This is a genomic window from Vibrio sp. EA2 (assembly GCF_033042495.1).
Taxonomy (GTDB): domain Bacteria; phylum Pseudomonadota; class Gammaproteobacteria; order Enterobacterales; family Vibrionaceae; genus Vibrio.
Genome location: NZ_JAWLID010000003.1, coordinates 517,837 through 559,552, shown reverse-complemented (window position 1 = coordinate 559,552; position 41,716 = coordinate 517,837). Strand labels below are relative to the sequence as shown.

The 41,716-nt window shown below is 44.8% G+C and carries 35 protein-coding genes (1 of these 35 cut by a window edge); 14 read left to right on the top strand and 21 right to left on the bottom strand.

The genetic code is table 11. From position 1 onward, the window contains the following. The 6 genes from RXX31_RS10525 to RXX31_RS10500 all read left to right on the top strand — a co-directional run. A partial coding sequence (locus RXX31_RS10525) for a beta-galactosidase (protein WP_317589229.1) occupies positions 1-2,470 on the top strand: 2,470 nt, incomplete at its 5' end. Positions 2,471-2,648: 178 nt separating this feature from the next. Beyond that, complete coding sequence (locus tag RXX31_RS10520; protein WP_317589228.1) at positions 2,649-3,653, top strand: substrate-binding domain-containing protein; 1,005 nt, start codon at positions 2,649-2,651, stop codon at positions 3,651-3,653. A gap of 209 nt (positions 3,654-3,862) precedes the next feature. Continuing rightward, a complete protein-coding gene (locus RXX31_RS10515; protein WP_317589226.1) occupies positions 3,863-5,182 on the top strand; it encodes a paraquat-inducible protein A in 1,320 nt (439 codons plus the stop codon). Then, a complete protein-coding gene (gene pqiB / locus RXX31_RS10510; protein ID WP_317589225.1) occupies positions 5,175-6,821 on the top strand; it encodes an intermembrane transport protein PqiB in 1,647 nt (548 codons plus the stop codon). The genes RXX31_RS10515 and pqiB overlap by 8 nt, the downstream gene beginning before the upstream one ends. Then, on the top strand, positions 6,821-7,390 hold the full coding sequence (locus RXX31_RS10505; protein ID WP_317589223.1) for a membrane integrity-associated transporter subunit PqiC: 570 nt from the start codon (positions 6,821-6,823) through the stop codon (positions 7,388-7,390). Before pqiB ends, RXX31_RS10505 begins: the two co-directional genes overlap by 1 nt. 216 nt (positions 7,391-7,606) lie before the next feature. Further along, on the top strand, positions 7,607-7,846 hold the full coding sequence (locus tag RXX31_RS10500) for a hypothetical protein (RefSeq protein ID WP_317589222.1): 240 nt from the start codon (positions 7,607-7,609) through the stop codon (positions 7,844-7,846). Positions 7,847-7,917: 71 nt separating this feature from the next. Here RXX31_RS10500 and RXX31_RS10495 read toward each other — a convergent pair whose 3' ends face one another. The 8 genes from RXX31_RS10495 to sohB all read right to left on the bottom strand — a co-directional run bounded on the left by RXX31_RS10495 (position 7,918) and on the right by sohB (position 16,989). Then, the gene (locus RXX31_RS10495; RefSeq protein WP_317589221.1) at positions 7,918-9,756 is read right to left on the bottom strand and encodes an extracellular solute-binding protein; all 1,839 of its coding nucleotides are present in this window, start codon (positions 9,754-9,756) and stop codon (positions 7,918-7,920) included. Between the two features lie 431 nt (positions 9,757-10,187). After that, complete coding sequence (gene pyrF / locus RXX31_RS10490) at positions 10,188-10,889, bottom strand: orotidine-5'-phosphate decarboxylase (RefSeq protein ID WP_317589220.1); 702 nt, start codon at positions 10,887-10,889, stop codon at positions 10,188-10,190. Positions 10,890-10,986: 97 nt separating this feature from the next. Further along, positions 10,987-12,162, bottom strand: a complete 1,176-nt coding sequence (lapB, locus tag RXX31_RS10485; RefSeq protein WP_317589219.1) for a lipopolysaccharide assembly protein LapB — start codon at positions 12,160-12,162, stop codon at positions 10,987-10,989. An 18-nt stretch (positions 12,163-12,180) separates the two neighbouring features. Beyond that, complete coding sequence (locus RXX31_RS10480; RefSeq protein WP_317589218.1) at positions 12,181-12,474, bottom strand: LapA family protein; 294 nt, start codon at positions 12,472-12,474, stop codon at positions 12,181-12,183. Between the two features lie 274 nt (positions 12,475-12,748). Then, a complete protein-coding gene (gene ihfB / locus RXX31_RS10475) occupies positions 12,749-13,030 on the bottom strand; it encodes an integration host factor subunit beta (protein WP_014232466.1) in 282 nt (93 codons plus the stop codon). 213 nt (positions 13,031-13,243) lie between these two features. Then, positions 13,244-14,914, bottom strand: a complete 1,671-nt coding sequence (rpsA, locus tag RXX31_RS10470) for a 30S ribosomal protein S1 (protein ID WP_317589216.1) — start codon at positions 14,912-14,914, stop codon at positions 13,244-13,246. Positions 14,915-15,024: 110 nt separating this feature from the next. Then, entirely contained in the window at positions 15,025-15,705 is a 681-nt protein-coding gene (gene cmk, locus RXX31_RS10465) for a (d)CMP kinase (protein WP_317589214.1), read from the bottom strand. A 222-nt stretch (positions 15,706-15,927) separates the two neighbouring features. Further along, a complete protein-coding gene (sohB, locus tag RXX31_RS10460; protein ID WP_317589211.1) occupies positions 15,928-16,989 on the bottom strand; it encodes a protease SohB in 1,062 nt (353 codons plus the stop codon). A gap of 255 nt (positions 16,990-17,244) precedes the next feature. On the opposite strand from sohB, the gene RXX31_RS10455 reads away from it, so the two are divergent. Beyond that, the gene (locus RXX31_RS10455; protein WP_317589209.1) at positions 17,245-17,991 is read left to right on the top strand and encodes a YciK family oxidoreductase; all 747 of its coding nucleotides are present in this window, start codon (positions 17,245-17,247) and stop codon (positions 17,989-17,991) included. Positions 17,992-18,121: 130 nt separating this feature from the next. On the opposite strand, the gene RXX31_RS10450 is transcribed toward RXX31_RS10455, so the two are convergent. After that, positions 18,122-19,750, bottom strand: coding sequence for a methyl-accepting chemotaxis protein (locus tag RXX31_RS10450; protein ID WP_317589207.1), 1,629 nt, complete (start codon positions 19,748-19,750; stop codon positions 18,122-18,124). 361 nt (positions 19,751-20,111) lie between these two features. Here RXX31_RS10450 and imuA point away from each other — a divergent pair, with 361 nt between their 5' ends. From imuA to RXX31_RS10435, 3 genes are read left to right on the top strand one after another with little or no spacing between them, the layout of a single operon-like run. Beyond that, on the top strand, positions 20,112-20,804 hold the full coding sequence (gene imuA / locus RXX31_RS10445) for a translesion DNA synthesis-associated protein ImuA (RefSeq protein ID WP_317589206.1): 693 nt from the start codon (positions 20,112-20,114) through the stop codon (positions 20,802-20,804). A gap of 4 nt (positions 20,805-20,808) precedes the next feature. Continuing rightward, complete coding sequence (locus tag RXX31_RS10440) at positions 20,809-22,212, top strand: DNA polymerase Y family protein (RefSeq protein WP_317589204.1); 1,404 nt, start codon at positions 20,809-20,811, stop codon at positions 22,210-22,212. A gap of 6 nt (positions 22,213-22,218) precedes the next feature. Beyond that, on the top strand, positions 22,219-25,293 hold the full coding sequence (locus tag RXX31_RS10435) for an error-prone DNA polymerase (RefSeq protein WP_317589202.1): 3,075 nt from the start codon (positions 22,219-22,221) through the stop codon (positions 25,291-25,293). Between the two features lie 100 nt (positions 25,294-25,393). On the opposite strand, the gene RXX31_RS10430 is transcribed toward RXX31_RS10435, so the two are convergent. Next, a complete protein-coding gene (locus tag RXX31_RS10430; protein WP_317589200.1) occupies positions 25,394-26,611 on the bottom strand; it encodes an ROK family protein in 1,218 nt (405 codons plus the stop codon). A 360-nt stretch (positions 26,612-26,971) separates the two neighbouring features. Between RXX31_RS10430 and pyk the strand changes: the two genes are divergently transcribed. Further along, on the top strand, positions 26,972-28,414 hold the full coding sequence (pyk, locus tag RXX31_RS10425; RefSeq protein WP_317589199.1) for a pyruvate kinase: 1,443 nt from the start codon (positions 26,972-26,974) through the stop codon (positions 28,412-28,414). 69 nt (positions 28,415-28,483) lie between these two features. Here the strand turns inward: pyk and RXX31_RS10420 are convergent, their stop codons facing one another. Beyond that, positions 28,484-29,641, bottom strand: a complete 1,158-nt coding sequence (locus tag RXX31_RS10420; RefSeq protein ID WP_317589197.1) for a patatin family protein — start codon at positions 29,639-29,641, stop codon at positions 28,484-28,486. Positions 29,642-29,675: 34 nt separating this feature from the next. Then, positions 29,676-29,768 (bottom strand): YnhF family membrane protein, encoded by a 93-nt coding sequence (locus RXX31_RS10415; RefSeq protein WP_317589195.1) that lies wholly within the window; start codon positions 29,766-29,768, stop codon positions 29,676-29,678. Positions 29,769-29,895: 127 nt separating this feature from the next. On the opposite strand from RXX31_RS10415, the gene RXX31_RS10410 reads away from it, so the two are divergent. From RXX31_RS10410 to RXX31_RS10400, 3 genes are all read left to right on the top strand, one after another. Beyond that, on the top strand, positions 29,896-30,486 hold the full coding sequence (locus RXX31_RS10410) for a porin family protein (RefSeq protein ID WP_317589194.1): 591 nt from the start codon (positions 29,896-29,898) through the stop codon (positions 30,484-30,486). Between the two features lie 467 nt (positions 30,487-30,953). Further along, complete coding sequence (locus RXX31_RS10405) at positions 30,954-32,420, top strand: sodium-dependent transporter (RefSeq protein WP_317589193.1); 1,467 nt, start codon at positions 30,954-30,956, stop codon at positions 32,418-32,420. Continuing rightward, a complete protein-coding gene (locus RXX31_RS10400; protein ID WP_264905316.1) occupies positions 32,417-32,512 on the top strand; it encodes a MetS family NSS transporter small subunit in 96 nt (31 codons plus the stop codon). Before RXX31_RS10405 ends, RXX31_RS10400 begins: the two co-directional genes overlap by 4 nt. Before the next feature lie 85 nt (positions 32,513-32,597). Here RXX31_RS10400 and RXX31_RS10395 read toward each other — a convergent pair whose 3' ends face one another. From RXX31_RS10395 to pabC, 9 genes are all read right to left on the bottom strand, one after another. Beyond that, complete coding sequence (locus tag RXX31_RS10395) at positions 32,598-32,999, bottom strand: hypothetical protein (protein ID WP_317589191.1); 402 nt, start codon at positions 32,997-32,999, stop codon at positions 32,598-32,600. Positions 33,000-33,182: 183 nt separating this feature from the next. Further along, complete coding sequence (ptsG, locus tag RXX31_RS10390) at positions 33,183-34,613, bottom strand: PTS glucose transporter subunit IIBC (RefSeq protein WP_317589190.1); 1,431 nt, start codon at positions 34,611-34,613, stop codon at positions 33,183-33,185. A 499-nt stretch (positions 34,614-35,112) separates the two neighbouring features. Next, on the bottom strand, positions 35,113-35,571 hold the full coding sequence (locus tag RXX31_RS10385; protein ID WP_317589189.1) for a hypothetical protein: 459 nt from the start codon (positions 35,569-35,571) through the stop codon (positions 35,113-35,115). Then, positions 35,571-37,187, bottom strand: coding sequence for a PTS transporter subunit EIIC (locus RXX31_RS10380; protein ID WP_317589187.1), 1,617 nt, complete (start codon positions 37,185-37,187; stop codon positions 35,571-35,573). Before RXX31_RS10380 ends, RXX31_RS10385 begins: the two co-directional genes overlap by 1 nt. Before the next feature lie 445 nt (positions 37,188-37,632). After that, positions 37,633-38,400 carry a YchF/TatD family DNA exonuclease gene (locus tag RXX31_RS10375; protein WP_317589186.1) on the bottom strand — a complete coding sequence of 256 codons (768 nt, stop codon included), beginning with the start codon at positions 38,398-38,400 and terminating at the stop codon, positions 37,633-37,635. After that, positions 38,391-39,353 carry a DNA polymerase III subunit delta' gene (locus RXX31_RS10370; RefSeq protein ID WP_317589185.1) on the bottom strand — a complete coding sequence of 321 codons (963 nt, stop codon included), beginning with the start codon at positions 39,351-39,353 and terminating at the stop codon, positions 38,391-38,393. The genes RXX31_RS10375 and RXX31_RS10370 overlap by 10 nt, the downstream gene beginning before the upstream one ends. Positions 39,354-39,378: 25 nt before the next feature. Then, positions 39,379-40,011 carry a dTMP kinase gene (tmk, locus tag RXX31_RS10365; protein ID WP_317589183.1) on the bottom strand — a complete coding sequence of 211 codons (633 nt, stop codon included), beginning with the start codon at positions 40,009-40,011 and terminating at the stop codon, positions 39,379-39,381. Beyond that, positions 40,008-41,024: an endolytic transglycosylase MltG gene (mltG, locus tag RXX31_RS10360; RefSeq protein ID WP_317589181.1), complete on the bottom strand. Its 1,017-nt coding sequence runs from the start codon at positions 41,022-41,024 to the stop codon at positions 40,008-40,010. Before mltG ends, tmk begins: the two co-directional genes overlap by 4 nt. Then, on the bottom strand, positions 41,021-41,716 hold the 3' portion of the coding sequence (gene pabC / locus RXX31_RS10355) for an aminodeoxychorismate lyase (protein ID WP_317589179.1). 120 nt of this gene lie beyond the right edge of the window; the window shows 696 of its 816 coding nt (coding positions 121-816); its start codon lies off the right edge, out of view; its stop codon occupies positions 41,021-41,023. Before pabC ends, mltG begins: the two co-directional genes overlap by 4 nt.

Genomic DNA, 41,716 nt, shown 5'->3' with positions numbered 1-41,716 from the left:
CGATGTGACCCTATTATCTAAGCCTCAATACTGCATCGAAGATGTTTTCATCACTCCAGATCTTGACGCCTGCTATCGCGATGGTTCTTTATCTATCGTGACCCATATTTCAGCGCCAGACACATACCAAGTTCAGGTGCAGTTATTTGATGGCGAGGAGGCAGTAACGAAACCTCGTATAGACAAGCCAAACAACCGCCGTATTGACGAACGCGGCTCATGGAATGACGTTGTATTTCAAACCCTGCACGTGAATGATCCACAAAAGTGGACAGCAGAAACACCAAACCTATATCGCCTTGTAGTCTCTCTACTGGACGAAAACGGCACACATCTGGAAAGCGAAGCCTACCAGGTTGGTTTCCGTAAAGTTGAGATCACCGATGGTCAACTGAAGTTAAATGGTCAACCACTGTTGATTCGCGGTGTGAACCGTCATGAACATCATCCTGAGCTCGGACATGTGATGACCGAAGAAGATATGATTCGTGACATCTGTCTAATGAAACAACACAACTTTAATGCGGTACGCACTTCCCACTACCCAAACCACCCTCGTTGGTACGAGTTGTGTGACCAATACGGCTTATATGTGTGTGATGAAGCAAATATTGAGACGCACGGTATGCAGCCGATGAAGCGTTTGTCGAGCGATCCTCAATGGTCAAACGCCTACATGAGTCGTTATACGCAAATGGTCATGCGCGACAAGAACCACGCTTCCATCATTATCTGGTCTTTGGGTAATGAGTCAGGTCACGGTAGCAACCATAACGCAATGTACGCGTGGTCGAAGGACTATGACCCGTCACGTCCTATCCAGTACGAAGGCGGCGGTTCAAACACCACGGCTACCGACATCATTGCACCCATGTATGCACGCGTAAATACAGTCATTGAAGACGAAGCCGTACCGAAATGGCCAATCAAAAAATGGATTTCATTACCAAATGAAACGCGTCCTCTTATTCTGTGCGAGTACGCTCATGCTATGGGCAACAGTTTGGGGAGCTTTAACGAATATTGGGATGCATTCCGTGAGTTTCCTCGCCTACAAGGTGGCTTCATCTGGGATTGGGTAGATCAAGGCCTGAGTCAATGGGATGAAAAAGGCGAACACTTCTGGGCATATGGCGGTGACTTCGGAGATGAAATTAATGACCGTCAGTTTTGTATCAACGGGCTAATATTCCCTGATCGCACCGTACATCCAACTTTAGAAGAAGCGAAATATTGCCAGCGGATGATCACCGTTTCACTACAAGAACAAACAAAGCAGCGCTGTACTCTTCTAGTGAACAATGAAAACCTTTTCCGCTCAACGGATAATGAGCAGCTAAACTGGTCACTCTTGGAAAATGGAAAAGTGATTCAGTCTGGCTCAATACTGCTGGATATCGAAGCCAACAGCCAAGCTCTGCTTGAGATAGAACTAAGCTTCGAAACAAAAGCAGAAGCTGTGTATTACTTAAACACGGACATTACCTTAATCAAAGAGACACCATGGGCTCCCGCGGGTCATGTTTGCGCGACAGAGCAACTTTCTCTACGTAACCGCTCTGGACTGACGATACCGAAACTAAAAGTACAACCAATCCCTTCTTTGATTCAACAAGATGATGCAATTTTGGTCTCGAGCTTAGACGAGAAATATCAATGGCGCTGGGATCGACACACCGGTTTACTGGTTGATTGGCAAGTAGAAGGCAAAGCGCAGATACTGGCAGCGCCGCAAGATAACTTCTTCCGAGCTCCGTTGGATAATGATATTGGCGTAAGTGAAGTTGACAACGTCGATCCTAATGCTTGGATATGCCGCTGGGACATGGCTGGTATTGGTCAGTGGGAGCGTGAATGTGTCTCTTGCCAAAGCGAAACGCTTGAGCAGGCCGTACAAGTAACCTCGATCTATGCTTACCACTTCAATGGAGACGTGCAAGCTATCACAACCTGGGTCCATACCCTGTATAATGATGGCAAAATCCAGCTGGACGTTGATGTGAAATTAGCGGATAGCTTACCACCGATGCCACGTATTGGGTTAGAAATGCAATTGCCTCTGCAAGAGCAAAATACGATGGTCGCGTGGCAAGGTTTAGGCCCGTTTGAGAACTATCCGGATCGTTTATCTGCTGCACGCTTTGGGCTGCATGCCCAAACGCTGAAACAAATGCACACACCTTATATATTCCCTACCGACAGTGGTCTACGCTGTGGTACGCGGAGTTTAGAAGTTAGTAACTTGATCATTTCCGGCGATTTCCAATTTAGCGTTAGCCAATATGCGCAAGATATTCTGGCTGAGGCGAAACACACCAATGAGCTAGTCAAAGAAGAAAAGATATATCTGCGCCTGGATCATAAACATATGGGTGTTGGTGGTGATGACTCCTGGAGCCCGAGCGTACATAAAGAGTTCCAGCTTACTGACAATCACTATGCATACCGAGTATCGTTTCAGCCCGCTTAGTAAGGCGAGCTAGACCCTTTATCATTTCAATCCCCAAACTCCGGTTTGGGGATTTTTTATTCAAATCAATCCATAATGAGTACAAAACCTTGAAACACCGTCACTATTCTTATCTCATTCATTGAGTTCCTACTGCCTTCATAGTTAAATAGCTGAAATTAAAGATTCTGAGTTCCCTATGGCTACCATCAAAGACGTCGCAAAAGAAGCTGGTGTTTCGATTGCTACCGCATCACGCGTGATCAATAACGCCCCTCATACCAGTGAAGCTGCCATTGTTGCAGTGAAAGAAGCAATGGAAAAACTGGGTTATCGACCGAATGCCAATGCTCGAGCTTTAGTCAGTAAATCTTCGAATGCGATTGGTGTGTTAGTCAACGACGTCTCAGCGCCTTTCTTCGGTACCATGGTTAAAGCCATAGACACCATAGCCAGTGAGCAAGAAAAACAACTTCTTATCGGAAGTGGATATCACGATGCAACCAAAGAGCGTAACGCAATAAACTTGCTGATTAACAGCCAGTGCGAATCTTTAGTCGTTCACAGTAAGGGGATGAGCGACTCAGAGCTTTGCAAGCTAGCAAAGGAAATTCCGGGTATGGTGTTAATCAACCGCATTGTTCCGGAGATTGCATCACGCTGTATCGCCTTAGATAACCATAAAGGTTCTTATATCGCTACCGAGCACTTGATTCGTAATGGACACAAGCACATCGGCTATATTTGCTCTAGCCATGATATCGAAGATGCGCGAGACCGACGAGAAGGTTATTTGGACGCTTTACGTGACAACGGTATCGATATTCGCGAAGAGTATATCGAGTATGGTGAACCTGACGAAACCGGTGGTGAGCAAGCTATGGTAAATCTGTTGGCGAAGAACATCCCTATTACTGCAGTAGCAACCTATAACGACTACATGGCCGCGGGTTGTATGACCCTGTTACAAGAAAACGGTATCAGAATCCCTGAAGATATGTCCGTGATTGGGTTCGATGATGGTCACATCGCGCGTTATATATACCCTCGCCTCACGACTATTCGCTACCCGATTCAAGTTATGGCCAATGAGGCAGTGAAGCTCTCTTTGCAATTGGTTAACGCGGAAGAAACAGAAAGAACCGAACACAAGCTCTTTATGCCTATCTTAGTCAGGCGTTCATCCGTGAGTAGTATTAAATAAACAGCACGTAAAACTCACGCTTTTTATAGGTTTAACCTAACTAACTTTGCGCTCAATTTATTTGTGCGCAAAATAAATCAACACATAAAATTTCCTACACCAATTGGTTACTATAATGCAAGTATAATTTGTGTTAAAAGCTTTGCCTTATATAAGTATCTACTGTAAAACAGAGTCTTGTTTGGACAAATGATTTACAATCCTATTCCATGAGTACTCAACCAAATTCAAGTCAGTTAATTTCATGTGAAGAATGTGGTCTCGTTGTCCGTGTTCCTGAGATAGAGCAAGGACAAAAAGCTCAATGCCCTCGCTGCTCCCATTCTCTTACTAAAGTTAACGCGAAACCCTATCAAAGCGTCATTGCCATTTCTTCGGCATGCTTGATCATGCTCGTACTCAGCATCTCGTTTCCATTTATGTCTTTCAGTGTGCAAGGCTTATCTCAAGAGATCACGTTACTGCACGCTGCAAAAATGCTGGCCGAATTCAAAAATATCCTGCTTGGTCTACTATTATTAGCAACGGTGGTTGTCCTGCCTACCATCTATGTGGGCTTAATTCTCTTTCTCCATTTTGAAGCATTGAAAACACTGAAACGCTCCCCCTCAAAAAAGCAACAGAGGATGGCGAAAGTCTTGTGTCGTATTCTGTTTAAAGTCGAGCCCTGGCTGATGGTCGACGTGTTTTTGATTGGTGTGTTAGTCAGTTTAATCAAAATTGCGTCGCTTGCGGATATCGGAATGGGAACCTCTTTCTGGGCTTTCTGCGTTTATACTGTTTTGGTCGTCAAGTGCATTTCGATGGTCGATAGAAGCTGGTTATGGGGTCACTTTATTCCTGCCGTAGAGGTGCCTGGAGTAGCAGAAGGTGATACCCACCACAATCACAATCATATTGGCTGCCATACTTGTCATCAGATAAACCGTATCGAAGATAAAGCCTGCATTCGCTGCAAAAGCCCGCTCCACAGATACAATCCTACCGACAACTTACAAAAAGCGTGGGCTCTACTTTTTGCGTCGATCGTTTTTTATATCCCAGCGAATCTCTACCCGATGATGTATACCGTTAGCCTTGGCCACTCAGAAGGCTCAACCATTATGGAGGGTGTGATTTTACTTTGGCACTTGGGCTCCTACCCAATTGCGATGGTGATCTTCTTCGCCAGCGTTTTCATTCCGCTGGCGAAAATGTTCGCCTTAGCTTGGTTGTACTACCAGGCTCAAAAAGCGCAGTACCTTCCACCAGAAGAAAGTATTTCACGCTTAAAGATATATCGCTTAACTGAATTTATTGGCCGTTGGTCAATGATTGATATTTTCGTCGTCGCTATTTTGGTTGCACTGGTTCAGTTGCAAAACCTGATGGCGATTTATCCCGGCCCTGCTGCGTTGTCATTTGCTGCAGTGGTTATTTTCACCATGCTCTCTGCCATGATTTTTGACTCACGCTTATTGTGGCAATCGCCACAGAATGATGTGCAAGAGCCGATGCCTGACTTAAAAGAGAAAGCCGAATATGAGTGATGAGAACAACACAACCGCTCAAATAAAACCGCAAAAGCAGGTTTCTGCTATTTGGATTGTTCCAATCCTTGCGCTAGTTATGGGGGCGTGGATGCTGTTTCAATACATCAACAGTACCGGCCCACAAATCACATTGCAGCTACCGACCGCCGATGGCATTGAAGCAGGCAAGACAGAGATAAGAGCGCTTAACGTCAAAGTCGGTGTCATTACCGAAGTCACACTCAGCGAAGATTATGATCACATCATCGCTAAAGCACAGATGAACAAAGATGCGGCGCGTATGCTGCGAGACGACACCATGTTTTGGGTCGTTAAACCACGCATTGGCCGTGAAGGCGTCTCGGGACTAGAAACCTTACTTTCTGGCGCTTACATTCAGCTACAGCCAGGTAAGTCAGAGGAAGAGAAAGACAAGTTTACCGTACTGGATGTTCCACCCGTTGCTGCTCCCGATGCAGAAGGTTTGCGCCTGGTATTAACTCACCGCGAAGCGGGAAAACTGGGGGTTGGCGATCCGGTTATCTTTAAAGGCTTTACCGTTGGCCGTGTAGAGAAAACCAGTTTTGATGTTGATTCCCGTCAGGCGCTTTATCAACTCTTTATCTTTAAGCCGTATGACAATCTAGTTCGTACACGCACCAAGTTTTGGCTCAATTCCGGCGTCGATTTACAACTCAATACCGAGGGCTTTGAATTAAAATTCGGTTCTCTTGAAAGCTTACTGACAGGTGGCGTAACTTTCGACTCCATTCCTGGCATGGACTCAGGTGAACCACTCACGGAAGAAATGGCGAGTTTCCGCTTATACGATGATGCTAAACAGCTTCGTGAAGGCATGTACGACGAGTACATTGAATTTGTTATGTTGTTTGATGAATCCGTCCGTGGTTTAAAAGCGAAAGCTCCAGTCGAGTACCGAGGCTTACGCATTGGCACAGTAATGCGCGTGCCGCTGCGTTTCCCGACTCAAGAAGAAAGTTTTTCAGTGAAAAGAATTCCGGTGTTAGTGCGTATCGAGTTAGGCCGCCTTTTTGAGCATTTTCATGCTGACTCTATGTCCGATTATGAAGACTTGCTGAAACAAGAGTTTGCTAAAGGTCTGCGTGGTACGCTGAAAACGGGTAGCTTGATTAGCGGAGCTTTATACATCGATACCGATTTCTACCCAGATGCAGAGAAATACGTACCAGACGAATTTTTGGGCCTCGAGGTATTCCCGACCATGCGGGGTGGATTTGCTCAGGTTCAGAGACAAGTGAATGACTTCCTGGACAAGCTCAACAATTTACCAATGGAAGAAACGTTAACCTCGCTGAATGAAACACTGAAAACCTCAGAGCGCACATTAGCGTCGGCTGAGCGTGTGGCTAGCAGTATCGATAAATTGTTAAGTCAAAAAGATACTCAACAGATCCCGGCGGACATTCGTCAGAGTCTGCAACAGCTACAAAAAACACTCGATGGTTACGGCCCGAACTCAACCATGTACAGCGAAATGGAATCTACGCTCAAGGAGCTCGAAAACGTGATGACAGAGTTTAAGCCTGTCCTTAAACAACTAAACGAAAAACCAAACTCACTCGTGTTTGGAGAAGACGAAACCAGCGATCCGGTACCTGTGAGAGGGCAAAAATAATGAAACGTGTATTTCTTTTAATTTCTGCGCTATTAGCAGGCTGTAGTAGCGCACCAGAAACGACAGGCTCAATGTATCTCTTACCGCAATCAGAGTCTCAGGTATCGAGTAGCTCAGTAGTGACTGAACGCCCTCTTCTCGTTGTTCGCCCTGTTGAGCTAGCCAGTTACCTGAATGACAGTGGAATTGTCTACCGCACGTCTGAGTCACAAATTATTCAGGCGAAACAGAATCATTGGGCGCAAAACATTTCAGAGCAAATTACCCAGCGAATCATCGCCGATCTGCGTCACAAGCAAAGCCATTACTGGCCAGTTAAAATGCATAGCCTCATTGACCAAAGTAGCGAGAACAAGCTGCAACTGAGTTTGAATAAGTTCAATGGTAATTACCAAGGTAATGCTGAGCTGGAAGGAGAATGGATGCTGATTAACGCCGATGGCAAAGTCAGACTTCGTTCTCAAGTCAGTATCTTAATGCCATTGCAGGATGACGGGTACGATGCATTGGTAAAAGCATTATCAGATGGTCTGAGTAACCTTACTGATAATATGGCCCAGCAATTTTAAGCCGCCAGATCAGGGCAAAATAATAGTAAGGGGAGCTAAATGCTCCCCTTCTGTTTTCATTCGCATGAATATCATTACAACCTAAGGTCAGTTTTGTGTACCGAACACATTGATCTTCGTCAGTTCATTATCTGAGCACTGGTGCTACTCTAGCGAAAAATATGACACTAGCGCCAACCGGTCAGTGTTGATTCAAAGAGAAATTTCAGAGTAGCAATGTCAATCACCATTTCAGACCTAACCAGTGCACTAAGTAAGGTTGAGAACGTTCATAAAGTGCAACTAGAAAATGTGCATCGTTTTTTAAAAGCCAACGAAGCTTTCTCGATTACAACGTTTGTTAATATCATCTCTAGTGATTCTATCGATGAACGTTTCAAAGCCATCGACCAAGCATTTTCTTCTTTAGGCGATGTAAAAACCTATCTTCTCGAAGCTTCTTATTTGGTTAGATAACAAGACGCATAGCAAAAAGTAAAAAGCCCTATCTCGTTGAGACAGGGCTTACATTTTAGTTGAAGCTAATACTACAACTTGTAACGGTCATCAACAACGCTAACTTCAGGGAATGTTTTTCCGTCGTTCATCGCCTTTTCCGTTTCTTTTTTCACGTCAGGATCAATCCAGAAGTTACCAATATCCATTGGATGAAGGATCCATTCTGTCGCTTTAGTCATGCCATCTTTTGGAATTTTCACCCAACGCCAATGAGCCACACGTGAATAAGGCACCATGTAACCAGGGACAATAATATTTGCTTTGGTCACATAGTCTTGAATCTGGTGGGACAGTTCATAACGTTTTTGCTGATCAAATTCAGAGTCATACGCTTCAATCAACTTATCCAACTCAGGGCTGCTGAAATTGGTGTGCGCGTTCGTCTGAGGTTTGTTCGCATTATCAGAGTGGAGGTATTCCCAGTATGCTGGAATCTCGCCTGAGCCCATGTTCAAGAAAGCCAGTTGATGTTTCTTCTCCAGAATATATTTAAACGCAGACGAACCATCGACCAAGTTAAGTGTAAACTCCAGACCCGCTAACTTCGCTTGCTCTTTGAGGTAAGCAATTCGTGGCGTCCATGAGTTGTAGCCATAAGTAATCGCAAAGCTCAAGCGCTGACCTTTGTCGTTCACACGAATGCCATCGGCACCAACAGTGTCAAACCCGGCTTTTTCAAAATGTTTAACGGCCGCAGCCACATCAAACTTCGGTGGCGTATTATTCGGATCGTCGTACTCACCATGCCCAAATCCAAGACCGTGTGGCTTACGGGAGTAGTCACCACGCATGATATTCTCGATCATACCGTCAAAATCGGTCGCAACCATGATACCTTTGCGCACCTCAAGGTTATCAAGCATCGGCATTGCCGTGTTCATCCATACACCACCAGCACCTTGTGGTGCTTGGTTGAAACCCCAATATTTCTCGATATAACCGTTTTTATATACATCGGTGTTGGTCTTATCGTGCCAATAGTTCGGCAACACCATTTCAAAGTAATCCAGGTTTCCTTTTTCAAAGTGCTTAAGCGCAATGTCAGGATCGCGAATGACAGTAATGCGGACTTTGTCTACGTTGTAACGGTTTTTGTAGTAACGGTTGTTGTAACCCCACCAATCTTCACCAACGTGCTTAAACGTAACACTTTTGCCTTTTTTCACTTTATCTAAGTAGTAGGCTGCTGCCGTCGGTTCCGCTTTGAAGTTAAACTTACGGACAAAGTTATCCGGCATACCGTCATTATTTTCGTCTTTTTCACCTTCGAAGAAATGTTTCGGGCGAGGCTGGAAACCATTACTCGGCATGTTGATCATCACCATCAGGGAGTCATGACTCTGAGCAACAGCAAGGTTCACTTGGATGGTATAGTCATCAATCTTTTCGACACTCACGATACTGTTGGTAAAGAAGTCATTGTACCAAGGGTCAATGATGTCTTTCGATGTGTAGTACTGCATCATAAAGACGTAATCGTCGGCAGTAATCTTCTCACCATCCGACCATTTTGCGGTTTCATCTAGCTGAAAATAAACCGTTTTATTGTCTTCACCAAACGCCCATGACTTAGCCAGTTGCGGAATCCATTTGCCCGTATTTGGATGGCGTTGCGCCATTTTTGGCGTACCATCCATTAAGTATTGGCGTAATCCTGAGTTTGCATCAGGACCAACACTACGTAATGTCTGTGGGAAGCTTTGAATATAAGTACGATAGGTGCCGCCGTGAACCGCTTCTTCTGAAGCAAATAGTGGCTCGTTATTGTTTGAGGTCCATTCAATATTAGCTGGCAATTCAGCCGCATTCAGCTGCAAGCTGGTCGCGGTTACTATTGCGAGTACTGAAAATGGCAGTTTCTTGGTCATTTTTCTTCCTTGTTATGATTTGCGATCTAAGGTAGATACAAGGAAGACCGTGAGTGAAGCTCACAAAATCCGCGAAGGCAGTCTCACGCAGATAGGAAAGTAAGAAGCGTATAATACGAAGTGACGTCCTGCCAACTTCTGCATTATTTTCAAAGAGATTCACCAGGTCATCCTAGACCTTACAACGCAGTAAATGCATCTCCGTCATAGTATTCGTAACCTATTTGTAACGCAACCCATCAATAACACCTGCTTGCATTTTCTGATTCTCACAGCGCTTTATGTTATCAAATTGTGACCGACATAGTGTTATGCCCTGGTTCAAAGTCGATTGACCGTAGAGCATTAAGCCTAAAACTTGCTAGCTTTAATAAAAAAGGTGAAGTATTACCACTTCACCTTTATAGACAACAAAACAATGAGTTACGTTGTTACATGTTCGCCAAGCTATCGTTAATTGACTTGAGTACCGCCGCTGGGTCAGTAGCCTGAGTAATAGGACGACCAATAACTAGGTAATCAGAACCGGCTTGGATTGCATCAACTGGCGTCATGATACGGCGCTGGTCACCTTGCTCAGAGCCAGCAGGGCGAATACCCGGAGTGACTAACTTAAACTCTTTGCCCAGCTCGCCTTTCAATAGCGAAGATTCTTGAGCTGAACAAACGACACCATCAAGGCCTGAGTTTTTCGTTAGTGTTGCCAGGCGAATCACTTGCTCTTGAGGAGCAACATTCAAACCAATCCCTGCCAAGTCACTCTGTTCCATACTCGTTAGCACAGTTACACCAATCAGCAATGGGCGATCTTTACCGTATGGTTCCAGAATCTCACGAGATGCCGCCATCATGCGTTCACCGCCACTTGCGTGTACGTTTACCATCCAAACGCCTAGCTCAGCCGCAGCACGCACGGCCTTTGAACACGTATTTGGGATGTCATGAAACTTCAAATCCAAAAATACAGAGAAGCCACGCTTGTGTAGCTCACGCACGAAATCAGGACCAAATAGCGTAAACATCTCTTTGCCGACTTTTAAACGGCATGACGCAGGATCAATGCGATCTACAAACGCAAGCGCATCCGCTTGGTTATCATAATCCAGTGCGACAATAACTTTTTGGTCGATCATTTCATCTCCTAATTATTTTCTTTCTTGCTATTTTTTACTTATTAAACATAAGGCTAAAAAAATGCAGCGGACAGAAAACCTGCCAGCTGCATTAAAATTATTCACCATCCAATCCACGGATTGGTTTGATCGTTCCCCACCCCTTACAAGATGGGCAATGCCAATACAGGGAATGGGTAGAAAAACCACACTTTCTGCATCGATAATGCGGTTTCACTTTTAACTGTTCACCAACCATGGCCTGTAGCGTTGAAAGACTGTCTTTTGCACGGCCATCTTCTGCCTCAGCAATATGGTAATCAATCAGACGATAGAAGCCTTTCATGGTCGGATTTTTCAGTAGCTGCTTGGTCAACAGCTCCTGTGCAGCTCCTACACTTTCGTGATGAGCAACGAGCTGTGCCAGCATCAATTCTGCAGACACACCCGCTTTTTTATCAATACAGGCGCGCAGGAATTCCACCAACTCATCTTCTTGTCCCAGGTGGTGGTAGCACTCGGCAATCGTAGGCAAAACATCACTAATAAAGTCTTTGTCTTGCTCCAGGATCGAAGTGAGATATTTAATAGTTTGTTTATAATCTTCTGACTCTAAATACATACGGCCCAAAGCAATACTGGCACGTACACATTTAGGATCTTCAGAGAGTGCTTTTTTAAAATGCTGAACTGCTTTGCTTTTGTTGCCATCAGCTTGGTCTAGCATGGCAATTTCACACCAGAAGTGAGCAATGTTTGCCCGCATCCGAGAGCGTTTGTTACTCACTTTTGCCAATTGGTTAGCGTAGTGAATCGCTTTTTCCCATTCACGCGTTTGCTGGTAAATAGTTACAAGCTGCTGAAGGGCACCGTCCCGATGCTCCGGCTCTTCCACTAATTGCTCGAATATCTTTTCCGCACGATCTAAAAAACCAGAAACCATGTAGTCTTTAGCGAGCTGCTGAAGAGCAAGGTTTTTCTGGTCAAGCGTCAAACCTGAGCGGGAGATAAGATTTTGGTGAATACGAATCGCTCGGTCCACTTCTCCACGAGAACGAAAAAGATTGCCCAGCGCAAGGTGAGTATCTATGGTTTCGTTATCAACTTGGAGCAACTCAATAAAGTGGTCTACGGCTTTATCTGATTGATCAGAGAGCAGTAAATTCAGACCCGTCATGTATTGACGAGAAATTTGATGTGATTGCTTCTGCTTGTCTTGTTGAGCGCTGCGATGCCCCATATACCAGCCATACGCAGCAGCTATAGGCAATAACAAGAAGAGTAATTCAAGCATTAAAGTGAAGCCTTATCCTTATGCCTGTTTGTCAATAGCAGGCTTAGCAGAGGTTTCTGCTTGAGCTGGCTCGTACTTTTTCAGTTTCTTTTTAAGACGTCGAACTTGAAGTTGAGTCTTTAATTGGATGCTAGCGAAGATTACCCATGCCAAAGCAAAGCCAACAACAAATACCACGCCTAGAAGCGTTGATAAGTGGAACTCTCCTTTTGCTAAAAGATAATTAAAAGCCACAACTTCTTGGTTTTGTGAGCCTAATGCTAATGCAATTAAAAAGAGAGCAAAAATAGCAGCGATTTTTATAATTTTCATATTACATCACCCTTAAAGGAGTAAGTAGGTCAGATTATGCAGTAAAATGTTTCTTCAGACTACGTATATTAGCAATAATCTATACCCAAGTAACCTCTAGAAACCCGGTTTGTAGACACACAATTAAAGTTAACACCTATCTAGGGCAGTAAATTTCTCAACTTAACGTGTCGGAAAATCATCCTGGTAAGGTAGATTGGCAAATGGCTTGGGTATATTACAAAAAAGCGGCATACACAAAAGTATGCCGCTTTTTCAAACTAATCAGAGAGCATTAGCCAATATTTACACGCTCACGAAGCTCTTTACCTGGTTTGAAGTGTGGGACGAATTTACCGTCTAGTTCCACTTTATCACCCGTTTTAGGGTTACGACCTACGCGAGGCTCACGGTAATGAAGAGAAAAACTACCAAAGCCGCGGATCTCGATACGGTCACCACTCTCTAATGTAGAGGCCATGTGTTCTAGAATATCTTTTACAGCATCCTCTACCTCTTTCGCTGATAAATGCGTTTGCTCAGCGCAGAGTCTTTCAATCAGTTCAGACTTAGTCATAGTTGCCCTCTTTGAGTATCTTTCTTACCCATTATAGTAAGTAATACTAATTCCAACAAACACTTGCTCGTATTTCTAGACAATTTTTACGCAAAGTATGCATGGAAGAAATGTCTTTTACTAAGATAGTTTACCGATATTAGTATTACTACTTTTTTTGCAATAAACATAAAAAAGGAGCCTTGCGGCTCCTTTTTTGCTTAAGCGAGTATATTATTCGCCTTTAGCTGCTTTGAAAGCGTCAGCCATTGCGTTACCGAATGCATTATCATCTTGCTTGTTGATAGATGCCATTGCTTCTTGCTCTTCAGCTTCGTCTTTAGCTTTGATAGATAGGTTGATTACGCGGTTCTTACGGTCTACACCTGTGAACTTAGCTTCAACAACATCACCAGCGCTTAGGATTAGAGAAGCATCTTCTACGCGATCGCGAGATACTTCAGAAGCACGGATGTAACCTTCAACGCCTTCTGCGATTTCAACAGTAGCACCTTTAGCGTCAACTGCAGTTACTGTAGCGTTAACTAGAGTACCTTTCTTGTTGTCAGCAACGTAAGCATTGAATGGGTCGTTTTCCATTTGCTTGATGCCTAGAGAGATACGCTCACGCTCAGCGTCTACTGCTAGAACAACTGCAGAGATCTCGTCGCCTTTCTTGTACTCACGTACAGCTTCTTCGCCAGCAACATTCCAAGAAATGTCAGATAGGTGAACTAGACCGTCGATGCCGCCTTCTAGACCGATAAAGATACCGAAGTCAGTGATTGACTTGATCTTACCAGTAACTTTGTCGCCTTTAGCTTGTGCTTCAGCGAATGACTGCCATGGGTTAGCTTTACACTGTTTCAGACCTAGAGAGATACGACGACGCTCTTCGTCGATTTCAAGAACCATAACCTCAACTTCGTCGCCAACATTAACAACTTTAGATGGGTGGATGTTCTTGTTAGTCCAATCCATTTCTGAAACGTGAACTAGACCTTCAACGCCTTCTTCGATTTCAACGAAGCAGCCGTAGTCAGTTAGGTTAGTTACGCGACCAGTTAGTTTGTGACCTTCTGGGTAACGCTTAGCGATTGCTACCCATGGATCTTCGCCTAGCTGCTTAAGACCTAGTGATACGCGAGTACGCTCACGGTCGAACTTAAGAACTTTAACTTGGATCTCGTCACCAACGTTAACGATTTCAGATGGGTGCTTAACGCGCTTCCAAGCCATATCAGTGATATGTAGAAGACCGTCAACGCCACCTAGGTCAACGAACGCACCGTAATCAGTAAGGTTCTTAACGATACCTTTAACTTCAGAACCTTCTTGTAGAGTTTCTAGAAGCTCGTCACGCTCAACACTGTTTTCAGATTCGATAACAGCACGACGTGAAACAACTACGTTGTTACGTTTTTGGTCAAGTTTGATAACTTTGAACTCTAGCTCTTTGTTTTCTAGGTGAGCAGTGTCGCGGATTGGGCGTACGTCTACTAGAGAGCCAGGAAGGAAAGCACGGATACCGTTTAGTTCAACAGTGAAACCGCCTTTAACTTTACCGTTGATGATACCAACAACAGTTTCAGCTTCTTCGTAAGCTTTCTCAAGTACGATCCAAGCTTCGTGACGCTTAGCTTTCTCACGAGAAAGTTGAGTTTCACCGAAACCATCTTCAACAGCGTCTAGAGCTACGTCTACTTCAGCGCCAACTTCAACTTCAAGTTCGCCAGCAGCGTTCTTGAACTGTTCAGCAGGGATAGCAGATTCAGACTTAAGACCAGCGTCAACAAGAACGAAACCGTTCTCGATAGCTACTACAGTACCTTTAACGATGCTGCCTTGTTGGAATTCTGTTTCGTTTAGAAACTCTTCAAAGAGTTGAGCAAAAGATTCAGTCATTTATTTAATCTTCAATAAATTAAACGTCCACGGGTATCCTACCGCATGGGGTTATTAAATTCGCCAGTCATCATCCTTGCGACCAACGCTCTTAGCCTAGTTGAGTATCGTTACTCAGCTAGCTTCGATTCGATATATTGTAGTGCCTTTTCTACCACTTCGTCGATACTCATCGACGTAGAATCTAGCACAAGCGCATCCTCTGCAGGGCGTAATGGCGCCACTGGGCGGTTACGATCGCGATCGTCACGCTCTTGGATCTCGCTTAAAAGGTCAGCAAATCTAACATCTAACCCTTTATCTTGCAACTGTTTAAGGCGTCTATTTGCACGCTCTTCTGCGCTCGCATCAAGGAAAATTTTCGCTTGTGCTTGTGGGAAGACAACCGTTCCCATATCACGACCATCGGCAACCAGACCCGGAGCCGTTTCAAAGGCACGTTGACGACGCAATAATGCTTCACGAACACGTGGCAGCGCAGCCACTTTAGATGCCGCCATCCCCGTTTCTTCTTTACGAAGCTCACCGGAGACATTTTCGCCTTCTAAGATAACCTTAACCAGGTCACCTTCAGCGATAAATTGAACATCTAGGTGTGTAGCCAGTGGGACAAGTGCATCCTCAGACTCAGTATCAACACCATGGTGAATAGCAGCGAGTGCAAGTACTCGATAAATCGCGCCAGAGTCTAAAAGATGGAAACCCAACTTTTCTGCTAGCAACATACACAAAGTGCCTTTACCTGCACCACTCGGTCCATCTACGGTTATAACCGGAGTTTGAGAGGACATGTTCTTCTCCACCTATTATTTCTTTTAGCAATTTGCTCGGTTTTCGAGGCGCGCATTATACGGGTAATTGCCTTCTGGAGCGAGGAAAAATGTCATTCAATGCATTACACTGCATGAACAACCTGATTCATAAGTAAATTTAAAAAATCAAATAAAAATGGCGAGAGCTCTCACCCTCGCCATGTTCAGATTGGATATCAGTTTTGTAGCAATGACGCTTGATTACACAATTGGCTTTTGACCACGCTCAGCCAATTTTAAGATGACACTGTCTGCCACTTTACCTGCAACACCCGCTAGCTTATCAGCCAGTTTTTTCTTCGGTACATAGTGAACAGATAATACGGTTTTGTCTTTGCATGCCGCCACAACGAGATCATCAGACGTGCATATTTCATCGACCAGACCACGTTCTTTTGCCTGTGTACCGAACCAGTGTTCGCCAGTTGCTACTTTCTCTAACTCTAGGCTTGGGCGGCGCTCACGGATGAAGTCTTTGAACAGTACGTGAGTTTCTTCTAGCTCTTGCTTGAATTTGTCACGTGCTTTATCGGTATTTTCACCAAACATAGTCAGAGTACGTTTGTACTCACCCGCGGTAAGTTGTTCGTACTCAATATCATGCTTTTTCAATAACTTATTAAAGTTTGGAATTTGTGCAATGACACCAATTGAGCCGACAATCGCAAACGGTGCCGAGACAATCTTGTCTGCGACACACGCCATCATATAACCACCACTTGCCGCGACTTTATCCACGGCGATGGTTAATGGCAAACCTGCCGCTTTAATTCGGTCAAGCTGAGAAGACGCCAAGCCGTAACCATGCACCATGCCACCACCAGACTCTAAACGCAGTAGGACTTCGTCCCCTTCACGAGCCACAGCCAAAATCGCGGTGACTTCTTCACGTAATGAGTTCACTTCTTTGGCATCAATGCTGCCTTTGAAGTCAAGAACAAAAAGGTGCGGTTCGCGTTTGCTATCTAGCTCGCCTTCTTTACTGGCTTGTTTGATCTCTTTCTCGCGGGATTTATTCTTTTCTTTTTCTTCTTTCTTGATGGCTTTATCACGAGCTTTGAGGAAAGCCTCATCGTGTAAATGATGCTCTAATTGCTCAACAGACTGCTTATGCTGCTCAGAAAGGTTGGTGATCTCGAGTTCACCTTTTGGCGCTCCTGACTTTCCACCAGCCGATTTAACAAGCACAATCAAGACAACGATTGCAGCAACAACGGTGACAATTTTGGCCAAAAATAGACCGTAATCTAATATAAATTCCAATGAGAGCTCCTTTATCTCACTCCAGCGAATATGTCGCTATGCTACACCGAAAAATCAGAGAGAAGGCAACTTGGTTTGTAACCAGTTGTTCTGATTGATAGCATACCTAACGGACGTTCTGGAATTGGTATAACATATGATTTGGTGTATTGTAACCATCTTGTCACGATTACCAAGATTTTCCATTGAGAAATCGGCGTAATTAACGCCAATTAACTATCATGGACCCACTTACAATAATAAGGATTAAACACCGTGGACTACTCCGTTTCAGCAGATGCCTTAAAAGATAAAGTCATTCTTGTTACCGGCGCAGGTAATGGTATTGGCCGTCAAGCCGCACTTTCATACGCAAAGCACGGTGCAACGGTGATTTTATTGGGCAGAAACGTTCAAAACCTTGAATCCATTTACGACGAAATTGAAGCCGCTGGTTACCCACAAGCCGCGATTATTCCTCTTGATTTAAAAGGGGCAACAAAGCAGAACTACATTGATATGGCAGAGACGATCGAAGGCCAGTTCGGACGCCTTGATGGTCTGCTACACAACGCGGGTGTGTTGAGCACTCTGTGCCCATTCGAACAGATCAATGAAGAAGACTTCGACGACATCATGCAAATCAACGTGAAAGCCGAAGTTCTGATGACTCAGGCTCTACTGCCTGTGATGAAAAAAGCGCAAGCAGGCCGTATTGTCTTTACCTCTTCTACCGTTGGTCACTCTGGCCGAGCTTTCTGGGGTCCATACGCGATCTCGAAATTTGCAGTAGAAGGCATGATGCAAGTCCTGGCTGATGAGCTAAGTGACACACCAATGCGCGTTAATGCGATCAACCCAGGTGCAACACGTACTCGCATGCGAGAAAAAGCCTACCCTGGTGAAGATGCAAACTTGCTGAAAACACCACAGGATCTGATGCCGTTGTATCTGTACCTGATGGACCCAAGTGTGACTGATGTGAATGGTCAGTGTATTGATGCGCAACCGAAGCGTAAATAATTCGCTCACTCTAGACATAAGCGATTAAAAAGGCAGCCAACGCTGCCTTTTTTCATTTTAATTGACAGACAACACACCCAACTATCCGCGCCTAATTGTCGGTACGGTGAGCAGCAGTGAGGTCACTTAGCTATAACCTAAATACGCCCATGCGTTCTTTTAAGTTGTGAGCAAGACTACTTATCTGCTGACATGCGACTGCCGTTTGAGAAGCACCTTCTGCCATTTCAGTGGAAGCACTATTAATATGCTCCACACTTCGGTTTAACTCTTCTGAAACCGAGTTCTGCTCGCTACATGCTGTCGCAATATGTGTACTCATTTGAGCGATATTATCTACCGAGTGTTCAATTTTGTTTATTTGACTGCCCGCTTCATTCACCTGACCAACACAAAGCGCAATCCCTTCCTGACACTCTTTACTCGATTGCCCCATTTTGCTGGTGTTTTGTTGCAGCTGATTCACAATATCAATGATCTGAGACGTCGAGTCTTGCGTTCGCTGCGCTAACGAACGAACTTCATCCGCAACAACCGCGAACCCACGTCCCTGCTCTCCAGCCCTTGCCGCTTCGATTGCTGCATTCAGTGCCAATAAATTAGTCTGCTCAGCAATACCACGGATAACATCGACGACAACATTAATATTGTTTGAACTTGATTCAAGCTCCTGCGCCATATCATCTGAATTCTGGATCGTTGCTGAGACTCTCTCTATCACCGCTATCGTTTGCTGCAGTGTTTCGGTTCCCTGTTTTGCCACTTCTGAAGCAGAATAAGCAGACGTCGCACCAACCTCAGTATTTTGTGCCACTTCGCTTACCGCGGCCTGCATTTCCGTCATCGCGGAAGCGACAGAGCTCAATTCGAGCTGTTGGTTTTGCATGCCAGATGCCGTCTGTGAAGAAATCGCACTGACTTCTTCTACTGCTGCAGTGAGCTGGATGGTTGAGTCGTTGATTTCTGACACTAATGAATGCAAGTTTGATTGCATGGTTCCAAGTGATTTAAGTAAGTGACCAAGCTCGTCTTTGGTCAACTCACTCTCATTAATCTCGTTGTTCAATTGGCCTTTGGCAATGTTTGCGGCGAATTTCAACGCACGATCAATAGGACCACAAATTGCGCGAGACAATAGCAAAGCAGACAATATCATCACCGCGATAATGCTTAACGCCCCGATCCCTGCACTCAGCTGTGTTGCAGACGCTTCATTTTTAACGTCACTCCCAATGTTTTCCACCGTTTTGTCGTTCAACTCTAACGAGCTATCTAAGCTCTGCAGCGCTTTTGAATAAGTAGGGAAACTCGACAAAATAAGGTCATTGGCACCTGCAACATCGCCTTGTTTTAATAGCGCATTGTAAGAATCCGTTTCCGCGATATATTGATTCCATGTTTGTTTAAATATTCTAAATGAGGCGGTTTCTTGTTCGTTAAGACCGAGCGATTCATAAGCAGCAATACCGGACTGTACATCCTGACGCCATTGGTCAAGATCGCTTAACCACTGTTCTATTTTGGGATTGCCACTGTTTGGTAGCAAAGAGAACTCATCCTTACGAATTTTCGTTATATCAACTTGGATACCTTTCAGAAGCGCTACCGACGGTAAGCTTTTATTCGTGAGGGTTTCAATATTTTTATTTAAGCTCAATAAACTCAGTATCAACATGATTGATACAATTACAAAAACTATAAATACCATTAAATAGCTTAACGATATTTTCTTAACAACACTTAAGTTCTTGATATTCATATCTTCCTCACGAAGGTCTTATCCAGTATTTCATTTTTGTACACTTCCTGTGTGCCTTTATGTTCAGTGTGCCTGCTTATTGGTGGCAGCATAACCATACCCAGTGCATCGGCAATGCTGACCATATCTTAAGTAACAAATCATCTAACCTTCGTTCCGGTTGCTAACTTCTGGGCGTAAGGCGTTGTATTAAAAACAATCTCTTTCGCAAAAAAAATTTGAAAAGATCGCTGAGGCGTTAATCCCGTTCACTTAAAGTGAGTGGCATTACCGCACTCGCTGCTTTTTTATTTTTCTCGCCACAAAAATCTTGCTACTTTTCACCATAGAAATATACTGTACATACATACAGGTATTTATTATGCAAGATATTATTCAGCACTTAAAAAGCCAACATCTTGTTTGGCAGGCAAATTTAACCAAAGCGGACTCGCATCAGTTCCTCAACAGCTCCGGCTTTCCAGAACTGGACACGCTGCTGGGTGGAGGTTTTCCACCGCATGGGGTGATCGAGATGGAATCGGTAGGCAGTGTCGGTGAATTGCGTCTGCTCGCGCCTTATTTACGATCCTCTTTGACCAGAGGTGTCACCGCGTTTATTCAGCCACCCGCTCTGATGAATTCACTCTTTCTGCACAGTATCGGCCTGGATATTAACCAGGTCTGGGTCATTACACCGGAGCACCAGCGTGATGCGCTCTGGACCGCAGAGCAGTGCCTGAAAAGTGGCGTATGTACCAATGTATTACTGTGGCAAGAAGAGCTTGAGATCCATCAGGTCAAACGTCTTCAAGTCGCCAGTGAGCAAGGTTCTTGCCCTCTGTTTATGTTGAAACCAGTCCGGGCAAACCGTCTATCTCTGCCTGTGTCACTCAGCCTCAAAGTACAAGGGAGCGAGAAAGGTGTCAGCATTGAGGTGTTAAAACGCAAAGGTGGCTGGAGTAAAGGCCAAGTCGAGATTAACTTCCGGCCTCATTACCCACAACTGGTTGTTCCAACTAAGGAAGATACTCCGTCGACAGTTGTGAGTTTTCCACTGTTAAATCAAGGGTAATGAGATGTCTTTGTGGATTTACCTGCACTTTCCTCGCTTGCAACTGGACACCCTATTTGGTGACACTCAAGAGCAGCCAGTGGTGATTGTCGAAAACCAGCGCTGCCGAATCATTCAATACAATGACATTGCAGAGCAGCAAGGCATCAAGATCAATATGGGGCTGGGTAGTGCGGCGTCTTTATGCCGTGACTTGCAAGTGCACCCTTACCACCCAAAAACCGAGCAGAAGAAATTGCAGGAGGTTGCCCAGTGGCTGTACCTGATCACTTCTGATGTCGTGCTGATGCCAAATCAGGGGATCCTGCTACGCGCAACGCCCATGCTCAGTCTCTATGAGGGGCTGGATAACTACTGGCAAAAAGTTTCAACCCACCTCGCCACACTCAAGCTAAGTGTTCAGTTTGGCTGTGGGTTTTCCCCATTCGCAGCCAAACTCATGGCTCTGTCTGGAAGTAACCAGTTGCTTGACGACAAAGCGCGTATTCAGCAATCACTCTCCTGTTTGCCACTCACACTGACTGATTTACCCAAGGCAACGGTGGAGAAGTTACATCGTGTCGGTGTGAGTACCTTACAAAGCCTGCTTGAGCTGCCATTGCAGGACATCGCGCGACGTTTTGATATTGATCTCGTGAACTATGTCGGACGACTGACCGGACAATTTAAACACCCTGTCGACTTTTATCATCCTACGGAATCATTCCAGGTCTATTTGGAACTGCTATTTGAGCTCGAAAATGTTCAATGGGTCGAGAAGCCACTTGTGAAGTTACTTCGTCAACTCGAAACCTTTTTGAAGTTAAGAGATAAAGTCGCCTTTGAACTCCGTTTGACGCTCCACCAGCGAGATAAACAAGAGCAGCACCTTCAACTCACTTCCGCACAAGGGGACTACTTATGCCATCGCTGGCAGCAACTTGCTAGCTTGAGCCTTGAATCTCTCACGCTCAATGGCCCTGTGATTGGCCTGACGTTACAGGTCATTCGTCAGGGCGAGCCCGTCAGCAGTACATGCGATCTCTTTGCCGGGCAGAAAGGTCAGATGAACGATTTGGAACTGCTTTCTTTATTGCAGGCCAAACTGGGGAAGCATTCTGTGCTCAAGCCAGAGATTGCTTGTGACCCAAGGCCAGAAAAAGCCTGTCAGTATCGCCCGGCCGACGAACCTGATGTCACGATTACGTCCACTCCGCCATTACTGCGTCCGGCCATGCAGTTACCCACTCCGGTGCCACTTCAAGAACAGATTTCTCTGGTTCATGGTCCTGAGCGGATTGTCTCAGGATGGTGGGATGGCGATGAGATCATGCGCGATTACTACATTGCGCACACCAGACAAGGGCGCTGGTTATGGGTATTTCGCGATCAGCACAAACATTGGTTTCTTCATGGATTTTTTTGTTAAGTCGTTATGAGTTACGCAGAACTGTTTTGCCAGTCCAATTTCTCTTTTCTTACCGGGGCTTCTCATGCAGAAGAACTGGTGCTGCAAGCTGCTTTTTTCCGTTATCAGGCCATTGCGATCACCGATGAATGTTCCGTCGCAGGTGTTGTAAAAGCACACACCACGATCCAGCAACATAAGCTCGATATCAAACAAATCGTTGGCAGCATGTTTTGGCTCAATGATGAATGCCAAGTGGTCTTATTATGCCCATGCCGTAAAGCTTATGCAGAGCTATGCCGCATCATTACTAACGCAAGACGGCGCAGCGAAAAAGGCCGCTATCAACTTTCCGAATGGGATTTGATGTCGATTAAATATTGCTTTGTTCTGTGGTTACCGACTCACCAAAACAGCGATTTTTACTGGGGACGCTGGCTAAACCAGCACCATAGCAACCGCTTGTGGGTTGCTATCCAGCGTCACCTTGGTGGTGATGATGCAGCCTATACCAACCATTGTGAAAAGCTCGCCCATGAGCTGCAATTACCGATTACCGCATGTGGCGGTGTGCTCATGCATTCGGTCGAACGCCTGCCCTTACAACATGTGCTCACCGCAGTGAAACACGGTTGCAGCGTTGATCAGCTCGGTTTTGAACGGCTTTCCAATGCTGAACGTGCTTTACGACCACTCAATAAACTTTCCCGCGTCTACAAACCCGAGTGGCTCGCGCAGAGCAAACACATCGCTAATTTGTGTGAATTTAAACTGGACGAGTTGAGGTATGAATACCCAGCCGAGCTCATCCCCGACGGTTATACGCCAGACTCTTACCTGCGTACGTTAGTCGAAAACGGCAAGAAAAAACGTTTTCCTGAAGGTGTACCAAAGGACATTCAACAAACCATCGAGAATGAACTCGCGTTGATAAAAGATCTGAAGTACCACTACTACTTTTTAACCATTCACGACATGGTGATGTTTGCCAAAAAACAAGGCATTCTCTATCAGGGGCGTGGCTCTGCGGCAAACTCAGTGGTCTGCTATTGTCTGGAAATCACCTCAGTAGACCCAAGGCAAATCGCGGTGCTGTTCGAACGTTTTATCAGTAAAGAGCGAGATGAGCCGCCTGATATTGACGTCGACTTTGAGCATGAACGCCGAGAAGAAGTCATTCAATACATCTATAAAAAATACGGTCGTGAACGTGCTGCACTGGCTGCGACCGTCATCAGCTATCGCTTCAAAAGCGCCGTCAGAGAAGTCGGTAAAGCACTAGGGATAGAAGAAACCCAGCTGGATTTTTTCATCAAGAACGTGAATCGCCGCGATCGTAGCCAAGGCTGGCAGGCGCAGATTATTGAGCTCGGATTACACCCAGAGTCGCTTAAGGGACAGCAGTTTATTCAATTGGTGAACGAGATCATCGGCTTTCCTCGTCATCTGTCTCAACATGTCGGTGGCTTCGTGATTTCGTCCGGACCGCTATACGAGTTAGTTCCGATAGAGAACGCCGCGATGGAAGATCGCACCATTATTCAGTGGGACAAAGACGATTTAGAAAGCTTAAAACTGCTCAAGGTCGATGTACTCGCATTAGGCATGTTGAATGCGATCAGAAAGTGCTTTCAACTGGTGGAAAAACACCACCAGCGATCGCTTTCCATTGCTGAGATCACCCGGCTTCAGGATGATCCGCACGTTTATCACATGATCCAGAAAGCAGACACCGTCGGTGTGTTTCAAATCGAATCCAGGGCACAAATGAGCATGCTTCCTCGCTTAAAACCGGCCTGTTATTACGACTTAGTGATTCAAATTGCGATTGTGCGCCCGGGGCCAATTCAGGGCGATATGGTTCATCCCTTTCTCAAAAGACGAAACGGTGAAGAGCCTGTCAGCTACCCATCAGAAGAAGTGAAAAGTGTCTTAGCACGAACCATGGGGGTACCGATATTTCAGGAGCAGGTTATCAAACTCGCCATGGTCGCCGCTGGTTTTAGTGGCGGTGAGGCCGATCAACTACGCCGGGCAATGGCTGCCTGGAAAAAGAATGGCAACCTTGCCAAATTCAGACCTAAGCTTATCGATGGCATGCGTGAGCGAGGCTACGATTTAGCGTTTGCTGAACGTATCTTCGAACAGATTTGTGGTTTTGGCGAATACGGCTTCCCGGAGAGTCATTCTGCTTCATTTGCGGTGCTGGCCTATTGTTCGTCCTGGTTGAAATACTACTACCCTGCTGAATTTTATACGGCGCTATTGAACAGTCAGCCCATGGGGTTTTACAGCCCTTCCCAATTGGTGCAGGATGCTCGCCGCCATAGCATTGACGTCTTGCCTGTCTGTGTCAATCTGTCACGATATCAGCATCATCTTATCCCGCGCCCTAACGGACAACTAGGCGTGCAACTTGGCTTTCGCTTAGTGAAAGGACTTAGTGAGGAGAGCGCGAACCGGCTTATTGAGCATCGTCCTAAAAGCGGTTATCGCACCATTCAGGAAGTAAAGCAAATCTTGAGAAATCGCCGCGATATCGAACTGTTAGCGTCCGCGAATGCGTTCCAGACATTATCGGGCAATCGCTACAGTGCTCGTTGGGCGGCCATGGACTCCCTATCGGACTTGCCTTTATTTCATGATGTGCAAGAACCTGCTACCGGCTATCAACCCCAACCTTCTGAGTATGAAAATCTAATTGAAGATTATGCCAGTACCGGGCTTTCTCTCAATCGCCATCCTATTACTTTATTGGAGCAAGCGGGTAAGTTGCCGCGTTTTACCCGCATGCAAGAGTTAGTCGAGAAAGAACATAAATCACTGGTGACCGTGGTTGGCCTAGTGACCGGACGTCAATCACCCGGTACCGCCGCGGGGGTTACCTTTATCACTTTAGAGGACGATACTGGGAATATTAATGTTGTCGTTTGGAGCGCCACCGCCCGAGCTCAGAAGCAAGCTTATCTCACCTCAAAGGTCATGATGGTAAAGGGAATTTTAGAGAGAGAGGGAGAAGTCACGCACGTCATTGCTGGCAAACTGATTGATTGCACTCATCACTTAGCAGCGTTACAAAGCAAATCACGCGACTTTTACTAGTTGACTTTCGCAATAGGCAAAAATAAAAGACAAATAACAAAAAGGGATGAAAACTCTCGCTTCATCCCTTTCTATATGTCAGATGTAAATGAATACAGGGTTAACCCTCTACGACCTTCATCAATAACTGTCCGTCATACAGCGCTTGTTTTATCAGTGCTGCACCCGGCATTGTCGCTTGTTTGTAGAAACGTGACTCTACCAATTCCAGATCCTGGTGATAAACCGGTAAGCTCTGCTCTTCAATACAACGTCGAATCGCAGGGTAAAGAATCTCTTTCGCTTGGTTGATAACACCACCAATCAAAATCTTTTCCGGGTTAAACAGGTTAATCACAATCGCAATGGCCGAACCTAAATAACCACCTAGTTTTTCGATCACATCTACCGCCAGAGGATCACCGTTAGCAGCGGCTTCACATATGCTCTCGATCGTCATCTCTTCTTGTTCAGCGAGGCTGGATTCCTCACCATCAGCAATACGTTTGACGACTTCTTCACGGATAGCCTGCGAGCTTGCCACGGTTTCCAGACATCCAATATTGCCACAATGGCAGCGCTTACCATTAGGATCGATCTGGATATGACCTAGTTCACCAATATTGCCGTGGCGACCTTGCAAAACGCGACCATCGAGAATAATACCGGCCCCTAAACCATGGTGAATCGAAATCAGAACAGAGTTTTCATTCTCTTGAGAGTGGCCAAATAGCTTTTCAGCCAGTGCCCAGGCCCGCGTATCGTTAGCAATAAATACGGGCAGACCTGTCGCCTTATATATTTCAGGCCCCAGAGCTAAATTTTCTACGTTGTAATGAGGCATTTGCAACACGATGCCTTGCTCTGAGTTCACAAGACCAGGAAGCGTAATGGCGATACTAGTCACTCGATCTAACTGATCAGCGTAGGTTTGGAAAAACTCATCAATTTCGTAAAGTAAGCGTTCAAGAACATCGTCTTGATCGAGTTCGTGAATTTCGATTTTTGTATCAATTAACACATCGCCGCCAAGTTCATGTAGCGCGATCGTTAAATAGCCACGACCTAAACGCATCGACAGGAACTGCCAACCTTCATTGTTAACCTGCAAACCGACAGCGGGACGACCACGACTGGTCGCTTCTTGAACGGTAGTTTCATGAATCAAGTGTGCTGCAATTAATTCTCGAGTGATTTTGGTGATACTTGCTGGGGCAAGCTCACTTTGCTTGGACAAATCAATTCGAGATATTGGACCCTTTAAGTCAATTAGTTTGTATACCCGACCAGCATTGATCTGTTTGATATGATCAATATGGCCCGGTTGAGCCATGTACATTCTGCACTCCAAAATTCTATAACAAGGTAATTTTTTTACTTTGCGAACTAATTGTGAAGTGAATTAATAGATCCCCGTGACAAGCATCACGCAGAAACCTGTTTGTTTGTGTATTCAATCAAATAACGGAAAATTTACACCTGTTAAATTGAGTAAAAAGTAACTTATTTTTTTAGCCAAATTAGCAAGCCACTTCAGCCAAACGGCGATGCCTGAAAATGCAAAGCGATGATATGCACCTGGTCTATTTTTAAAGATGAGTAACTTTTTGCTCGTGTTCATCTTAACCACAGCATTCTGTGCATATACTTAATTAAATTCGAGTTACCTTGTCCCACACTAGCATTCTTCGGAGAATCTATGACATCCAAATTGAGAAGAACAAAAATCGTTACCACACTTGGGCCTTCAACTGATAAAGACAATGTACTTGAGGAGATAATCAAAGCTGGCGCTAACGTTGTGCGGCTGAACTTTTCACACGGTAGCAGCGAAGATCACATTCAACGTGCCAACAAAGTCCGTGCTATTGCCGCAAAACTAGGACGACAGGTTGCTATCTTAGGCGACTTACAGGGTCCAAAAATCCGCGTATCTACATTCAAAGATGGCAAAGTTATCCTCAATGTGGGTGACAAGTTCACCCTCGACAGCGACTTACCAAAAGGTGAAGGCAACCAAGAAACGGTCGGTTTAGACTACAAAGAATTACCACAAGACGTCGCACCTAATGATGTTCTGTTACTCGACGATGGCCGCGTTCAGTTACAAGTCACCAGCGTAGAAGGCAATAAAGTACATACTCGTGTCACGGTTGGTGGTGCTCTATCGAACAACAAAGGCATTAACAAAAAAGGCGGCGGATTATCCGCAGAAGCCTTAACGGAAAAAGATAAGGCAGACATTCTTACTGCCGCAGAAATCAAAGTCGATTATTTAGCGATATCTTTCCCACGTAATGGCGAAGATATGCACTATGCACGACGCTTAGCGCGAGATGCAGGCCTGGAAGCGAAATTGGTCGCCAAAGTTGAGCGCGCCGAAACAGTAGAGAGTAGTGAATCAATTGACGATATCATTATGGCCTCTGATGTGGTCATGGTCGCTCGCGGAGACTTAGGGGTAGAAATTGGAGACCCTGAGCTTATTGGTGTTCAGAAGAAGCTCATTCGTCGTGCCCGTAGCTTAAACCGTATCGTCATCACGGCAACCCAGATGATGGAGTCAATGATCACGAGCCCAATGCCCACCCGTGCCGAAGTCATGGACGTGGCAAACGCAGTATTAGATGGTACCGATGCGGTCATGTTGTCGGGAGAAACCGCAGCGGGTCAATACCCGGTTGAGACGGTTAAATCGATGGCTGAAGTCTGTATGGGCGCGGAAAAAATGTCTGAAGCCAGTCTTTCAACCTATCGCCTTGAGCGCTCCTTCGAAACCGCAGAAGAAACCATTGCTATGGCAACGATGTATTCTGCCAACCATATGGAAGGCATTAAGGCGATGATATCGTTAACTGAATCTGGCAGAACCGCTTTAATGATGTCTCGCCTAAGCTCGGGGTTACCTATTTTCGCTTTATCTAGAAATGAATCGACGCTGAATCGCGCCGCGTTGTATCGAGGTGTAACGCCTGTCTATTTCCACTCCAAAGGAGATGCAGGGCTACCAACCGCCCAGGCGGCTATTCGCTGTTTAAAAGATCAAGGGTTTCTAGATGATGGAGACTTGGTCATTATCACACAAGGTGATGTGATGGATGTCGTTGGTTCTACCAACTGTATGCGTATTATGCCTGCATAATATATCAGCACAAAAATCCAGGGCTCCAATCGGAGCCCTTTTAACTTTCATCTGAAACGAGTGAAAATACTAGGCGCTTTCTCGCCCACCTAAGTCGAGATCAATATTCAGTTGGTCATAAAGCTGAACGAAGTTATAACCTGCCTGCAACCCTAATTGATAGTCATGCTCTAACGCTTCGGGATCGCTCAACAAAGAAGAGGCACGAAGCGCTTCTCTGGGTGCGATCTGCAAAATAAAAGTATCATCCGGCGGCGTAGAGAGAAACGCTTGAGTAAGCTCAAATGTTTGATAATGGATCATCAGCATATCCGCTAAGCCAGAGTCAAAGTTTTCTCCAATAAGATGGCTTAATCGGTACAAGTTATCTGCCCCGAACAGCCAGCGTCCGCCATTTAACAGCATTTCGCCAGCCAGTTTAGATTGATGGGCAGTATTAATTTTCTGTTGGAAAAAAGAGGTCCAATCCGATTTCCACTGACTCACTTTTTGTTGCCAAGATTGCTGAACGGAATTTATTGACTCTCGATACCACTGAACAGGCGTGTCCCCGATTTCACTTTGTACTCTTGCTTCGGTTTCAGAATAAGGTTCAGTTCGGATAACAATAATATTGCGTGCATTCTGCCTCCATGCTTCCTGAACGGGGATAGACGCAGAAACACCGCCATCGACAAACTTATGCCCACCGACATCAACGGGGCCAAGATATAACTTAGGAATTGCGCAGGTTGCTAACATGGTTTGAAACCACGCATCGCCCAACATGGGAAGATACTGATCGGAAAGCGTCTCGACATTGGTAACCGCCGCGAAAGCACCTCTCGTTCCCAGTGCTTTACGCCCCATATCGAGGTCCAGTTTGTAGGGGAAATCCTGAATTCTTTCCAGCGCCCATTCCAGCCCCAAATATTGCTGCTTACGAATGTAACGAAAAAGGTTAAAAAACTCAGGCGAGGTGGTCAATTCGGTAATAAACGCCTTGCCCATCCCATGCTGACGGCATAAATAAGGGCAAAGGTTTAGAGCACCTGCTGAAGTACCATAGAATTCATCGAAGGGATCAAAATTGGAAAGTAAGAAAGCATCAAGCACTCCAGCGGTAAAAATTCCTCTCTGCCCTCCTCCTTGCGTCACAAGGGCAGTCTTGCCATGCCTGAAATGTTCGTAAACATTGATATCGAGCTCAGTATGGCTATCTGTAATTATACCGCTGTTACGTATCATCGGCTTACGCCTTCTAAATAAAGCTAAACTTAGATTAAGCCGACGTAATCGCAATAATTCCGTATGACAAGATAACTGCGAAGACTGCGGCAACGATGATGAGTGCGGATTTGAGATCGTGTTCCATAGACACCTCCATAAACTGTAACAAATTAATAACACCAGTGTGGAATATGTTCAAGATTTGCTTGGTTTGTTCGCACAGTTTTGACTCATCCATCACAATTAGCGTAGGTATAATAAGGAGATAGGTCATGAGGAATAAATTCGGCTACTTAGTTGGAAGTATCTTGATGAGTATTGCTGTTAACGCCCAAGCAAATATCACTGTTACGCCATTTATTGGCTATACCGCGGGTGGTCAGGTAGAAGATGAAAGTGCCAATACTTACGATATCGACGCGGCAGCAAACTATGCTCTGGCGATAGAAACCCCTTTTCTCAACGGTAAAGTGGGTCTTTTTTACTCTTATCAACCAACCGAGCTGAAGGAATTGTCAAACTCAGCAGACATTCATTACCTGCAGTTTCAAAGTAGTCTCTCCTACCCTATCGCTCAAGGCTGGCAAACATACGCAGGATTGGGGATCGGCGGGTCCTATAATGACGTTGACTGGGCAGATAAAAAGGTTGGTTTTTCTGCAAGCGCATTTGCGGGGATTGAATATGAGTACACAAAAGCATTTGCTCTGACCGCTCAGCTCCGTTGGCTGGGTACCGTTGTTGATAATGACACGTCGGGTGCCTGTACATTACCGTCTGATGGTTCCAACTGCGTCATCAAGTATGACACGGATTGGATGAACCAATTTCAATCCAATGTCGGAATTAGTTTTCGCTTTTAACTGCAACACATTGACGAAACATCTTCTAGGTGGTGTACAAAAGCTAGACATACCCCCTAAACAATCAAAATAGTCCTTATAACCAACCTTTAGGCTATATAGTAGTGATTTATTTTGAACTTAACCTTATTCAGTGAAAATAAAATCCATGAAAGGCAAATTTAACCAGATTATAACCAGACAAAATACTATTATTAACATTTAGAATCTGTTGCGCTTGTCATTATTAGAAGTTAGTCTGAATAGTGAAAACAGATAAATATTTCAGTTTTATCAAACACACATCAACAATTTAAGAGTTAAACTCTATATTCTTTCATGTAAAGCAGAATAAAAAACGGCAAATCAATAACAACTTAGAATTTAGGTCATAAAAACTGACGGATAGCAGTTTCCCTAACTTTTAAAAAATTGCCCTGATTTACTGAAAGAGCTTCATTCCTTAGGGAGTTGTACAGGAGTCAAATATGAAGCGAGAACAATGGGGATCCCGCGCTGGATTCATCTTAGCGGCGGTAGGATCTGCTATCGGTCTGGGTAACATCTGGCGTTTCCCTTATATGGCCTATGAAAATGGTGGTGGCGCATTTTTTATTCCTTACCTTTTTGCCATGATCACTGCTGGTATTCCATTCATGATCTTAGAGTTCAGTATGGGTCAAAAATACCGTGGCTCAGCACCAAAAACACTAGCAAAGATTCATTCGAAATTTGAATGGCTTGGTTGGTTTCAGGTGGGTGTCGCAGCAGTCATCGCCGTCTACTATGTTGCCGTAATTGGTTGGTCTATTTCTTACTTTGGTTTGTCGTTCAGCCAAGGTTGGGGAGCTGATACGAATACATTTTTCTTCAGTGAATACTTGAAGTTAGGTGACAATTCACCAACAAATCTAGGTAGCATCCAATGGAAAATTGCGCTGTCTATGGTGATCGCTTGGGCAATCACGTATGTTGCGATTGCGAGTGGCGTTAAATCGGGAATCGAACGTGCATCTAAGATCATGATGCCAGTTCTGTTCTTCATGGTGCTGTTCCTTATCGGGCGTATGGTGTTCTTACCAGGTGCACTTGACGGCGTGAACTACATGTTCGAACCGGACTTCAGCAAAATTTGGGATGTAAAAGTTTGGGCAGCCGCTTATGGCCAGATCTTCTTTACCCTAAGTATCGGCTTTGCCATTATGCTGGCCTACTCTAGCTACTTGCCAGAAAAGTCAGACATCACGAACAATGCGTTTATGACGGTATTGATTAACTGTGGTTTCTCTATCCTTTCCGGCATCATGATCTTCTCTGTATTGGGCTACATGGCTCAAGAGCAAGGTCAACCGCTAACAGAGGTGGTATCCGCTGGTGTTGGTCTTGCGTTTGTAACGTTACCTGCGGCAATTAACCTATTGCCAGCACCTTATATTCTTGGTCCACTGTTCTTCTTTGCTTTGGTTGTCGCTGGTTTAAGCTCTCATATTTCAATCATGGAAGCCGTCACCTCAGCAATTATCGACAAATTAAACTGGACTCGTAAGAAAGCGGCAAACGTTGTGATCGGTACTGGTTTTGTTGTATCCATGGCATTCGCAACCAACGGTGGATTGTTACTGCTTGATCTGGTAGATCACTTTGCAAACAACGTAGGTATCATGGTCGGTGGTTTGATCGAAATCGTATTGATGGCATGGCTATTAAACCGCGTTGCAGAAGTTCGCGGCTACGTAAACGAACGCTCTGATTTCTCTATTGGTCAATGGTTTGAAATCTGCTTACGCTTCATCACACCAATCATGCTAGGAGTCATTTTAGCAACCAAACTTTATGCTCTATTTACTGACGGCTACGGTGGTTACGATTTGACATTAGGCTGGGCATTAATTGCTGCGCTATTTATCTTCGGGCTATTAATTAACGCTGTAAACCGCAAGGAGACAACAAAATGACAACCAGCGCAATCATCATGATGGTTCTTGGCTTAGGAATTACTTGGGGTGGTGCAGCCATTTGCATCAAGCGAGCAATGAATAAGCAATAACCCTTGTTACCAACAATAAAAATGCCGGCTACTGAGCCGGCATTTTCATATGCTATTTCTGACCACGTACTTACTGTGATTAGTATTAGAAGCTGTACTTCACGCCAACTGCACCGCCAACCTGTAAATCTACACCTTTGTAAAGGTCGAGCTCGGGATGAAGCTGAGCGTACACGTCCCAACCCTGGGATAGATCCCAATTGACACCTAGTGGTACACGCACACCGAATTCATCGTCCCATTCATACCAGCCACCAACTCCGACATACCAAGTGACCGGAACATTTTGATCGAACGTACCGCGCTTGGCAATGTAGTCAAAAGCCATACCGTCGTTCCCAATAATCCCACGGTAAGTATTATCAACCTCTACAACAACGCTCAGTTGTTGATCGACTGCCATACCAACCGCTAAATCAGAAGGTTCATTAGCCGCCATCGCAGCGCTAGACATCAGTCCCGCTGCCAGTATTAATTTCATCTTCATAAACGTTATCAATTCTTAAAAAAACATCGTGCATAATTCAAACACGACAGGATTTTATTATGTCAATGATGGGTAAGAAGGATGTATGGAAACACGCAAAAAAGTTAAGATGAGTTTAACGTCACACGAATATGAAAAAGGAGGCCGAAGCCTCCTTGTCTGAACTGTCATGGACAACTGAGATTAGCCGTGGTTACGAATCCACTCATCCATTTCTGTTTTTAAGTTATCAGACTTAGTACCGAAGATAGCCTGAACACCACCAGCCACAACAACAACACCTGCTGCACCTAGCTGTTTCAATTTATCTTGGTCAACAGCTGCAGTATCAGCAACCGCGACACGTAGACGCGTGATACATGCATCTAAACCAGTGATATTCGCTTTGCCACCGAATGCAGCGACTAGTTCACCACCCATGTCTGAACCAGACGTTGCCGCAGCACTTTCAGATTCATCTTCACGGCCCGGTGTTTTTAGGTCAAGAGCAGTGATAACTGCACGGAACACAACGTAGTAGATAACCGCGTAAACCAGACCGACACCAATCATCAGAACCATCTTTTGAGCATTACCAGACAACACTAAGAAGTCGATAAGGCCATGAGAGAAAGAAGTACCGTGTACAAAACCTAGCGTGTTCGAAACAACGTATGCAGAACCAGCTAGTAGTGCGTGGATTCCGTATAGTAGCGGAGCAACGAATAGGAAAGAGAACTCGATTGGCTCAGTGATACCAGTCAGGAATGATGTTAATGCAGCTGATGCCATGATACCCAGAACTTTCGCTCGGTTTTCAGGCTTAGCACAATGAGCAATAGCAATCGCAGCTGCTGGTAGACCGAACATTTTGAACATGTAACCACCCGCTAGCTGACCGAAGCCATTACCCGCTGCACGAGACGCTTCATCAGCAACAAGGTAACAAGTTAGTACACCGTTCTGAGCTTGACCTGCAGCGTTTACACATTTACCTGCTTCGAAGAAGAAAGGTACGTTCCAAACGTGGTGTAGGCCAAATGGAATTAGAGAACGCTCTACGATACCGTAGATACCAAATGCCAATTGTGGGTTTTGATCCGCAGCCCAGTGAGAGAACGCACTGATACCACTACCGATTGGCGGCCAGATTACAGAAAGGATAACACCTAGAATAATCGCACCGAAACCAGTGATGATTGGCACAGCACGTTTACCTGCAAAGAAACCAAGGTATTCAGGCAACTGGATTTTGAAGAAACGGTTGAATGCCCAAGCAGCAAGTCCACCACTTAAAATACCACCTAGTACACCAGTATCGATTTTTTCAACACCCATGACACCAGCCATTACACCTAGTGTCGCGGTCATGATGCCGTAACCAACGATTGCAGCCAGACCCGCCACACCGTCGTTATTTGTGAAGCCTAGCGCAACACCGACAGCAAATAGCAAGGCCATTTGGCCAAATACAGAACCACCAGCCTGTTCCATTAGGTTAGAAACAATCTCTGGAATGAAACTCAGATGGGCAGCACCAACACCCAGAAGAATACCTGCGACCGGCAATACTGATACTGGAAGCATCAGTGATTTACCGACTTTTTGCAGGTTAGCAAAAAGGTTTTTGAACATGTTCAAGCTCCTGATAAGTATATAAGTATTATTTGGGTACTAACGGCCACCCCCCGTAGCCTAAATGTTAGCACCCAATTAAGATGTAACCACAAATCGAGTATATTTTATGGTTCAAAATATATTATTGATGACCTTCAAAGTTCGAAAACAATAATTCTTTACAGATCACGAAAACAACAAATTAACTGGTGAATTTCTCTGGTAAATGAGCGTAAGTCATATTTGTGATCGACCATTTCTTGTTAACTACAAAACCATTAACTTTCATAAACATACAAAACATAGTGGTTACAACACCACAACGAAAACCGAATCCAAGCATCATCTTATTTATAAAGTGATGAAAAATTCTAACAGAAGCATAGGCGAGAAATGGCTCTTACGAGAATAAATTGAGCGATAAGAGTAGATTGGAAGTTGAAGAATAGTCAATTTGGTAGTTTAAGAATGTAAAAAAGCCCGCTAAATAATAGCGGGCTTGAATTAGAAAGTTTGATTACTTCTGAGCTTGCTGAGCATGCACCTCATGTAAAGGTTCTCTCTCATACATATAAAACTGTATTGCCGAGTAAGCGGCATAAAGTCCCAACGTTGCAAGGAAATAAACAATTTTTTCTCTTTCTCGAGATAAATACGATGACAAATCAAGCTGTTCAATCCCGCGACTGTTCTCTACTTGAAGCAGGTACTTACCTAGTGACTTGTTTATCATTTTATAACAAACAGTACAGTACCCGAGGTAGATGCCGATATAGGTCAACAGCATAATCACCACTGTTGCCAACAAAACCGGCAGAGCAATATCATCATTTAATGATAAGCCCGTTACCTTGTCGCCCCATAAACTAGACACGAGAAGAGCAAAAACAGACAGAGCGACCTGAGTAAACATCTTAGCTATCATCAGGTCGATAACGAAGGCGCCTGTTCGACGAAATTTGTCACCAATACTCATTATTTACCAAGTAGTGAGTTAATTTGAGCTTTGTAACCAGCTGCTTCAGCACCGTAAATAGCCTGAATACCAGTGTCGCCAACTTTCACCAGACCACGAGCACCAAGCTCTTGAGTCCAGTAATCGTTTTCTTTTACTTCAGCACCATTCTTAACGGTAATACGTAGGCGAGTAATACAAGCATCAACGTCAACGATGTTATCAGCACCGCCTAGCGCTTCAATCATGTCTTTTGCTTTTTGGTTGTCGCCAGCGCCGCCTTTTGCTGCGTGGTAATCTTTCTTAGAAACCACCGCTACAGCACTACCTTTACGACCTGGAGTTTTAACGTCGAACTTAACGATAAACCAACGGAAAACAAAGAAGTAAACAAATGCGTATGCGATACCAACTAGAGGGATGAAGTACCAGTTGTTTTCAACACCCGTTACACCTGGAAGAATACCAAATAGCGAGAAGTCAATGAAACCACCACTAAATGTCATACCAACTTTAACATTCAGCATATCCATCAGCATGAACGAAATACCAGCCAATGGCACGTGAATCGCGTAGTAAAGCGCTGGAGATAGGAATAGGAATGTAAATTCAATTGGCTCTGTGATACCAGTTAGGAATGCAGTTAGCGCAACTGAGAACAGTAGACCACCCGCTGCTTTCTTGTTTTCCGCATCCGCTAATGAGTACATAGCGTATGCAGCTGCTGGCAAACCAAACATCATGAACGGGAATTTACCAGTCATGAAGTTAGTAGAAGTAAACTGAGAGAAATCACCAGACGCTAGAGATGCGAAGAATACGTTTTGTGTACCTTTGATCACTTCACCAGCAACCTCTGCTGTCGCACCAATTTCTGTCTGCCATAGTGGCAAGTAGAATACGTGGTGTAGACCGACAGGAATTAGAGAACGTTCAATAACACCGAAGATGAAAGAAGCAATGTAGCCGTGGCCAGATGCTGTCATTTCACCTAGTGCCGCACCGATAGCACCGAATGCTGCACCAAAGAATGGCCAGATGAAAGTCAGAACGATACCGTAGAAAAGCGCAGCGAACGCACTGATGATAGGAACAAAACGAGCACCACCGAAGAAACCTAGGTAGTCAGGCAGTTTTGCATCGTGGTATTTGTTATGAAGAACAACTGTGATAGCACCAGCAATCAAACCACCGAATACACCCATACTTAGCGTATTAGAAATACCTAGCGTATCCGCTAATACACCAGCGTATTCACTACCCATCAGGATAACGGTATTCGCGTCAGTGTTGATCATGTTCGCAACAACTAGCGTTTTAGCGATAGCGACATTCATAACCAAGTAAGAGATAAGAGCAGCTAGTGCAGCAGCACCTTTCTCAGCACGTGCGAAACCAACAGCAATCGCTAGCGCAAACATTACAGGAAGGTTTGCGAATACAATACCGCCAGCGGCAGTCATAACTTGTAGGAAGCTGTTTAACAGACTTCCGTCTTGAAGCACACCGATATTGTACGCTTCGATCATTGTTGGGTTAGTAAAACTACCCCCGATACCCAACATGATACCCGCAGCTGGTAGCAAAGCGATGGGCAGCATAATGGATTGCGAAAGTTTACTAAAGAAACCTTTCATTAGTTTTGCTCCTGATAGAATTTTTAGAATAGTTAGAGGACTAGCGGCACACCCCCGCAGCCTGAATGCTAGCCTCTAAAGAAAATAACAAGCGGACGCTATATATTTTCCAGCTCTAAATATATCGCGTAATTGGTACCGGTTTCTAGCGGATGCTGGAGTTTAGTTTCAAAGTAATAGACAGATCACAGTATAAAACCCTTCAAGTAATGGATTGCATCGACATTAAGCTGTTGTTTTTAAACAAATTAATAAATAACAAGATTAATTTTAAAGGGTAAATAAAATAGGGCTCATTGTTACTTTTTATCACAAAATAAACTTAGATTAATTTGACAACACAAAACCAACAAATTTAGTTAACTAATCATAACTTCATGCGGAAATCGTTTCTTAGGTAAGAAAAAAGGAGCAAGCGCTCCTTTTTTAATCGAAATCTTTTTATCTATCGTAAAAAAAGATTTCTGAAGTTTTCGGTCGTTTTTTGCGCGACCTCTGAAAGAGAAGCGCCTTTGAGTTGCGCGATGTAAGCCGCCACTTCAACGACATAAGCAGGTTGGTTCTCTTTGCCTCGGTGGGGAACCGGTGCTAGATAAGGCGAATCTGTCTCGATAAGTAATTTGTCCAAAGGAAGTGTTTTGACCACCTCTTTAAGTTCTGTTGCCTGGCGAAACGTTACGATCCCTGAAATAGAGATGTAAAACCCTAAATCCAGCGCCGCCTCAGCAAATGCGAGATCCTCTGTAAAGCAGTGAATCACACCACCACACTTCTCTGTACCACCGCTACGCAGAATATCTAACGTATCAGCACGTGCATTTCTTGTATGGATAATCAGTGGCTTGTTAAGATCGACAGCCAGTTCCACATGCTGCTCAAAACGTTCTTTCTGTAATGCAGCAGTATCTGGCTTGTAGTGATAATCCAGACCCGTTTCACCAATAGCGACAACCCTGTCATGTGAAGCATACTTTTGCAGCGTATCTAGTGAAAATGCGCTTTCTACATCCAACGGATGCACACCACACGAGGCGTAAACATTCTCATAAGGTGTAATCATTTCCATCATATTTTCAAAGGAATCCAACGTAACTCCAACAGAGAGCAGCTCTGTCACATTGGCCTGCTTTGCTTTGTTAATAACGTCTTCCACGTTGGTGTGGAGATCGTCGTAATTCAATTTGTCTAAGTGACAATGCGAATCTACGAACATAATGCCTCTCGTGATTCAATTAACCAATTCATTGATAATAGCTCAAGGTTTAAGCCCGGAAATGCTTGTAGTTGAGCCTTGATGTCCATCAGCTGCTTCGCTGATGAATATAAACCGTTGTAGTTTTTGTGCTGAAGCTGATGAGCGCCAGGTAAAATATCACCTTCAGAAACGCCAAACTGAACCTTCTGCGCATCAGTAAGAAGATACCAGGCCCAATTGATTGCGTTTTCGGGATGCTTCGCCATATAAGAAACACAGGGTGATAGATCGGCCACAACAGATGACATAGCGTCTATGAAATCGTGTTCGAATGTCAAATACTCTTCCAGTTGACCACTATTTTTTGCCTCCAGCGTTTTTATAGGCGATCCGCTATTAAGTTTTAATGCATAAGCAGGAAGATCGGATGCCCCGTTCTCTCTCAGCCACTGCATGGCTTGCTCAGTTGATGGTGGGCTAACGACCCACTGCTGGCATCGACTGCGTATCGTTGGCAGTAAGCGCTCTTGATTAGGCGTGACAAGTAAGAACAGACACTTCTCGCCTGGCTCTTCTAACGTCTTTAACAATGCGTTAGACGCCGACTCATTCATCATGTCCGCCGGTTCAATAACAAATAAGCGATAACCGTTGAGTTGTGATGACTCATGCGCAAGGCGATTACAAGCCCGGATCTGATCAACCGTTATTGCTTTGCCCTCTTTCTCTGGTTTAACCCAGTGCAAGTCTGGATGACTGTGCGATTGAACAAGCTGACAGCTATGGCAAAAACCACAAGCTTCACTGCTGTAATTCTGACAAAGAAGGGCATGACTGAAACGCTCAACAAGCTGTTCTGCAGCCAACCCTGGCGCACTTTGTATCAGCAAAGCGCCAGGAATTCGGTTTGAGTCTAATCCTGCCTTGAGGTTACCCCAAACCGGGGAGAGCCATGGAAAATCGTTAAACATGAGTTATCTAAATCCTCGTTCGCGATTATTGATACGATAACCACTCATTTAAAGCCTGTTGAATATCCTGAGACACTTTCTCGATCGACTGCTCAGCATTGATCACCACAACAGAGGGATCATTGTTGGCAATCTCCAAGTATCGTTCACGAGTACGCTCAAAGAAACTAATGTCCATCTTCTCAATACGGTCAAGCTCACCGCGACCACGAGCACGTTCCAGACCAATTCGAGGGTCGATATCCATATAAAGCGTCAGAGCCGGTTTAAAATCACCGAGAGTGGTGTTACGAAGATTTTTCATTAATGATGCATCGATCTGACGACCACCACCCTGATAAGCCTGAGAAGACATATCATGACGATCACCAACAACCCACTGTCCCTTCGCTAACGCTGGCTTTATGACGTTCTCTACAAGTTGAACACGTGCCGCATAAAGAAGCAGTAACTCTGTCATATCCTTAAGTTCTTCACCCTCGTGTTCTTCTTTGACTAATGCTCGCATTTTCTCTGCCAGTGGCGTACCACCAGGTTCACGAGTATTAACAATATCGTGGATACCCGCGGATTTGAGTGTCTCCAACACGGTTTGAATGGCCGTACTTTTACCCGCGCCTTCCAGGCCCTCTATGACAATAAAGTTTGCTTTCATCATTTGTTCTTTCTTAGTTCTCTTAAATAGGCTCGTACGGCACGATTATGCTCGGCAAGGGACTTGCTGAATACATGTCCACCCTTGCCGCTTGCAACAAAGTATAAATAGTTACTCGCTTCCGGGTTCAGAGCCGCCACTATTGAGGCCTCTCCTGCCATTGCAATTGGCGTTGGTGGTAATCCATTAATAACATACGTATTGTATGGCGTTGGAGTGCGCAGATCCTTTTTACGAATATTGCCGTCGTACGCATCGCCCATTCCATAAATAACCGTTGGATCGGTTTGCAGACGCATTCGCTTATTCAGGCGATTGACGAACACCGATGCAACTCGCTCACGCTCCGAATCAATCGCGGTCTCTTTTTCGATGATAGAAGCCAAAATCAACGCTTGATACTTATCTTGAAGAGGTAGCTTTTCCTGACGTAATTCCCACTGAGCATCAATGATGCTATTTAACTTCTGATGCGCGCGCTTGAGCAGCTGGCTCTCGGGAGTGCCGGCGGTGTAGTGATAGGTTTCAGCCAGAAAGAGTCCTTCTAACTTTTCACGTTCAATACCCAGCTTAGCAGCCATCTCTTTTTCAGATAGCGCGGTCAAATCATGGTCGACGTAAGGTGCCTCTTTGAGCAACTCTACCCACTCAGAAAAACGACTGCCTTCGACAAAAGTAATCGCGAACTGATGTTCTTTTCCTGTATTTAGATGCTCCAACGCTTGATAGAGCGACAGGTTAGGCTCGAGCTGATAAGTACCCGCCCTAACTTGCACGAGTTCAGGATAAAGGCGTGGAATGAAACGAGTATAATCAGAAGACTCGATAACTTGTGCGTTCACCAAGTCGCGAATTACCTGATGAAAGCTCGTGCCAGTTTCTACTGTAAATAGCTGAGGTTGCTCGAGTAGAATCGGCTTATTCACATATTGCTTCGCCTGTGAAACAACATAAAAAACACCTGCTGCGCCAATCAAAGCAATCAGCACAACAACAGCCAGCAGTTTTTTAATCACGTAGTTAGATTTCCTTGCAGTCGTTGAGTCAGTTTTCCTATCGGAAAGTCAACCTTTTGGTTTGGTGTTGCAATACTCGTCACCGGAGCTACACCTAACAATGAATTGCACATCCATACTTCGTCCGCGTCGAGCAGATCAGAAAGTTGGAACGTGTCTACCTTTACGTTAATGCTATTCGCTACGCAAAATTCAAGCACCTTTCGACGCATGACACCGGCAACACCAGACACACTTAAATCTGGCGTATAAACACTATTATCTTTAACCCAAAAAAGGTTGGCCATTGTAGTTTCAATGACATGATTTTGCACATTTAACGTTACTGCATCAGCAAAATCAGTGCCTTCAATTTCGGCTTTGGCCAGAATTTGCTCTAAACGATTATTGTGCTTGTGTCCCGCAAGCAGAGGCTGAATCCCTAATCTCGTTTCACACACACCAAGGCTGACACCATTAGTTTGCCAGTCGGCGTAATGACCAGGGAAAGGGAAGTTAGAAATGGTCACCGTTGGGCCTTCTATCCCATTTGGACTGTATCCACGCCCACCAGTACCGCGGCTGATATGTATCTTCACACCAGCGTAATCATCTGACATGGCAGCATCAGCAGCCCACTCAAAAACGGCTTGCCAATCGGGGAAAGGAATGTGTAACGCTTTGAGACAGGCTTCCATTCTTGCAATATGTTC

What these genes read in the sequence shown, in the direction of transcription:
- RXX31_RS10495 (WP_317589221.1), bottom strand. Translation starts at nt 9,756, where the DNA reads ATGACCAAGAAACTGCCATTTTCAGTACTCGCAATAGTAACCGCGACC.
- pyk (WP_317589199.1), top strand. Translation starts at nt 26,972, where the DNA reads ATGACATCCAAATTGAGAAGAACAAAAATCGTTACCACACTTGGGCCT.
- RXX31_RS10385 (WP_317589189.1), bottom strand. Translation starts at nt 35,571, where the DNA reads ATGAGTATTGGTGACAAATTTCGTCGAACAGGCGCCTTCGTTATCGAC.
- RXX31_RS10440 (WP_317589204.1), top strand. Translation starts at nt 20,809, where the DNA reads ATGTCTTTGTGGATTTACCTGCACTTTCCTCGCTTGCAACTGGACACC.
- RXX31_RS10395 (WP_317589191.1), bottom strand. Translation starts at nt 32,999, where the DNA reads ATGAAGATGAAATTAATACTGGCAGCGGGACTGATGTCTAGCGCTGCG.
- RXX31_RS10500 (WP_317589222.1), top strand. Translation starts at nt 7,607, where the DNA reads ATGTCAATCACCATTTCAGACCTAACCAGTGCACTAAGTAAGGTTGAG.
- rpsA (WP_317589216.1), bottom strand. Translation starts at nt 14,914, where the DNA reads ATGACTGAATCTTTTGCTCAACTCTTTGAAGAGTTTCTAAACGAAACA.
- pyrF (WP_317589220.1), bottom strand. Translation starts at nt 10,889, where the DNA reads ATGATCGACCAAAAAGTTATTGTCGCACTGGATTATGATAACCAAGCG.
- RXX31_RS10380 (WP_317589187.1), bottom strand. Translation starts at nt 37,187, where the DNA reads ATGAAAGGTTTCTTTAGTAAACTTTCGCAATCCATTATGCTGCCCATC.
- tmk (WP_317589183.1), bottom strand. Translation starts at nt 40,011, where the DNA reads ATGATGAAAGCAAACTTTATTGTCATAGAGGGCCTGGAAGGCGCGGGT.
- imuA (WP_317589206.1), top strand. Translation starts at nt 20,112, where the DNA reads ATGCAAGATATTATTCAGCACTTAAAAAGCCAACATCTTGTTTGGCAG.
- RXX31_RS10430 (WP_317589200.1), bottom strand. Translation starts at nt 26,611, where the DNA reads ATGTACATGGCTCAACCGGGCCATATTGATCATATCAAACAGATCAAT.
- RXX31_RS10400 (WP_264905316.1), top strand. Translation starts at nt 32,417, where the DNA reads ATGACAACCAGCGCAATCATCATGATGGTTCTTGGCTTAGGAATTACT.
- RXX31_RS10450 (WP_317589207.1), bottom strand. Translation starts at nt 19,750, where the DNA reads ATGAATATCAAGAACTTAAGTGTTGTTAAGAAAATATCGTTAAGCTAT.
- RXX31_RS10410 (WP_317589194.1), top strand. Translation starts at nt 29,896, where the DNA reads ATGAGGAATAAATTCGGCTACTTAGTTGGAAGTATCTTGATGAGTATT.
- pqiB (WP_317589225.1), top strand. Translation starts at nt 5,175, where the DNA reads ATGAGTGATGAGAACAACACAACCGCTCAAATAAAACCGCAAAAGCAG.
- RXX31_RS10480 (WP_317589218.1), bottom strand. Translation starts at nt 12,474, where the DNA reads ATGAAAATTATAAAAATCGCTGCTATTTTTGCTCTCTTTTTAATTGCA.
- RXX31_RS10505 (WP_317589223.1), top strand. Translation starts at nt 6,821, where the DNA reads ATGAAACGTGTATTTCTTTTAATTTCTGCGCTATTAGCAGGCTGTAGT.
- cmk (WP_317589214.1), bottom strand. Translation starts at nt 15,705, where the DNA reads ATGTCCTCTCAAACTCCGGTTATAACCGTAGATGGACCGAGTGGTGCA.
- lapB (WP_317589219.1), bottom strand. Translation starts at nt 12,162, where the DNA reads ATGCTTGAATTACTCTTCTTGTTATTGCCTATAGCTGCTGCGTATGGC.
- RXX31_RS10435 (WP_317589202.1), top strand. Translation starts at nt 22,219, where the DNA reads ATGAGTTACGCAGAACTGTTTTGCCAGTCCAATTTCTCTTTTCTTACC.
- RXX31_RS10515 (WP_317589226.1), top strand. Translation starts at nt 3,863, where the DNA reads ATGAGTACTCAACCAAATTCAAGTCAGTTAATTTCATGTGAAGAATGT.
- RXX31_RS10375 (WP_317589186.1), bottom strand. Translation starts at nt 38,400, where the DNA reads ATGTTCGTAGATTCGCATTGTCACTTAGACAAATTGAATTACGACGAT.
- RXX31_RS10415 (WP_317589195.1), bottom strand. Translation starts at nt 29,768, where the DNA reads ATGGAACACGATCTCAAATCCGCACTCATCATCGTTGCCGCAGTCTTC.
- RXX31_RS10405 (WP_317589193.1), top strand. Translation starts at nt 30,954, where the DNA reads ATGAAGCGAGAACAATGGGGATCCCGCGCTGGATTCATCTTAGCGGCG.
- ihfB (WP_014232466.1), bottom strand. Translation starts at nt 13,030, where the DNA reads ATGACTAAGTCTGAACTGATTGAAAGACTCTGCGCTGAGCAAACGCAT.
- ptsG (WP_317589190.1), bottom strand. Translation starts at nt 34,613, where the DNA reads ATGTTCAAAAACCTTTTTGCTAACCTGCAAAAAGTCGGTAAATCACTG.
- RXX31_RS10520 (WP_317589228.1), top strand. Translation starts at nt 2,649, where the DNA reads ATGGCTACCATCAAAGACGTCGCAAAAGAAGCTGGTGTTTCGATTGCT.
- RXX31_RS10420 (WP_317589197.1), bottom strand. Translation starts at nt 29,641, where the DNA reads ATGATACGTAACAGCGGTATAATTACAGATAGCCATACTGAGCTCGAT.
- RXX31_RS10370 (WP_317589185.1), bottom strand. Translation starts at nt 39,353, where the DNA reads ATGTTTAACGATTTTCCATGGCTCTCCCCGGTTTGGGGTAACCTCAAG.